Source organism: Arthrobacter sp. SAFR-179 (genome assembly GCF_059414945.1).
Map to the genome: position 1 here is coordinate 1 of NZ_JBPFDM010000003.1, position 56,478 is coordinate 56,478.

The 56,478-nt window shown below is 66.4% G+C and carries 54 protein-coding genes (1 of these 54 only partly in view); 13 read left to right on the forward strand and 41 right to left on the reverse strand.

Features of this window, described 5'->3' with window-relative positions:
* Positions 1-544 precede the first annotated feature (544 nt).
* The 3 genes from tyrS to ACR65K_RS06920 are packed head-to-tail and all read right to left on the reverse strand — an operon-like array spanning position 545 to position 4,862.
* The gene (gene tyrS, locus ACR65K_RS06910) at positions 545-1,858 is read right to left on the reverse strand and encodes a tyrosine--tRNA ligase (protein WP_440151936.1); all 1,314 of its coding nucleotides are present in this window, start codon (positions 1,856-1,858) and stop codon (positions 545-547) included.
* Between the two features lie 34 nt (positions 1,859-1,892).
* Positions 1,893-4,121 (reverse strand): HelD family protein, encoded by a 2,229-nt coding sequence (locus ACR65K_RS06915; protein WP_440151937.1) that lies wholly within the window; start codon positions 4,119-4,121, stop codon positions 1,893-1,895.
* A 51-nt stretch (positions 4,122-4,172) separates the two neighbouring features.
* Positions 4,173-4,862, reverse strand: a complete 690-nt coding sequence (locus ACR65K_RS06920) for a DNA-3-methyladenine glycosylase (protein WP_440151938.1) — start codon at positions 4,860-4,862, stop codon at positions 4,173-4,175.
* A 128-nt stretch (positions 4,863-4,990) separates the two neighbouring features.
* Here ACR65K_RS06920 and ACR65K_RS06925 point away from each other — a divergent pair, with 128 nt between their 5' ends.
* Complete coding sequence (locus ACR65K_RS06925; RefSeq protein ID WP_440151939.1) at positions 4,991-6,484, forward strand: AlkA N-terminal domain-containing protein; 1,494 nt, start codon at positions 4,991-4,993, stop codon at positions 6,482-6,484.
* Positions 6,481-6,975, forward strand: a complete 495-nt coding sequence (locus ACR65K_RS06930; RefSeq protein ID WP_440151940.1) for a methylated-DNA--[protein]-cysteine S-methyltransferase — start codon at positions 6,481-6,483, stop codon at positions 6,973-6,975. The genes ACR65K_RS06925 and ACR65K_RS06930 overlap by 4 nt, the downstream gene beginning before the upstream one ends.
* Positions 6,976-6,994: 19 nt before the next feature.
* Here the strand turns inward: ACR65K_RS06930 and ACR65K_RS06935 are convergent, their stop codons facing one another.
* From ACR65K_RS06935 to argC, 10 genes are all read right to left on the reverse strand, one after another.
* Positions 6,995-7,732 (reverse strand): maleylpyruvate isomerase family mycothiol-dependent enzyme, encoded by a 738-nt coding sequence (locus ACR65K_RS06935; protein ID WP_056338231.1) that lies wholly within the window; start codon positions 7,730-7,732, stop codon positions 6,995-6,997.
* Positions 7,733-7,769: 37 nt separating this feature from the next.
* Positions 7,770-8,318 carry a pyridoxine/pyridoxamine 5'-phosphate oxidase gene (locus ACR65K_RS06940; protein ID WP_440151942.1) on the reverse strand — a complete coding sequence of 183 codons (549 nt, stop codon included), beginning with the start codon at positions 8,316-8,318 and terminating at the stop codon, positions 7,770-7,772.
* Between the two features lie 139 nt (positions 8,319-8,457).
* Complete coding sequence (gene argH, locus ACR65K_RS06945) at positions 8,458-9,885, reverse strand: argininosuccinate lyase (RefSeq protein ID WP_440151944.1); 1,428 nt, start codon at positions 9,883-9,885, stop codon at positions 8,458-8,460.
* A gap of 5 nt (positions 9,886-9,890) precedes the next feature.
* Complete coding sequence (locus ACR65K_RS06950) at positions 9,891-11,096, reverse strand: argininosuccinate synthase (protein ID WP_440151945.1); 1,206 nt, start codon at positions 11,094-11,096, stop codon at positions 9,891-9,893.
* Between the two features lie 45 nt (positions 11,097-11,141).
* Positions 11,142-11,672, reverse strand: a complete 531-nt coding sequence (locus tag ACR65K_RS06955) for an arginine repressor (RefSeq protein WP_056338242.1) — start codon at positions 11,670-11,672, stop codon at positions 11,142-11,144.
* Positions 11,672-12,673, reverse strand: coding sequence for an ornithine carbamoyltransferase (gene argF / locus ACR65K_RS06960; RefSeq protein ID WP_056338245.1), 1,002 nt, complete (start codon positions 12,671-12,673; stop codon positions 11,672-11,674). The genes ACR65K_RS06955 and argF overlap by 1 nt, the downstream gene beginning before the upstream one ends.
* On the reverse strand, positions 12,670-13,923 hold the full coding sequence (locus ACR65K_RS06965; RefSeq protein WP_440151946.1) for an acetylornithine transaminase: 1,254 nt from the start codon (positions 13,921-13,923) through the stop codon (positions 12,670-12,672). Before ACR65K_RS06965 ends, argF begins: the two co-directional genes overlap by 4 nt.
* Entirely contained in the window at positions 13,920-14,879 is a 960-nt protein-coding gene (gene argB, locus ACR65K_RS06970; RefSeq protein WP_142030870.1) for an acetylglutamate kinase, read from the reverse strand. The genes ACR65K_RS06965 and argB overlap by 4 nt, the downstream gene beginning before the upstream one ends.
* 55 nt (positions 14,880-14,934) lie before the next feature.
* Positions 14,935-16,101 carry a bifunctional glutamate N-acetyltransferase/amino-acid acetyltransferase ArgJ gene (argJ, locus tag ACR65K_RS06975; RefSeq protein ID WP_440151947.1) on the reverse strand — a complete coding sequence of 389 codons (1,167 nt, stop codon included), beginning with the start codon at positions 16,099-16,101 and terminating at the stop codon, positions 14,935-14,937.
* A complete protein-coding gene (argC, locus tag ACR65K_RS06980) occupies positions 16,098-17,129 on the reverse strand; it encodes an N-acetyl-gamma-glutamyl-phosphate reductase (RefSeq protein ID WP_440151948.1) in 1,032 nt (343 codons plus the stop codon). Before argC ends, argJ begins: the two co-directional genes overlap by 4 nt.
* 156 nt (positions 17,130-17,285) lie before the next feature.
* Here argC and ACR65K_RS06985 point away from each other — a divergent pair, with 156 nt between their 5' ends.
* Both ACR65K_RS06985 and ACR65K_RS06990 read left to right on the forward strand, forming a co-directional pair.
* Positions 17,286-18,251, forward strand: coding sequence for a quinone oxidoreductase family protein (locus ACR65K_RS06985; protein WP_440151950.1), 966 nt, complete (start codon positions 17,286-17,288; stop codon positions 18,249-18,251).
* 83 nt (positions 18,252-18,334) lie between these two features.
* The gene (locus tag ACR65K_RS06990; RefSeq protein ID WP_440151951.1) at positions 18,335-18,973 is read left to right on the forward strand and encodes an SRPBCC family protein; all 639 of its coding nucleotides are present in this window, start codon (positions 18,335-18,337) and stop codon (positions 18,971-18,973) included.
* Between the two features lie 136 nt (positions 18,974-19,109).
* Here the strand turns inward: ACR65K_RS06990 and pheT are convergent, their stop codons facing one another.
* Both pheT and pheS read right to left on the reverse strand, forming a co-directional pair.
* Positions 19,110-21,653 (reverse strand): phenylalanine--tRNA ligase subunit beta, encoded by a 2,544-nt coding sequence (pheT, locus tag ACR65K_RS06995; RefSeq protein WP_440151953.1) that lies wholly within the window; start codon positions 21,651-21,653, stop codon positions 19,110-19,112.
* Between the two features lie 2 nt (positions 21,654-21,655).
* The gene (gene pheS, locus ACR65K_RS07000) at positions 21,656-22,717 is read right to left on the reverse strand and encodes a phenylalanine--tRNA ligase subunit alpha (RefSeq protein WP_307090909.1); all 1,062 of its coding nucleotides are present in this window, start codon (positions 22,715-22,717) and stop codon (positions 21,656-21,658) included.
* 200 nt (positions 22,718-22,917) lie between these two features.
* On the opposite strand from pheS, the gene ACR65K_RS07005 reads away from it, so the two are divergent.
* From ACR65K_RS07005 to ACR65K_RS07015, 3 genes are all read left to right on the forward strand, one after another.
* Entirely contained in the window at positions 22,918-23,370 is a 453-nt protein-coding gene (locus tag ACR65K_RS07005) for a hypothetical protein (RefSeq protein WP_440151955.1), read from the forward strand.
* Positions 23,370-24,026: an SIMPL domain-containing protein gene (locus tag ACR65K_RS07010; protein ID WP_440151956.1), complete on the forward strand. Its 657-nt coding sequence runs from the start codon at positions 23,370-23,372 to the stop codon at positions 24,024-24,026. Before ACR65K_RS07005 ends, ACR65K_RS07010 begins: the two co-directional genes overlap by 1 nt.
* Before the next feature lie 69 nt (positions 24,027-24,095).
* Entirely contained in the window at positions 24,096-25,217 is a 1,122-nt protein-coding gene (locus tag ACR65K_RS07015) for an Rv2578c family radical SAM protein (protein ID WP_440151957.1), read from the forward strand.
* 29 nt (positions 25,218-25,246) lie between these two features.
* Here ACR65K_RS07015 and ACR65K_RS07020 read toward each other — a convergent pair whose 3' ends face one another.
* A complete protein-coding gene (locus tag ACR65K_RS07020; RefSeq protein WP_440151958.1) occupies positions 25,247-25,735 on the reverse strand; it encodes a (deoxy)nucleoside triphosphate pyrophosphohydrolase in 489 nt (162 codons plus the stop codon).
* 172 nt (positions 25,736-25,907) lie between these two features.
* Here ACR65K_RS07020 and ACR65K_RS07025 point away from each other — a divergent pair, with 172 nt between their 5' ends.
* On the forward strand, positions 25,908-27,116 hold the full coding sequence (locus ACR65K_RS07025; protein WP_440151959.1) for an MFS transporter: 1,209 nt from the start codon (positions 25,908-25,910) through the stop codon (positions 27,114-27,116).
* Between the two features lie 155 nt (positions 27,117-27,271).
* Entirely contained in the window at positions 27,272-27,547 is a 276-nt protein-coding gene (locus tag ACR65K_RS07030; protein WP_056338282.1) for a GlsB/YeaQ/YmgE family stress response membrane protein, read from the forward strand.
* A 170-nt stretch (positions 27,548-27,717) separates the two neighbouring features.
* Here ACR65K_RS07030 and ACR65K_RS07035 read toward each other — a convergent pair whose 3' ends face one another.
* The 4 genes from ACR65K_RS07035 to infC all read right to left on the reverse strand — a co-directional run bounded on the left by ACR65K_RS07035 (position 27,718) and on the right by infC (position 30,538).
* Complete coding sequence (locus ACR65K_RS07035; RefSeq protein ID WP_440151960.1) at positions 27,718-28,644, reverse strand: TrmH family RNA methyltransferase; 927 nt, start codon at positions 28,642-28,644, stop codon at positions 27,718-27,720.
* 72 nt (positions 28,645-28,716) lie between these two features.
* Positions 28,717-29,106 carry a 50S ribosomal protein L20 gene (rplT, locus tag ACR65K_RS07040; protein ID WP_018771574.1) on the reverse strand — a complete coding sequence of 130 codons (390 nt, stop codon included), beginning with the start codon at positions 29,104-29,106 and terminating at the stop codon, positions 28,717-28,719.
* 118 nt (positions 29,107-29,224) lie between these two features.
* Complete coding sequence (gene rpmI, locus ACR65K_RS07045) at positions 29,225-29,419, reverse strand: 50S ribosomal protein L35 (protein ID WP_009358635.1); 195 nt, start codon at positions 29,417-29,419, stop codon at positions 29,225-29,227.
* A gap of 117 nt (positions 29,420-29,536) precedes the next feature.
* Entirely contained in the window at positions 29,537-30,538 is a 1,002-nt protein-coding gene (gene infC, locus ACR65K_RS07050; protein WP_440151962.1) for a translation initiation factor IF-3, read from the reverse strand.
* Positions 30,539-30,941: 403 nt separating this feature from the next.
* Here infC and ACR65K_RS07055 point away from each other — a divergent pair, with 403 nt between their 5' ends.
* A complete protein-coding gene (locus tag ACR65K_RS07055) occupies positions 30,942-31,328 on the forward strand; it encodes a DUF1844 domain-containing protein (RefSeq protein ID WP_056338291.1) in 387 nt (128 codons plus the stop codon).
* 213 nt (positions 31,329-31,541) lie between these two features.
* On the opposite strand, the gene ACR65K_RS07060 is transcribed toward ACR65K_RS07055, so the two are convergent.
* The 8 genes from ACR65K_RS07060 to ACR65K_RS07095 all read right to left on the reverse strand — a co-directional run bounded on the left by ACR65K_RS07060 (position 31,542) and on the right by ACR65K_RS07095 (position 37,811).
* On the reverse strand, positions 31,542-32,837 hold the full coding sequence (locus ACR65K_RS07060; protein ID WP_440151964.1) for an MFS transporter: 1,296 nt from the start codon (positions 32,835-32,837) through the stop codon (positions 31,542-31,544).
* Between the two features lie 57 nt (positions 32,838-32,894).
* Entirely contained in the window at positions 32,895-33,779 is an 885-nt protein-coding gene (locus tag ACR65K_RS07065; protein WP_056338296.1) for an SseB family protein, read from the reverse strand.
* Positions 33,780-33,796: 17 nt separating this feature from the next.
* Positions 33,797-34,543, reverse strand: a complete 747-nt coding sequence (gene priA, locus ACR65K_RS07070; RefSeq protein ID WP_056338299.1) for a bifunctional 1-(5-phosphoribosyl)-5-((5-phosphoribosylamino)methylideneamino)imidazole-4-carboxamide isomerase/phosphoribosylanthranilate isomerase PriA — start codon at positions 34,541-34,543, stop codon at positions 33,797-33,799.
* Between the two features lie 90 nt (positions 34,544-34,633).
* Positions 34,634-34,792, reverse strand: a complete 159-nt coding sequence (locus tag ACR65K_RS07075; RefSeq protein ID WP_200946297.1) for a CG2302 family histidine operon protein — start codon at positions 34,790-34,792, stop codon at positions 34,634-34,636.
* Positions 34,793-35,554, reverse strand: coding sequence for an imidazole glycerol phosphate synthase subunit HisH (hisH, locus tag ACR65K_RS07080; protein ID WP_440151965.1), 762 nt, complete (start codon positions 35,552-35,554; stop codon positions 34,793-34,795).
* On the reverse strand, positions 35,551-36,177 hold the full coding sequence (gene hisB, locus ACR65K_RS07085; RefSeq protein WP_056338305.1) for an imidazoleglycerol-phosphate dehydratase HisB: 627 nt from the start codon (positions 36,175-36,177) through the stop codon (positions 35,551-35,553). Before hisB ends, hisH begins: the two co-directional genes overlap by 4 nt.
* Positions 36,178-36,238: 61 nt before the next feature.
* Positions 36,239-37,357, reverse strand: coding sequence for a histidinol-phosphate transaminase (locus ACR65K_RS07090; RefSeq protein ID WP_440151967.1), 1,119 nt, complete (start codon positions 37,355-37,357; stop codon positions 36,239-36,241).
* Positions 37,358-37,469: 112 nt separating this feature from the next.
* Positions 37,470-37,811 carry a LysM peptidoglycan-binding domain-containing protein gene (locus tag ACR65K_RS07095; RefSeq protein WP_440152306.1) on the reverse strand — a complete coding sequence of 114 codons (342 nt, stop codon included), beginning with the start codon at positions 37,809-37,811 and terminating at the stop codon, positions 37,470-37,472.
* Positions 37,812-38,247: 436 nt separating this feature from the next.
* Here ACR65K_RS07095 and lexA point away from each other — a divergent pair, with 436 nt between their 5' ends.
* Positions 38,248-38,982 (forward strand): transcriptional repressor LexA, encoded by a 735-nt coding sequence (gene lexA / locus ACR65K_RS07100; protein ID WP_440151969.1) that lies wholly within the window; start codon positions 38,248-38,250, stop codon positions 38,980-38,982.
* A gap of 86 nt (positions 38,983-39,068) precedes the next feature.
* Here the strand turns inward: lexA and ACR65K_RS07105 are convergent, their stop codons facing one another.
* Both ACR65K_RS07105 and hflX read right to left on the reverse strand, forming a co-directional pair.
* Complete coding sequence (locus ACR65K_RS07105; RefSeq protein WP_440151970.1) at positions 39,069-41,129, reverse strand: ATP-dependent DNA helicase; 2,061 nt, start codon at positions 41,127-41,129, stop codon at positions 39,069-39,071.
* Positions 41,122-42,702 carry a GTPase HflX gene (gene hflX, locus ACR65K_RS07110; RefSeq protein ID WP_440151971.1) on the reverse strand — a complete coding sequence of 527 codons (1,581 nt, stop codon included), beginning with the start codon at positions 42,700-42,702 and terminating at the stop codon, positions 41,122-41,124. Before hflX ends, ACR65K_RS07105 begins: the two co-directional genes overlap by 8 nt.
* Before the next feature lie 436 nt (positions 42,703-43,138).
* Between hflX and ACR65K_RS07115 the strand changes: the two genes are divergently transcribed.
* Complete coding sequence (locus ACR65K_RS07115; RefSeq protein WP_056338322.1) at positions 43,139-43,762, forward strand: class I SAM-dependent methyltransferase; 624 nt, start codon at positions 43,139-43,141, stop codon at positions 43,760-43,762.
* Here the strand turns inward: ACR65K_RS07115 and dapF are convergent.
* From dapF to ACR65K_RS07145, 6 genes are all read right to left on the reverse strand, one after another.
* Positions 43,734-44,678, reverse strand: a complete 945-nt coding sequence (gene dapF, locus ACR65K_RS07120) for a diaminopimelate epimerase (protein ID WP_440151973.1) — start codon at positions 44,676-44,678, stop codon at positions 43,734-43,736. The two genes, ACR65K_RS07115 and dapF, sit on opposite strands and share 29 nt — an antisense overlap.
* Positions 44,679-44,722: 44 nt before the next feature.
* Positions 44,723-45,619: a tRNA (adenosine(37)-N6)-dimethylallyltransferase MiaA gene (miaA, locus tag ACR65K_RS07125; protein ID WP_440151974.1), complete on the reverse strand. Its 897-nt coding sequence runs from the start codon at positions 45,617-45,619 to the stop codon at positions 44,723-44,725.
* 2 nt (positions 45,620-45,621) lie between these two features.
* Positions 45,622-47,193, reverse strand: a complete 1,572-nt coding sequence (gene miaB / locus ACR65K_RS07130; RefSeq protein ID WP_440151976.1) for a tRNA (N6-isopentenyl adenosine(37)-C2)-methylthiotransferase MiaB — start codon at positions 47,191-47,193, stop codon at positions 45,622-45,624.
* A 3-nt stretch (positions 47,194-47,196) separates the two neighbouring features.
* Complete coding sequence (locus ACR65K_RS07135) at positions 47,197-47,697, reverse strand: regulatory protein RecX (RefSeq protein ID WP_440152307.1); 501 nt, start codon at positions 47,695-47,697, stop codon at positions 47,197-47,199.
* A 120-nt stretch (positions 47,698-47,817) separates the two neighbouring features.
* On the reverse strand, positions 47,818-48,873 hold the full coding sequence (gene recA, locus ACR65K_RS07140) for a recombinase RecA (RefSeq protein WP_056338727.1): 1,056 nt from the start codon (positions 48,871-48,873) through the stop codon (positions 47,818-47,820).
* 189 nt (positions 48,874-49,062) lie between these two features.
* Positions 49,063-49,287, reverse strand: a complete 225-nt coding sequence (locus tag ACR65K_RS07145; protein ID WP_142121100.1) for a DUF3046 domain-containing protein — start codon at positions 49,285-49,287, stop codon at positions 49,063-49,065.
* A gap of 41 nt (positions 49,288-49,328) precedes the next feature.
* On the opposite strand from ACR65K_RS07145, the gene ACR65K_RS07150 reads away from it, so the two are divergent.
* Positions 49,329-49,859, forward strand: coding sequence for a MarR family winged helix-turn-helix transcriptional regulator (locus tag ACR65K_RS07150; protein WP_440151978.1), 531 nt, complete (start codon positions 49,329-49,331; stop codon positions 49,857-49,859).
* Positions 49,860-49,965: 106 nt separating this feature from the next.
* Here ACR65K_RS07150 and ACR65K_RS07155 read toward each other — a convergent pair whose 3' ends face one another.
* The 5 genes from ACR65K_RS07155 to ACR65K_RS07175 form a co-directional block, all read right to left on the reverse strand.
* Entirely contained in the window at positions 49,966-50,418 is a 453-nt protein-coding gene (locus ACR65K_RS07155; RefSeq protein WP_018771597.1) for a helix-turn-helix domain-containing protein, read from the reverse strand.
* 167 nt (positions 50,419-50,585) lie between these two features.
* Complete coding sequence (locus tag ACR65K_RS07160; RefSeq protein ID WP_440151979.1) at positions 50,586-51,065, reverse strand: CinA family protein; 480 nt, start codon at positions 51,063-51,065, stop codon at positions 50,586-50,588.
* Positions 51,062-51,724 (reverse strand): CDP-diacylglycerol--glycerol-3-phosphate 3-phosphatidyltransferase, encoded by a 663-nt coding sequence (gene pgsA / locus ACR65K_RS07165; RefSeq protein WP_440151980.1) that lies wholly within the window; start codon positions 51,722-51,724, stop codon positions 51,062-51,064. Before pgsA ends, ACR65K_RS07160 begins: the two co-directional genes overlap by 4 nt.
* Positions 51,725-51,741: 17 nt before the next feature.
* On the reverse strand, positions 51,742-54,642 hold the full coding sequence (locus tag ACR65K_RS07170) for an FtsK/SpoIIIE family DNA translocase (protein ID WP_440151981.1): 2,901 nt from the start codon (positions 54,640-54,642) through the stop codon (positions 51,742-51,744).
* Positions 54,643-54,801: 159 nt separating this feature from the next.
* Positions 54,802-56,478 carry the 3' portion of a ribonuclease J gene (locus ACR65K_RS07175; RefSeq protein ID WP_056338346.1) on the reverse strand. It continues 15 nt past the right edge of the window, so only the last 1,677 of its 1,692 coding nucleotides appear in the window; the start codon falls outside the window, past its right edge; its stop codon occupies positions 54,802-54,804.

A 56,478-nucleotide genomic window follows, 5' to 3' on the forward strand; every position in this document is an offset into this window, starting at 1 on the left:
AGCACGCCGCCAGCGTTCATCCTGAGCCAGGATCAAACTCTCCGTTGAAGTAAAACAAAAACAGACACAACCACAACAAATGGAAATAACACCCATCACGGCTGCAAAATTTGAAACCAGCTAAAAACACCAGGCCCATCCACGGGGTGGACAAACCCAGCACAATCAACCAATTTATAAAAAATCGGTATCAACAAACTTGGCACACTATTGAGTTCTCAAACAACAGACACATTCGAATATTCCCGGAACCAATTCAATGAATTTGTTTATTCCGTATTTCTTCGCTGCGATGTTTCAATCTTATTTCATTCATATTCACTTTTGCAAATCCGGTTATTTTCCCGGAATTCACTCGGTGGAATGAATCCGCCCAGCAAAATGAGAAGCAATTTCTTCAGTTCCACGGCCTGCGCGGTAAGAGTTGCTTCTCAGAAGTTGGGGTTTGTCGCCACTCAGCGGCGGCGACTCAGAAAACAATACACGCCCTCCAGCAGCCGTGCAAATCGGCTGCGGAAGGGCGTGCTTGCAGGACCCGAAGCTGCTAGGGAACCAGCACTTCAACGGTGGCCAGGTTCTTCTTGCCCCGGCGCAGGAGCAGGTACTGGCCGTGCAAAAGTTCGGACTCGGAGATCACGGCTTCGGGATCGGAGACCTTCTCGTTGTTCACGTAGGCACCCCCCTCGCCCACTGTCCGGCGGGCGGCAGACTTGCTCTCCGAAAGACCGGACGCCACCAGCAGGTCAATAATCCCCATCCCATCCACTTGGACTGTGGTGGAAGGAAGCTCGGAGGTGGCCGCCTGCAGGGTTGCCTTATCCAGTGCGGCCAGGTCGCCGTTCCCGAAAAGAGCGGCGGAAGCTGCAATGACCTTTTCCGTGGCGTCCACTCCGTGCACCAGGGAAGTCACTTCGAAAGCAAGCTTCCGCTGGCCTTCCCTGGCAAAGGGACGCTCGGCCACGGAAACGGCGATCTCTTCAATTTCGGTCCGCGTCAGGAAAGTGAACACCTTGAGCCGGTCCACCACGTCGGCATCCGCCGTGTTGAGCCAGAACTGGTAAAAGGCGTACGGGCTGCACATGCCGGCGTCCAGCCAGATGGCATTGCCCTCGCTCTTGCCGAACTTGGTTCCGTCGGAGTTGGTGATCAAGGGCGTTCCCAGGGCATGGACGCTCTTGCCCTCCACCTTACGGATCAGCTCGGTACCGCTGGTGAGGTTGCCCCACTGGTCCGAGCCGCCGGTCTGCAGCACACAGCCGTAGTCGCGGTAAAGCTGCAGGTAATCCATGCCCTGCAGGATCTGGTAGCTGAACTCCGTGTAGCTGATGCCCTCATCAGAGTTCAGGCGGGAGGCCACGGCGTCCTTGCGCAGCATGGTTCCCACCCTGAAGTGCTTGCCCACCTCGCGCAGGAAGTCGATGGCGCTCAACGGAGCGGTCCAGTCCAGGTTGTTCACGATCCTGGCCGCGTTGTCACCCTCGAAGCTGAGGAAGCGGCTGACCTGGGCCTGAAGGTAGCCAACCCACTCTGCCACCGTGTCCTTGGTGTTCAAGGTACGCTCCGCCGTCGGACGGGGATCACCAATCATGCCCGTGGAGCCACCCACCAGGCCAAGCGGCTTGTGACCGGCCAGCTGAAGACGCCGCATGACCAGGAGCTGGACAAGGTTTCCCAGGTGCAGGCTCGGCGCGGTGGGGTCGAAGCCGCAATAGTAGGTGACCGGCCCATTGGCGAGGAGCTTTTCCAGCTCTGCTTCGTCGGTGGAGACATGGACCAGCCCACGCCACTTCAATTCCTGCCAAATGTTGGCGAAAGTGGGGTCGTTGCGCTGCGGTTCGAGGTTGTTCAGTTCTGGCACGCTTCCTAAGTTAGCAGTAACGCTCCACAGCGGGTCAGCCGGCGATCCCGGCAGGCACGGGCTGCGAGGCAATCAGCCGCAGCCGCTGCGTGGCGCGGGTCATGGCCACGTACAGGTCCCCCACCTTGCCATGCTCGTGGTTGAGCATGACGGACGGTTCCAGGACCACGACGCCGTCGAACTCCAGGCCCTTTGCCTCGCGCGGGCTGATCACCACGATGTCCTGTTCGTAGCTGCCCGCGCCGGTGCCGATCCGGCGCCCGTACACGGTACGCAGCGCTGCGGTGGCCTCGGGCAGGAGGTCACCGTCGGCAATCACGGCGAGCAGGCCGCCGTCGAGCGCCTTGATTTCTTCCGGGAGGACCTCCACCAGCTTGCTGACCACTGCCCCTTGCCCGACTTCGTCGATGACGGGTCCCCAGCGGCCCTCCCGTACTGCCTTGGGCGCGGACACCACCAGACCGGCGGCGTTGGCCATCCTGACGGCTGCTTCAGCAATCTGGGATGGCGTGCGGTAGTTGACGGTGAGCTCCTCCAGCTGCCAGCGGTCGCCGAACATCGGGGCCAGTGCCCCCTGCCACGAATTGGCTCCGGCCACGGAACTGGTCTGCGCGATGTCGCCCACAATGGTGAAGGACTTCAGCGGGCAGCGCCGGACCAGCAGCCGCCACTGCATGGGTGAGAGTTCCTGCGCTTCATCCACCACGATGTGCCCGAAGGCCCAGGTGCGGTCGCTCGTGGCGCGTTCGGCGGCCGTCTGCCGGGCTTCCTGCTCCCGGTTCTGCTCGGCCAGTTCCTCCGCGGACATCAGCGGGTCCACGCCGGCGGCTTCCATGTTGACCAGGGTCTGCTTGGCATTGGCCAGGTCGCGGGCTCGGTCGTGCTCCTGCTGGGCCAGGCCGCGTCCGGCAGCCGGGTCCAGCTCGCCGAGAAGTTCGGCGGCCTCGTCCAGCAGCGGTACGTCGGATTCGGTCCAGGGGGCATCGGCTGGACGCTGCAGCAGTGCCCGCTCGGCCGGGGTCAGGTTGGGGGTGCAGAATTCCAGGATTTGCGGTTTGCTGAAGAGGTCTGAGATCAGCTTCTCGGGCGTCATGGGCATCCAGCACAGGTTCAGCGCGATCCGCACGTCCCGGGCAGTGCGGACATCCTCGGCAAGGTAGGAGCGGTCCGCATTGTTGCCGAGGTTGCCGGCTTCGACGAGTTCCGTCATCTGTTCGGTCAGTTCGCGCAGCAGGATCTTCACGAACGTGACGCGTGCCTCGTTGTACGGCTTTCCGGTGGCGCGGGCGCGTTCCCGCGCACGCCGGACCTGCCGGGGCGTCAGGGTGAGCTTGCGGCCGTCCACCTCGAGGATCCGGTTCTGGGCAGGGACGCGCATGCGGTTGGACACGGCGTTGGCCACGATGGCAGCCATGTCCAGGCGGCCCTTGATGGCGGCCACGTCCGCATCGGCTTCGGGCACGGCATTGATGCCGGGCATCAGGCGGCCCACGCTGGCCATGACAACGCCGGTCTCGCCGAGCGAGGGCAGCACCCGTTCGATGTATTTCATGAACGACGACGACGGCCCCACCAGCAGCACGCCTGCACTCTTGAGACGGTCACGGTGGGTGTACAGCAGGTAGGCGGCACGGTGCAGGGCCACGGCGGTCTTGCCGGTGCCCGGCCCGCCCTGGACCACGACGGCGCCGGAGATGGAGGACCGGATGATCCGGTCCTGTTCCGACTGGATGGTGCTGACGATGTCCGACATGCGGCCGGTCCGCTTGGAGTTCAGCGCAGCGAGCAGGGCGCCTTCGCCCTGCAGCGATTCGTCGTCCGTGAGCATGCCGGCGTCCAGGACGTCGTCCTCGATGGCCTTTACTTCGCGCCCCTGCAGGATCAGGTGCCGGCGGCGGCGTACGCCCTGCCGGTCGAAGGCTGTGGCCTGGTAGAAGTGGCCCGCCTCGGGTGCCCGCCAGTCCACCATCAGCCGCTGCAGGTCCTCCGTGGTGAGCCCAATGCGGCCAATGTACTGCGCCTCACCGGAGTCCAGGTCCAGCCGGCCGAAGACCAGCCGGTCATCCACCGCATCCAGCTGCGCCAGGCGGTCCTCATACAGTGCGGCGAACGCATCACGTTCGGAAACGTTCTGCATGGTGCCCACGGCTCCGGCGCGCCGGACCTGCGCCAGCTGGCGGCGCTTTTCCTCCCGGAGTTCCTCCAGCCGGGCATACAGGCCGGCTACATACTCCCGTTCGTGGGCCAATTCGGCGTCGTGCATTAACGTTCCCCTATCGCGAAAGACAGACCGTCCATTCTACAACCATTTCCGTTAACGCTTGTGAAACGTTGCAGCCGGTGACAGGCCTTCCTGCTGCTTGCGGATCCGGGGCTTGGCGGCCTTGTATTTGGAGACGGTGGGATCGCCGGTGAGCCAGAACCGCCAGGCGTATTCCTCCGATCCCCCGGCCCCGGCCACGCCCACCCTCGGACCGGAACTGACGGGACCGCTGGTGCCGGACGGAAGTTCCACGCCAAAAGGCGGAGCCAGCGCGTCCCGGCCGCTGTCCGCCGTCGTCAATCCCAGGGCTTTGGCAAGGCGGGCCGGACCGCTGGCCAGGTCGGCGGGACTTTTCGACGTCGGACGGCGCCGTTGTGCCAGTTCAAGGCCATCCACCACTTCGCCGGCGCGCAGCAGCAGGGCGGACGCGACGCCGGCCGGGCCGCAGACGATGTTGGTGCAGTGGTGCATCCCGTAGGTGAAGTAGACGTAGAGGTGCCCGGCGGGACCGAACATCGGGGCGTTGCGCGGGGTTGGACCGCGGTAGGTATGTGAGCCGGGGTCCGGGTGCAGGGAATCCTCGGGCCCAAGATACGCCTCCACCTCGGTGAGCCGGATGGACACGGAGCCCTCCCGGGACTGGTGCGTCAGGACGGCCCCCAGCAGTTGCGGAGCAAGCTCCCGGGCATCCCCGGACAGGAAACTCCGAAGCTGCCCGGTGTCCGAAGTACTTTCGTTCATTGCTTGACCTTACCCAGATGGGGGCTGCTTCAGCTCCCCGCAAGGGGGCCGGGCAAAGGATTGCGGCCCTCCACGGCCATGTCCGATTTCCGCTAGTACCGGCCGCGGCAGGCTGGCAGGATGGAGGAATGGACTTCTGGCAGCGCTACCGGGCAATCGATGCCCGCGACCCCCGGTTCGACGGCCAGTTCTTTACGGCCGTCCGCACCACGGGGATCTACTGCCGCCCCTCCTGCCCGGCCCGGACCCCCAAGGCGTCCAACGTGACGTTTTACGAGACGTCCGCCGCGGCACACGAGGCAGGCTACCGCGCCTGCAAACGCTGCCTGCCGGAGGCGGTGCCGGGCACGCCGGCCTGGAACGTGCGCCAGGACGTTGCGGGCCGGGCGATGCGGCTGATCAACGACGGCGTGATCAACCGGGACGGGGTTGCCGGTCTGGCGTCCCGCCTGGGCTATTCGCCCCGCCAGCTCAACCGGATCCTGGGACATGAGCTCGGCGCCGGTCCCCTGTCGCTGGCCCGGGCTGCAAGGGCCCAGACCGCGCGGACGCTGCTGGTGTCCACCTCCATGAAGCTGGCCGACATCGCCTTCGCCGCCGGCTTCAGCAGCGTGAGGCAGTTCAACGACACCATCGCCGAGGTGTTCGGCATGACCCCCACGGCCCTTCGCAATGCGGCTCCGGGCAGGTCGGCCCGGCACCCGGTGGCCGGCGGCGGCACGACAGCCCTGACCCTGGGACTGCCCTACCGCCCGCCGTTCGATCCGGGCATCTTCTCCTTCCTGGCCGTCCGCGCCCTCCCCGGGATAGAAGTGGGCACGCCCACCTCCTACGCCCGGACCCTGCGGCTCCCCCACGGGGACGCGCGCTTCCGGGTGGCGTACGACGGCGGCGCGCGGGAAGGGCAGCTCACCCTCACCGTGGGCGCGGTGGACCTTCGCGACCTGCCGGCGCTGCTGAGCCGCGTGCGGCGGCTGTTCGACCTGGACGCAGACCCGGAAGCGATTGACGCCGCCCTCGCCGCAGATCCGCGGCTTGCTGCCGCCGTTGCCTCCGCTCCCGGAATGCGGCTGCCGGGGGCGCTGGACCCGCAGGAGCTGCTGGTCCGGGCCATGGTGGGCCAGCAGGTCACAGTTGCAGCGGCTCGGACCGCACTGACCCAGCTGTCCGCGGCCGGCAGCCCCAGCAGTACCGCCGGCGACGGCCTGGACAGGCTTTTCCCCACGCCGGCCCAGATAGCCGCAGCAGAACATCTGCTGCGCGGGCCCAGGAGGCGGACCGAATCGCTGCTCCAGGCAGCATCAGCCATGGCCGCCGGAGAACTGGAGTTCGGTTATGGGGACGACCCCGCAAGCCTGGCCGCCAAACTGCTGCCCTTGCCGGGGGTGGGACCATGGACCGCAGGGTACGTCGCCATGCGGGTCCTGGGCGCCCCGGACGTCTTCCTTGCCAATGACGCGGCCGTGCGGAACGGGATCCACGCACTCGATAATGGTGACGGCACCCTGAGCCCTGATTTCCGGGAAACCAGCCCGTGGCGCTCCTACGCCACCATGCACCTGTGGCGCGCCGCGGCACAGCCCGCACTGACAACAACCGTTCCCGCGAAAGGGATGCCATGAAATCGCAACTGATGCAGCTGTCCACCCCGGACGGACCCTTCACCGTCCTTGCCCGCGATGGTGTGGTCCTCGCTTCGGGCTGGACGGCAGGCCTTGCGGAACTGACCGGACAGGTCCATCCCGCACTGCGGCCCGACGCCGTGGAGGAGGTGACGGACCTCGGCGGGATCTCAGCCGCCGTCGAAGCCTTCTACTCAGGCGATCCCATGCCAGCCATGGCGGTCCCGGTCCTGCAGCAGTCCGGCCCGTTCCGCGCCCATGCGTGGGACGTGCTGCGCCAAGTCAAACCCGGCTTACCCGTCACGTACACGGAGTACGCGGCCCTGGCGGGCAACCCGCGTGCAGTGCGGGCCGCGGCCAGCGCGTGTGCATTCAATGCGGCGGCGTTGTTCGTGCCGTGCCACCGCGTGATCCGGACCGATGGCTCCCTGGGCGGCTTCCGCTGGGGCCTGCGCATCAAGGAGAGCCTGCTGGCCCGCGAGGCCGCCTAGTTCTACCGTGCGTGCAGTACTACTTCGGTTCCGGCAGCGCCGAGGGCCATGGCAGCAGGGCGGGAAGGTCGGTGCCGTCCCCCGCGGCAGTGGCCCGGAGGCTGTCCAGTGACGGCTTCCGCCCCGCAAGCCAGGCGGCGATGTCCGTGACCATGCCGCTGACGACGACGGTGCTGCCGCCGGCGCCGAGGGCCAGCGGCGGAAGTGCCACTGGCTGCAGGACCAGCCGGGTTTCGGCCGGAACACGGGCGGCCAGGAAATCGAAGAGGTGCGAGCAGAATTCCCGGTTCCAGGTTTCGGGTCCCGTGCCGCTGTCCAGGTCCGCGGTGTGGATGACCAGCTCGCGCCAGAGCGCCAGGCCGGCATCGAAGATGACGCCGTCGCGGAACGCGATGCGCGTCTGCCACTCGTCCTCACCCAGCGAGTCGAAGGCAGCCAGTGCGCGCTGCAGCGCAGCGTCGACGTCCGCCCGGTGCTGCTCGAGGCTGTGCCCGGCGGCGAGGTCGATGGCGCGGTTGCGGGCTTCCACGCCGCCGTCGTAAAGCTCCACCGTTTCGCCGCGGCGGCCGTACTCCACCTGCCGGGCCAGGGCGTCGCAGATTCCTGCGATGTGCGCCAGAAGGTGGCCGCGGCTCCAGCCGGGAAGGGTGGACGGAGCGGTTTCACCGCCGTCGGGAATGCGGTCCAGCCCGGCGGTCAGGGCGTCGGCTGCCTTGTGCAGTTCAGCCAGGAGCACGGCAGGGGAAGGAGAGGTCATGCGGCCAGCCTAGCGGAGCAGCCGCTGAGCACGGCGCCTATTCCAGCGGCGTTCCGTCCGGCCCCACACGGTGCCGGACGTGGTTGCCGTCGTTGCTGGCCTGCCAGAACTCAATCTCGACGGGCTGAAGGGCGTAGAGCTGCCAGTGTGGATTGTCGCTGCCGTCGGCCCGGGGCCGCTCGTGCCAATCCACGGCCGAGGCTTCCGCGGAGAGCACCGCCACGGTGCCGACAACCCGGACCTGTCGTCCCATGCCCGGCCAGTAGAAGTTCATGGCGGCACGTGGCTCGGCGGCCAGTTCCCGGCCCTTGCGGGAGGTGCGGGACGTGGCAAAGTGCCAGCCGTCGTCGTCAATGTTCTTCAGGATCAGCATCCGCGAGGACGGCTGCTGCCCTCCCCCGGATGCCGCGCCCACCGTGGCCAGGCTGAACGCGTGCGGCTGCTGCTCCCCCGCGTCCAGCGCCTCGTCCAGCCACTGCTTGAAGAGCAGGGCGGGATCCTGCGGCGCGTTGGCGGGGTCAAAGCCGGGCAGGTCGGACGGAAAGTCGGGAAGGGTGCGAAGGAACTTGCGGAAGGTTTCGCTCATGTGCCCAGCCTAACGAGGACCTGTCACGCCAACGCCAACGCCCGCTCAGTTGATGCATGAAAATCGCCAACGCCCGCTCACCTTCTTTAGGAAAGTGAGCGGGCGTTGCCCCAAATAGTGCAGGACGTGAGCGGGCGTCCTAGCCGGCGTACTCCCGGACGCCCGCGAGCTCGCCTTCCAGCGCGGCAAGCTGGCGTTCGACGGCGGCCGGTGCCGTGCCGCCCTGGGAGTTGCGGCTGTTGAGCGACCCCTCCGTGGACAGGACCGTGCGGACCTCGGGGGTGAGGTGCGCGGAGATGGCCGCGTACTCTTCGTCGGTAAGGTCCCACAGCTCCACGCCGCGGGATTCCGCCTGCTTGACGGCGGCACCGGAGAGTTCGTGCGCCTCGCGGAACGGGACGCCCTGGCGGACCAGCCATTCGGCGATGTCGGTTGCCAGCGCGAAGCCCTGGGGGGCCAGTGACTCCATCCGCTCGGTGTTGAACTTCAAAGTGGCGATCATGCCGGACACGGCCGGGAGCAGCAGCTCCAGGGTGTCGGCGGCGTCGAACACCGGCTCCTTGTCCTCCTGCAGGTCGCGGTTGTACGCCAGCGGCAGGCCCTTGAGCGTGGCCAGCAGCCCCGTCAGGTTGCCGATCAGGCGCCCCGCCTTGCCGCGGGCGAGTTCCGCCACGTCCGGGTTCTTCTTCTGGGGCATGATGGATGACCCCGTGGAGTACGAATCATGCAGCGTGACGAAGGAGAACTCCTTGGTGGCCCAGAAGATGACTTCCTCCGAGATCCGCGACAGGTCCACGCCGATCATGGAGCACACCCAGGCGAACTCGGCGAAGACGTCGCGCGACGCGGTGCCGTCGATCGAGTTGTGCACGGCCGAGTAGAAACCCAGGTCCGCAGCCACGGCCTCCGGGTCGAGGCCCAGCGAGGACCCGGCCAGTGCGCCGGAACCGTAGGGCGAAACTCCTGCCCGCTTGTCCCAGTCCTGGAGCCGCTGCACGTCGCGCAGCAGGGCCCAGGCGTGGGCCAGCAGGTGGTGGCTGAGCAGGACCGGCTGGGCGTGCTGCAGGTGCGTGCGGCCGGGCATGGCGACGCCGTGGTGGGCCTTGGCCTGCTCCACCAGCGCGTCCACCGTATCCAGCACGCCGCGGGCGATGATCCGGGCGTGGTCGCGCAGGAACATCCGGCCCAGGGTGGCCACCTGGTCGTTGCGGGACCGGCCGGCGCGGAGCTTGCCGCCCAGCTGGGCACCGGCCCGTTCGATCAGCCCGCGTTCCAGCGACCCATGCACGTCCTCATCGGACTCGGCCGGCAGGTAGGCGCCTGAGGCCACGTCCTCGTCCAGCTGCGTCAACGCTGCGAGCATGCCTTCCAGCTCGGCGTCGTCCAGCAGCCCGGCCTTGTGCAGCACGCGGGCGTGCGCCTTGGACCCGGCAATGTCGTAGCGCGCCAGCCGCCAGTCGAAGTGCGTGGACTTGCTCAGCGCCGCGAGGGCGTCAGCGGGGCCGCCGGCGAATCGGCCGCCCCACAGCGCACCCGCATTTGTGGCTTCGGTCTTTTGCTCAGCCACAGGGGCTACTTCCCTGCGACCCGGATGTCGCGGCCCGAGGCAACCTTGGCGGACATGCCCCACAGCTCAATGAAGCCCTTGGCCTGGGACTGGTCGAAGGTGTCGCCGGTGTCATAGGTGGCCAGCGAGAAGTCGTACAGCGAGGTGTCGGAGCGGCGGCCGTTGACGATGGCCTGGCCGCCGTGCAGGGTCATGCGGATGTCGCCGGAGACGTACTTCTGGGTGTCCTCGATGAAGGCGTCCAGGGAGCGCTTGAGCGGGGAGAACCACTGGCCGTCGTAGACCAGCTCGGCCCAGCGCTGGCCAACGGTGGCCTTGAAGCGCGCCTGCTCACGCTCAACCGTGATGTCTTCGAGGTGCTTGTGCGCGGTGATCAGCGCCATGGCGCCCGGAGCTTCGTAGATCTCACGGGACTTGATGCCCACCAGGCGGTCCTCGACGACGTCGATGCGGCCCACGCCCTGTGCGCCGGCGCGGCGGTTGAGTTCCTTGATGGCCTGCAGCGGGGTGACCTTGACGTCGTCGATCGCTACCGGAACGCCGGCTTCGAAGGAGATGGTGACCTCATCCGGCGCCGGCGGGAACTCCGGGGTGGCGGTGTAGTCGTAGATGTCCTTGGTGGGCGCGTTCCAGATGTCCTCGAGGTAGCCCGTCTCCACGGCGCGTCCCCAGACGTTCTGGTCGATGGAGTACGGGTTCTTCTTGGTGGTCTCGATGGGCAGTCCCTTTTCCTCGGCGAAGGCGATGGCCTTGTCGCGGGTCAGGGCGAGGTCGCGGACCGGTGCGATGCACTTCAGGTCCGGGCCCAGGGTCTGGATGCCGACTTCAAAGCGGACCTGGTCGTTGCCCTTGCCCGTGCAGCCGTGGGCCACGGTGGTGGCGCCGAATTCGCGGGCGGCCTTCACCAGGTGCTTGACGATGACGGGGCGGGAGATGGCGGACACCAGCGGGTAGTGGCCCTGGTAGAGGGCGTTGGCCTTCAGCGTGGGCACGCAGTACTCGTTGGCGAACTCGTCCGACGCGTCGGCTACGTAGGCCTCCACGGCGCCGCAGCCCAGGGCGCGCTGGCGGATGGTTTCCAGCGATTCGCCACCCTGTCCGACGTCGACCGCCACGGCGATGACCTCGGCACCGGTGGCTTCACCGATCCAGCCGATGGCGACGGACGTGTCCAGGCCGCCGGAGTAGGCCAGCACAATGCGTTCAGTCACTTTAGATGCTCCTTGTTGGGATTGGTTGATTCGTTGTCTTCAAGCTTATTGCCCGGCTTCCTCAGCCATTTGCAGGAAGCGGGCTGCCAGGTCCGGGCCGCCCAGCGGGTCGCGGGAGACCAGCAGGACGGTGTCGTCACCGGCGATGGTGCCCAGGATGGACGGCATCACCGAATGGTCGATGGCCAGGGCCAGGAAGTTCGCAGCTCCCGGCGGGGTGCGGAGAACGGCGATGTTGGCGGAGGCTTCGGCGGTGACCAGCAGTTCGCTGCAGAGCCGGGCCAGCCGCGCGTCCAGGATTTCCTGGGTCACGCCGCTCTTGGCGGCCCGTTCGCCGCCTTCGCCGGGGACGGCGTAGACCAGAACGCCTTCCTTTCCGCGGACGCGGACAGCGCCCAGCTCCACCAGGTCGCGGGAGAGCGTGGCCTGGGTGACCTGTACGCCGTCGTCCGCGAGCAACGCCGCAAGCTCAGCCTGGGAACGCACGGACTGCCCGGTGAGGATGGCGGTGATGCGCGCCTGCCGGGCGGTCTTGGTGGCCGGGCTGGTGCCCGGAGTGGACGGCTGGGCGGACACTAGAACGTGCTCTCTCCGGTGCCTTCGACGGGGGAAAGGCCATCGACGAAGGCCAGGCCTGAGCGGTGCATCAGCCATGCCATCAGCGCCTTCTGGGCGTGCAGCCGGTTTTCCGCCTCGTCCCAGACGATGGACTGCGGGCCGTCGATGACGTCGGCGGAAATCTCGTAGCCCCGGTAGGCCGGGAGGCAGTGAAGCACGACGGCGTCATCCGCAGCGAGTGCCATGGCGTCCGAGTCGACGGAGTAGTCCCGGAAGAGCTGCATCCGGGCTTCCTTTTCGGCTTCCTGTCCCATGGATACCCAGGTGTCGGTGGCGACGACGTCGGCCCCCTTCAGCGCTTCCTTGGCATCGGTAGTGATGAGGACTGAACCACCGGTTTCGGCCGCGCGTTCCTCTGCCGCCGCCACGATCTCCGCGGCCGGCAGGTAGCCCTCCGGCCCCGCAATGCGGACATGCATGCCGGCGGTGACCCCGGCCAACAGGTAGGAGTTGGCCATGTTGTTGGCGGCGTCGCCCAGGTAGCTCATGGTGAGCCCCTTGAGGTTGCCCTTGTGTTCCTTCACGGCCAGCAGGTCGGCCAGGAGCTGGCACGGGTGGTAGTCATCGCACAGGGCGTTGATGACCGGAACCTTGGAGTTCTCCGCCATGGCCACCAGGCCGGCGTGCGGGCCGGTGCGCCACACGATGGTGGAGACCATCCGTTCGAGCACCTTGGCGGTGTCCTCCACGGACTCCTTGTGCCCGATCTGCGCCTCGCCGGGGTTGATGATCAGGGCGTTGCCACCCATGTCCGCAATGCCCGTGGCGAACGAGACACGGGTCCGGGTGGAGGTCTTGTCGAAGATCACGGCCACGGTCTTGCGGCCGCTGCCCTGCGCGGCGAATGGCTGGACGCTGTAGGGGGCAGCCTTCATGCGGGCGGCGAGCTCAAGGACTTCGGCCTGTTCGGCGGGGCTGAGGTCGGTGTCCTTGAGGAAGTGCCGGGTTGCGGTGGTCACTGGGCGTCCTTAGCGGTCTGGAGGATTGCCGGGAATGCGGCGAGGAATGTGTCGGCCTGTGCCGTGGTGAGGATCAGCGGCGGTGCCAGCCGGATGGTGCGCGGGCCCGGGCTGTTGACGATGAACCCCGCATCGAGGCCGGCCTGCACCACGGCGGGAGCTACGTCGGCGTCGAGATCGAACCCGATCAGCAGCCCTTCACCCCGGACCTCGGTGACCCCGGGGATGGCGGCCAGCGCAGAGCGCAGATGCTCCCCCACCGCCGTGGCGTTGGCCAGGACGTTCTGGCTTTCGAGGGCGTGGAGGGTGGCGAGGGCGGCTGCTGTGGCCACAGGGTTTCCGCCGAAAGTGGTGCCGTGCTGGCCGGCGGACAACAACGACGACGTCCCCTCACCAAAGGTGATCAGGGCACCGATCGGGAAACCACCGCCCAGTCCCTTGGCCAACGTGATGGCGTCCGGGACAATCCCGGCGTCCTCGCTGGCGAGCCACTTGCCGGTCCGTCCGATTCCGGTCTGGACCTCGTCCAGGATCAGCAGGGCACCGGTCCTTGCGGTCACCTCCCGCGCAGCCTTCAGGTAGCCCGGCGGCAGCGGCCGGACACCGGCTTCACCCTGGATGGGTTCCAGGAACACGGCCGCCACGGTTTCGTCCACTGCTGCCTTGAGTGCTTCCACGTCCCCGAACGGGATGTGGACCACGCCGCCGGGCAGCGGCTCGAAGGGTGCCCGGTATGCTTCCTTGGCCGTGAGCGCCAGAGCTCCCATGGTCCGGCCGTGGAAGGCCCCCTCGAGGGCGATGATTTTAGTCCGCTTCACCGGCCCCTCGCCGGTGTTGCGGCGGGCCAGCTTGAAGGCGGCCTCGTTGGCTTCCGTGCCGGAGTTGCTGAAGAACACCTTGGAGCCGGCGGGAGCGTGGGCCAGTTCCAGGAGTTTTTCGGCCAGTGCCACCTGGGTGGGGCTGGTGAAGAAGTTGGAGACGTGGCCCAGGGTGGCCAATTGGCTGGCAATCACTGATGTCACGAAGGGGTGCGCGTGGCCCAGGGCGTTCACGGCAATGCCGCCCAGCAGGTCCAGGTACTCCTTGCCGTCGGCGTCCCACACCAGGCAGCCTGCGCCGCGGACCAAGACGCGCTGGGGCGTGCCGAAGACGTTCATGAGGGAGCTGGAGTAGCGGGAAAGCCACTCGGAGCCCGCGTGGCCGGCAGTCTCCACCAGCTCGGTCACTGATGATTTTTCCATCGTGTTCATCCGTTGATCTCCTCGTCCGGAACTACCTGGGTGCCGATGCCCGCCGTCGTAAATGTTTCAAGAAGCATGGAGTGGGCCAGACGGCCGTCCACGATGTGTGCCCGTTCAACGCCCTCGTCAACGGCCTTGAGGCAGGCAGCCATCTTGGGGATCATTCCTGATTCGAGCCTGGGCAGCATCTGCCGCAGCTCCGAGGCGGTGAGGGATGAGATCAGCGAGGACTTGTCCGGCCAGTTGGCGTAGAGGCCCTCGACGTCGGTCAGGATCACCAGTTTGGAGGCGCCCAGCGCCGAGGCGACGGCGGCCGCTGCAGTGTCCGCATTGACGTTCAGGACCTGGCCGGTGGGCTGGAAACGGGCAGTACCCGCCACGCCCTCTCCGCCGTCGACAATTTCCGGGGCCACCGTGGAGATCACCGGAATGCGCCCTGCGTCGAGGATGTCAACGATGCCGGCGGGGTCCACGCCCACCACCTCGCCCACCAGGCCGAGGTCAACCTCTTCGCCGTCCACCACGGTGCCGGTGCGCACGGCGCGAAGCAGTCCGCCGTCTTCGCCAGACATGCCGACGGCGTAGGGCCCGTGGGAGTTGATCAGGCCCACCAGTTCGCGTCCCACCTGGCCGGTGAGGACCATGCGGACCACGTCCATGGCTTCGGGGGTGGTGACGCGGAGGCCGCCCTTGAACTCGGATTCAATGCCCAGCCGGCCCAGCATGGAGTTGATCTGTGGGCCGCCGCCGTGGACCACCACGGGGTGGATGCCTACGTGGTGGAGGAAGACGATGTCTTCGGCGAAGGCGCGGCGCAGTTCGTCGTTGACCATGGCATTGCCGCCGTACTTGACCACCATGGTGGTTCCGGCGAACCGCTGGATCCAGGGCAGCGCCTCGATCAGGGTTGCCGCCTTGTCCTGGGCAGCGGACATGCTGGTGGTTTCACGCGTCTGGGTGTTCATGTTGTCACTTTCCACAGCGGTTTATCCCTTGTGCGGGCAATGGCTGGCGGAGCCCCTAGCTGGAGTAGGCGCTGTTCTCGTGCACGTAGTCGTGGGTGAGGTCATTGGTCCAGATGGTGGCTTCGGCGTCGCCTGCCTGCAGGTCGATCTCCACCAGCACCTCGCGCGGCTCCAGGTCCACCAGGCTCCGGTCGTCCCCGATGCTGCCGTTGCGGCAGATCTGGACGCCGTTCATGGCCACGTTGAGCTTGTCCGGTTCGAAGGCGGCGTCCGTGGTGCCGACGGCGGAGAGCACGCGGCCCCAGTTGGGGTCCTTGCCGAAGATGGCGGCCTTGAAGAGGTTGGAGCGGGCCACCGAACGGCTGACTGTTTCGGCGTCGGCTTCGCTGGCGGCGTTGAATGTGCGGATGGCGATGTCGTGGCTGGCACCTTCAGCATCGGCGATCAGCTTCCGGGCCAGCTCGGCGCAGACCTGGGTCAGGCCCACGCCGAACGCTTCGGCGGAGGGAACGGCACCGGCGGCGCCGGAGGCCAGGAGGACCACCGTGTCGTTGGTGGACATGCAGCCGTCGGAGTCGGCGCGGTCGAAGGTGACGCGCGTGGCATCGCGGAGGACGACGTCGAGCAGTTCCGGCTGCACCATGGCATCCGTGGTGAGCACCACCAGCATGGTGGCCAGGCCGGGTGCCAGCATACCGGCGCCCTTGGCGATCCCGCCGATGCTGAACTCCTGGCCGTCGGCGTCGGTGCCGATGAAGAGGGCTGACTTTGGCACGCTGTCGGTGGTCATGATGGCGGTGCCCGCAGCCGGGCCGCCGTCGGTGCTGAGTTCTGCAGCGGCAGCCTCAATGCCCGGCAGGATCTTGTCCATGGGCAGCTGTTCGCCGATCAGCCCGGTGGAGCAGACAAACACGTCGGTGGCCGAGATGCCCAGGACCTCGGCCACTTTCTCGGCCGTGCTGTGGGTGTTCTGGAAGCCGGTGGGGCCGGTGCAGGCGTTGGCTCCGCCGGAGTTGAGGATGACGGCATCCACGCGGCCGTCGGAGACCACCTGGCGGGACCAGTGCACGGGGGCTGCCGCCACGCGGTTGCTGGTGAAGACAGCGGCGGCCGCCTTGAATGGGCCGTCATTGACGACCAGGGCGAGGTCCGGGTTCCCGGAGGCCTTGAGTCCGGCAGTGACGCCGGCTGCCCGGAATCCCTGGGGTGCGGTGATGGTCACGGGGCTACTCCCTGGAGGTTGAGGCCGGCGGTTTCGGGCAGGCCGAGTGCAATGTTCATGGACTGCACAGCGCCGCCGGCCGTGCCCTTGGTGAGGTTGTCAATCACGCAGGTGACGATGACCCGTCCCGTGTGCGCGTCGAAGGCCAGCTGCATGGCGGCATGGTTGGAGCCCTGGACGGACTTGGTCGCTGGCCACTGGCCCTCGGACAGCAGGTGGACGAACGGCTCGTCGTCGTATGCTTCGGTCCATGCCTGGCGAAGCTGGGCTGCGGTGGTGCCGGCCTTGACCTTGGCGGTGGCGGTGGTCAGGATGCCGCGGCTCATGGGAGCAAGGGTGGGAGTGAAGGAAACGCTGACTTTTTCCCCGGCTGCGTTGGAGAGGCCCTGCTCGATCTCGGGGGTGTGCCGGTGTCCGCCACCCACGCCGTAGGGGCTCATCGAACCCATGACTTCGGAGCCGATCAGGTTGACCTTGGCGGCCTTGCCCGCGCCCGAGGTGCCGGAGGCCGAAACGATCACCACGTCATTTGACTCGAGCAGGTTCGCCGCGAAGCCGGGGGTCAGCGCCAGGAGGACCGAGGTTGGGTAGCAGCCGGGAACGGCGATGCGCTTGGCGCCCTTGAGGGCTTCACGCTGCCCGGGCAGCTCCGGAAGTCCGTAGGGCCAGGTGCCGGCATGGGGCGAGCCGTAGAACTTCTCCCACGCGGCGGGGTCCTCGAGGCGGTGGTCCGCGCCGGCGTCAATGACAACTGTCCCTTCGGGAAGCTGGGCGGCGATTTCGGCCGAGGCTCCGTGCGGCAGCGCCAGGAAGACGACGTCATGGCCGGAGAGGTTCTCCACCGTGGTGTCTTCGAGGATGCGGCTGGCCAGCCCATGCAGGTGCGGCTGCAGTTCGCCGAGGCGGGAACCGGCGTTGCTGTGGGCTGTGATGGCACCGATGGTCACACCGGGATGTCCGGCGAGAAGGCGAAGGACCTCTCCCCCGGCGTAGCCGCTGGCTCCCGAAACCGCAACAGAAATAGTCATGCTCCGACTATACAGCAATAGTTATGCACTGGTATCGATATTTATGCATAGCGGGCGACCGCCCGAAAGGTGGGCGGCACTTGTCCTGCCGGCGGGCGGTGTCCCTAGGATGGGTCTCGGCGGCCGGGCAGCAGATGCGCCCGGGAAAGGAGAGCAATGACGCATGCAATCGTCGCACGGCAGGCAGGGGGACCGGAAGTCCTCGAGTACACCGAGATTGAGCGGCCGGTTCCGGGCCCGGGCCAGGTGCTCTTCAAAGTGGGGGCGGCGGGCGTCAATTTCATCGACACCTATAAGCGCAGCGGGACTTACAAAGTCCAGTACCCCTTCACCCCCGGCACGGAAGCCGCGGGCACTGTCGAAGCAGTGGGCGAAGGTGTTACCGGCTTCTCCGTGGGCGACCTGGTTGCGACGGCAGAGGGCTTCAACTGCTACGCCGACTATGCCTTGGTGGATGAGGACGCCGCACTGCCGGTACCCAAGGGCCTGGACGTCTTCACGGCTGCAGCCCTCCCCCTGCAGGGAATCACGGCCCACTACCTGATGAATTCGACCTTCAAGGTGGAGCGCGGCCACAAGGTCCTGCTGCACGCCGGAGCCGGCGGCGTGGGGCTGCTCCTGATCCAGTTGCTTAAAGCCCGGGGCGCGGAGGTTCTCACGACGGTCTCCACGGATGAAAAAGAGCAGTTGGCGTCCGACGCCGGCGCGGACCACGTGCTGCGCTACGACGGCTTTGCGGAGCGGGTCAGGGATATCACCAGCGGGACCGGCGTTGACGTCGTCTACGACGGCGTCGGAAAGGACACCTTCGACGGTTCGCTGGCGGCATTGCGGATCCGGGGCATGCTGGTGCTGTTCGGCGCCGCGTCCGGCCCGGTCCCGCCGGTTGACCCGCAGCGCCTCAACTCCGGGGGATCTCTGTTCCTCACCCGTCCCACCATGGGCCATTATTTGCGGGACGCTGTTGAACGGCGCTGGCGCTCGGACGAGATCTTTGCCGCCGCGGCTGACGGCAGCCTCAAGGTACGGATCGGTGCCCGCTACCCCTTGAGCCAGGCAGCGCAGGCGCACCGTGACCTGGAGGGCCGGAAGACCACGGGCAAGGTTCTCCTGGTCCCCTGATATCTGGTCCCCCTGGCCCTGGCATGGTGGAACAGGGCTTTCGGCCCACCCCAAAGGCAGCCCCTGGGTGGGACACTCGGCCAATGATGCATCAGCGAAGCCTGCGCCGACTTCCTGCAGCCGGAACACTTATCTGTGTTCCGGCCTGCTGGTTTGCGTTCCGGCGCCTCCAACTGCGCTGGGGTGCAACCCCGGAGGAGGCGGGCGGGAACCTGCCCGGTGACGATCTGATCGCTGTCGCCGGTCTGCAGGCAACGCGGTCGGTCACCGTCAATGCCCCGGCTGAACGGGTGTGGCCCTGGCTGGTGCAGATGGGCCAGCGTCGAGGGGGACTCTACAGCTACGATTTCCTGGAAAACCTCGCAGGCCTAAACATCCACAGCGCGGACCGCATCCATCCTGAGTGGCAGGACATCAAAGTGGGGGACCCTGTCCATCTGGCACCCACGGACTCCTCGAATCTGGAGGTGGCGCTCCTTGAACCGGAAAGAGCGCTCGTCCTGCGGATCCCCCCAAGTCCAGCGCCCGGCCCCTTCGACTTCACCTGGGCCTTCATCCTCCAACCCAAGCGAAACGACACCACCCGACTCGTTGTCCGTGAGCGGTACGCCTACCGGCAATGGTGGGCACGGTTTCTGGTCGAGGCCGTGGAAGTCGCCAGCTTCGTCATGTCCCTGCGCATGCTCCACGGAATCAGGAGCCGGGCCGAGGGTCTCATTTGAAGGAAGAGGCTGCAGACCGCAGCCGTCCCGGGGTTTCTGCGCCATCAGCATGTTCGAACAGCTGGCGCCGTAACGAAGAAGTCCCCGCACCCATTCAGTGGGTGCGGGGACTTCTTTCGTTCGGGGGGTGTCCTGCTTACCGCTGGACGGCTCCGAAGCGTTCTGCGGCCAACGCAACCGCCTGCTCACGTGCAGCCGAGGCTTCGTCTGCGGTGAGCGTGCGGTCGGCGGCCCGGAACCGGAGGCCGAAGGCCAGCGACTTCTTGCCTTCCTCGATGCCCTTGCCTGCGTAGACGTCGAACAGCGCCACGTCCTCCAGCAGCTCGCCGGCACCTTCACGCAGCGCGTCAAGGACCTCGTCCGCCGGCACGTCGGCAGGAACAACGAGGGCAACGTCCTGGGTGGCTACCGGGTACGTGGAGATGTGGCGGGCCACGATCACGTCCGGCGCGGCCTCAAACAGGGCGTCGGCGTTGAGCTCGAGTGCCACCGAACGGGCGGGCATGTCCGAGGCTGCCAGCAGCTTGGGGTGCAGCTCGCCCGCGTATCCCACGGTCTCCCCCGTCCGCAGCGCCAGGCGGGCGGTGCGGCCGGGATGGAACGCCTGGTGGCTGCCCTGGCCGACCACCAGGTCGATGCCGAGGACATCACCCGCGAGCCGGGCTACATCCAACGCATCGGCCCAGTCCCACTGCCGGGGGGTGTGCCCCGCGGCGGCCGGGGAATCGTGGCCGGTGAGGACGGCGGCCACGTGGAACGGCTGGTCCGGGACGCCGTCGTAGAGTGCATCGAGTACCTCGGCGTCAGGCTTTGCGCCCAGCGGCGGGATGGATTCGGTACCCATCTTCTCAGCGGGCAGGAACACCAGGCCCGATTCGAAGAGTGCCAGATCGCGGAAGCCCCGAGAGTGGTTCCGCTTGGCCACCTCGATGAGCCCGGGCAGGATGGAGGTCCGGAGGAAGCCCTGCTCCTCGCTGATCGGGTTGGCCAGCTTGACCGCGCTCCGTTCCGCGCCCTGTTCGGCCACGCCAAAGGTGTCGTTGGCTGCCTTGGACACGAACGGGTAGGACAGGACCTCAGTCAGGCCGGCATCAGCCAGGGACTGGATCAGTCGCCGCCGCTGCTGCTGGACCCGGGTGAGGCCGCGGCCCGGAGGAGCCACCGGCAAGGTGGCCGGGATCTTGTCGTAGCCCACCAGCCGGGCAATTTCCTCGGTCAGGTCTTCCTTGGTCTCCAGGTCGTTGCGCCAGCTGGGCGGCGTGACGTTCCAGCCGCCGTCGTTCTTTTCCACGACGGCACCCAGGTCCTCAAGCGAGGTGACGATCTGCTCTTCGGTGAAGTCGATGCCGATGCGCGCCGCGGCGAAGCCGGCGGGCAGTTCGATGGTGATGGTCTCCGGCGCCGTGCCCACGTCGGTCCCGGCGTCGTCGGCGGTGCCGCCGGCGAGTTCCACCAGGAGGTCGACCACGCGCTGGGCGGCGATGCCCGCCACCTGCCAGTCAACCCCGCGTTCGAAACGCTTGGACGCCTCGGACGGCAGCTTGTGCCGGCGCCGCGACCGCCCAATGGACACCTCGTCGAAGTGTGCAGCTTCCACCAGGACGTTCGACGTCGAGTCGCTCACCTCGGTGGCCGCGCCGCCCATGACGCCCGCAATGCCGATGGCACCGGAGTCATCGGTGATGAGCAGGTCCTCGGCGTCAAGAGTGCGTTCCTTGCCGTCCAGGGTGGTGATCTTCTCGCCCGCCGAGGCACGCCGCACCACGATGTCGCCGGACAGCTTGTCCTGGTCGTAGCAGTGCGTGGGCTGGCCCAGCTCCAGCATGACGTAGTTGGAGATGTCGACGGGCAGCGAGATGGAGCGGATGCCTGCCAGCCGGAGCCGGGACACCATCCATGGCGGGGTGGGCCTGGTGGCATCGACGCCGCGCACGGTGCGTGCGACGAAGCGGTCGCAGCCGGGCTTGCCGTAGATGGGGGCGTCGTCGTTGAGCTTGACGCCGTAGCCGCCGGACAGCCCCGCCGGGGCGTTGACCTTCCCGGCGGGGTCGGTGAAGGCGGTGCCGGTGGCGTGCGCGTACTCGCGGGCCACCCCCCGGATGGAGAAGGCGTAGCCGCGGTCCGGGGTGACGTTGATTTCCGCTGCCTCGTCATAGAGGTCCAGGAGCTCCATGGCGTCGGTGCCCACTTCCGGGTCAAGCCCGATGCGGGACAGCACCAGGATGCCGTCGTGGTCCTCGCCGATGCCCAGTTCACGGACCGAGGCGATCATGCCGGCCGACAGGTGGCCGTAGGTCTTGCGGGCCGAGATGTGGAAGTCACCGGGCAGGACGGCGCCCGGAAGCGTGACCACCACCTTGTCGCCCTCCACGAAGTTGTGGGCGCCGCAGATGATGCCCTGGACACCGGAGGGGTCGATCCCGTCTCCGGTGAGGGTCTGCTCCTGTCCCTCGGGGACGACGCGGACCTGGCACCAGTTGATGGTCTTGCCGTTGGTCTGCGGCTCCTTGACCAGGCTCAGGACCTGCCCCACCACGATGGGGCCCTTCAGGGTGTCCGTGGGACGGTGGACTGCTTCTTCCTCGAAGCCGACCTTGACCAGCTCGGCCATGACATCTTCGGCCGATGCATCGGCCGGTACCGCCGCGAATTCACGCAGCCAGGAAAGTGGGATACGCACTGTTAGATCTCCATCCCGAAGTGCTCGCTGAACCGTACATCGCCTTCGATCATGTCGCGCATGTCCCCCACCTCGTTGCGGAACATGAGGGTGCGCTCGATGCCCATGCCGAAGGCAAAACCTGAATAGACATCCGGGTCGATGCCGGCGGCGCGCAGGACGTTGGGGTTGACCATGCCGCAGCCGCCCCACTCGATCCATGCCGGGCCGCCCTTGGCACCGGGGTGGAAGATGTCCAGCTCGGCTGACGGCTCGGTGAACGGGAAGTAGTTGGGGCGCAGCCGGATCTGGGCTTCGTCGCCGAACATCTGGCGGGCGAAGTGTTCCAGGGTGCCGCGCAGGTCCGCCATGGACAGGTTCCTGTCTATGGCCAGGCCTTCGAACTGGTGGAACACCGGGGTGTGGGTGGCGTCCAGTTCATCGGTGCGGAACACCTTGCCGGGGCACAGCACGTAGATGGGCACCTCGCGCTCCAGCATGGACCGGACCTGCACAGGAGAGGTGTGGGTGCGCATCAGCAAGTGGGCCTCGGGCGGTTCCACGAAGAAGGTGTCCTGCATTTCACGGGCCGGGTGGTCCGGCTTGAAGTTCAGGGCGTCGAAGTTGAACCACTCCGATTCCACCTCGGGGCCTTCGGCAATTTCCCAGCCCATGCCCACGAAGATGTCCGCCACGCGGTCCTGCAGGGTGGAGAGCGGGTGGCGGGCACCGGCGCGGCGGCGACGCGGCGCTGCGGTGACGTCCACAGTCTCCTCGACCAGGATCCTGGCGTCGTTTTCAGCCTCCAGAACCGCGGTGCGGTCGGCGAGCGCCTTGTTGACCCGGCCTCGGGAGGCACCCATCAGCTTTCCGGCGAGCGCTTTCTGGTCTTTCGGCAGTTTGCCGATTTCGCGGTTGGCAAGGCTCAGCGGGGACTTCTCGCCGCTGTGGGCAAGGCGCACCGCCTTCAGTTCGTCAAGGGTGGCCGCACCGGCGATGGCGGTGATGGCCTGGTCTACAGCGGCGTTGATGGCGGCCTCATCCGTGGGGTTCGGGATGGCACCGCCCGGCAAAGTTTCAGTCATCTACTGTTCTTAGCTACGAGTCGTGGCTGCCGGCGGCCGGGCAGCCGTTGGCGGTTTCCCGCCCGGCGCGTCCGTCGCCGGCAGGTCATGGATGAATGCGCTGAACGTCAGGTGCATTCAATGACCAGGTCAGGGCTCGCCGGCAGGACCGGCGGCCACTGCCCTCCAGTCTAGTTGAACCCTCCGGTTACCATGGCCTCATGACTTTGCGGCAGCGCGCGGGTGCCTTTCACGGCCCGACGACGGCCCAGCGGCTGAGGCGGGCAGCGAACCTCCTGAACGGGAGCACCCTGGCCGGACTCGCCGTCGCCCTCGCCGCACGGACCCGGATCAGCCGGGGGCCGCGCGGACTGATCATCGCCGCGGGCTACCGCTGGCGGCTGCCGTTCGCGCACGCCTACACGCTTGGCAACGTGGTGCTGTGCCGCAGCACGGCCGCGGAACTGCTGTCCCGGCCGGTACTCCTGGGGCACGAGGAAAGGCACTGCACCCAGTACGCGTGGTGCCTGGGATTGCCTTTCATCCCGCTGTACCTTGCAGCCGCGGGCTGGTCGGTGCTGCGTACCGGAAATCCGGGAACGGGCAACATCTTTGAACGCCGGGCAGGTCTGGCGGCAGGCGGCTACCCGCTCACGGCGGGAAGGCGACGGTGATGGGACAGGAACCCGGCGTGAACGGGGATGCGCGGACAGTCACCGTCACGGGTACGGGATGGGCGGAAGCGGCCCCTGATCTGATGCTGGTTTCGGTGGGAGTGGAGTGCCGCGCCGAATCGGTGGAGGGTGCATATGCGGCGGCTGCGGAGGGACTGGCCGCGGTGGGCTCGGTCCTCCGCAGCCGCGGCGTTGCCCCGGCTGATATCCGCTCGACGGGTTTATCCCTCCGCGCCGACCTCGCCTGGCGGGACGGCGAAGGCCAGAAACTCGTGGGGTACGTAGCGGCATGCACCCTTTCGGTTCGGCTGCGGGACCTCGCCGGAGCATCCGCCGTCATTTCCGAAGCCGTTCGCGCCGGCGGGGATGCTGTGCGGCTGAACAACCTGCAGTTGGTCCTCTCTGACGACGCCGCGGTCCGCGCAGAGGCCAGGGAAGCGGCCTGGCATGAGGCACTCCGCACCGCCACGCAGTACGCCTCGCTGGCCTCCGCCACCCTGGGCCGGGTGCTGTCCGTGACCGACCGGCCGCCCGCAGCAGGACCGGTTCCACTTGCCGGCATGCAGCGGACGTCCGCGTCGGAGGGCGTGGCAGTCGAGCCGGGCACCAACCGGGTGGAGGCTGCTGTCACTGCCACGTGGGCACTGGAACAATAGCCTTTTCAGCGGGCACGGCCTGCTGCGCGGCGCCTTGACTTCCGTTCGAACATGTTTTCGAATAGAGCCATGAGATGGGAAGCGCAGGCACTGGTGCCCAATCCACCGGACACCGCGGCCGGGGCAGCTCCGGCGCTGCTTCCGCTGGCGGGACTGGTCCGCTCCGTCACCACCCCTGAGTTCGCCGGCATCACGTTCCATGAAGTCACCGCAAAGTCGGCGCTCAACAGGGTTCCGGCAGGGTCAAAGATGCCGTTCGAATGGACCGTGAATCCCTACCGCGGCTGCAGCCATGCCTGCGTTTACTGCTTCGCCCGGAAGACGCACACGTACCTGGATTTCGACGCCGGCATGGACTTTGACAGCCAGGTGGTGGTCAAGGTGAACGTCGCCGAGGTCCTCCGCAAGGAACTGAACAAGCCTTCCTGGGGACGCCATCAGGTGGCACTGGGCACCAACACCGATCCCTACCAGCGGGCCGAGGGCCGGTACCGGCTCATGCCCGGCATCATTGCCGCACTGGCGGAGTCCGGCACTCCTCTGTCCATCCTCACCAAGGGAACCCTGCTGGCCCGGGACATTCCGCTGCTCAAGAGGGCAGCCACGCAGGTGCCCGTGGGGCTGGGCATCTCCCTGGCCATGACGGACGAAACCTTGTCGGAGGCCATCGAGCCCGGCACGCCTGGACCCCGGGCCCGGCTCAAACTTGTTTCCCGCCTGCGTGAGGCTGGACTTCCCTGCGGTGTCATGGCCATGCCCATCCTGCCGTGGTTGTCCGACAGTGACGAAGCCCTGGATGCGCTGTTCGGTTCGCTGGCGGCAGCCGGGGCAACCGGAGTGAGTGCGGGCGCCCTGTATCTGAAGCCGGGCACCAGGGAATGGTTCATGAAATGGATCGCCACCCACCACCCCGAACTCGCAGGCCGATACCGGCGGCTGTACGGGACAGGTTCCTACGCCTCCAAGGAGTACCGCACCTGGCTGGCCGGGAAGGTCAGGTATTTCAAGGCCCGGCACGGCTTCTCACATTCGGCCGGTTTCAGCCACCGGAACTTGGAGGACCCCAGGGTGGAGGAAGCGGAATATCCCGCCGGGATCATTCCCACGGCGGTACCCGGCGCCTCAGCTGGCCATCCTTCGGCGCCAGTCTTGGCGGCATCCCGGGATGGTGTGCAGGAATCGTTGTTCTAACCGGCCGTCATCCGGGCCGTCCTGATGTCTCAGGCCTTAGTCCTGCCCGGGGCATCCGCCAGGAGCGCATCCGAATCCATGTCATCAGAACCCTTGGCAACAGAATCCAGCAGCGCGCTGACAATCGGATAATCGGCCGGGATCCACGGCAGGGCAAGAACTGCCTCCCGGTCCCCCAGGTCAACCCAGCGCAGTTCATCATGGTCCTCCAGCGGCATGGGTTCGCCGCGGGCCACTTCGGCGAACCAGACCCTCATGCTGGCCCGTTCATTGAGGGGCCAGCCGCCGGGTGTTTCCGCGGGCAGCTCTGAACCAAGGTGCACGCCAATGCCGAGTTCCTCAGCCAGTTCCCGTACCAGCGCCGTTTCGGGTTCCTCACCGGGTTCCACCTTGCCGCCCGGGAACTCCCATAGCCCCGCCAGGTGCTCCGGCGCGCTTCGCCGGGCCACCAGCAGCGCCGCCGGATTGGCCAGCCGGTCCACCACAGCTCCGCCCACAACCTGAATCAGTCCAGTCACCGGCTCATTCTATGGGCCACAATGGAGTGTCCGGGAACAGCAGTCCCGCCGGGGAATCATCTCCCGCGGGAATAGGTCCTGCCCAGTATGGGTTTGCCACACCGTCCGGACCGTCCTGCCCCACCGCCGTGGCATCCGCCCTTTAACGATCCACGTTTCGAGAAGCAGGCATATGAGCAGCGTTCTTTCCCCGTCCACGGCTACCCGCACCAAGACACCCAACACCGGCATGGCCATCTTTGCCCTGGCCATGGGCGGGGTGGGCATCGGTGTCACCGAATTCACCATGATGGGCCTGCTGAAGGAAGTTGAGGAGGGCCTGGGGATCAGCACCCCTGAAGCCGGGCACCTCATCTCCGCCTATGCGCTGGGGGTGGTGGTGGGAGCTCCCCTCCTGGCCGCCGTCGGCGCCAAACTCCCCCGCAAGAAACTCGCGCTGGGGCTGCTGCTGTTCTTTACCGTGGCAAACCTTTCCTCATTCATTGCGCCCGACTACGGTTCAATGCTGGTGTCCCGCTTTGCCGCCGGCCTGCCGCACGGCGCGTTTTTCGGAGTGGCAGCCGTCATCGCCGCCTCCCTTGTTCCGCCGACAAGGCGGGGATGGGCCATCTCGATGGTCATGGCCGGACTCAGCGTCTCCAACGTCGTGGGGGTACCGGCCGCCACGTGGCTGGGCCAGACTTATGGCTGGCGCCTGCTGTTCGTCCTGGTCGGTGCCATCGGCCTGCTGGCGCTGGCCATGGTGTGGAAATTCGTCCCCTTCCAGCACGCGCACCCGGACGCGAGCATCAGACGCGAACTCGGGGCCCTCAAACGGCTCCAGGTATGGCTGGCCCTCCTGGTGGGCATTGTGGGTTTCGGCGGCTTTTTCGCCACCTACACCTATATCGCCCACACCATGACGGCCGTGGCCGGCATCCCGTCCGCCCTGATCCCCCTGGTGGTGGCGCTCTACGGGCTTGGCATGGTGGCCGGGAACATCGTCGGCGGCAGGCTCGCCGACAAGTCCGTCATGGGCACCCTGTACCGGGTCCTCCCGGCCATCGCCGTGGCCCTGGTGGTTTACGCAGTCGCCGCGCACTGGCCCTGGAGCGCCATGGTCATGGTCTTTGTGGTGGGAGCTTCCGGCTCGATGCTCATCCCTGCCCTGCAAACCCGGCTGCTTGACGCCTCACCGGATGCCCCATCGCTGGCCTCCTCCCTCAACCACGCCGCGTTGAACGTGGCCAACGCACTGGGCGCCTTCCTCGGCGGCCTTGTCATCGCCCTCGGCTGGGGCTTCGTTGCCCCGGCCCTGGTCGGGGCTGTCCTCGCCATCTTTGGTTTCGGCGTGGCCCTCCTCAGCGGCCTGCTCGAGCGCAAAAGGCCGCTGGCCGCCTGACCGCTTCCCGGTGCGTCCAAATGCGGGGAACCAGGCGGTCCGCCGGGTCCTAACGATGCCGCAACGCCGCCCCTGGGGCTACTGACTTTGCGGGGGGCTTATGTTAGCTTGAGCCTCATCGGGACTATTAATCCCGGTCACAATAAGGAGGAGACATGGGTTTTCTTGCTTGGATTATTTTGGGCCTCATAGTCGGGGCCATCGTTAAGGCCGTTATGCCCGGACGGGTCGGCGGCGGCTGGGTCACCAGCCTCATCCTCGGTGTCGTTGGCGCCATTGTTGGCGGCTGGATTGGCAGCCTGCTGTTCAACAAGGGCGATCTTGCTTTCTTCGACCTCGGCACCTGGATTCTCGCTATCGTCGGTGGCCTGGTTGTCGCCGGCATCTACGGAGCAGTCGTTGGACGCGGACGGACCAGCCGCGCACCATAACCGCTCTGTCTGCAACTACCCGATGGGCCCCGGACTTCCGGGGCCTTTTCTTTGGGCCCGGTCGTCGTGCCCCGGGCCCCTGCCCCAGACGCCCTGCCCCGGACGCCGTGCCCGGACGCCTCCGTGAGGGGCGGGCCCTTGACCAAGGCTCCTGCCGCCGTCGTGCGTCCTTATGTTGCTGCTTCCGGTTCCATCGGAGCCTGGACCCGGCGCTGGGAGCGGGCGCTGGCGTAGAGGCACACCGTGGCCGCGGTCCCCAGGTTGAGGCTTTCGGCGGCACCGTAGACGGGGACAGCCACCCGGTGGTCGGCCAGTTCCAGTTCCGCTGCGGACAGTCCCTGCGCCTCGTTGCCGAAAAACCACGCGGTAGGCGCGGCGAGATCGTAGACGGAGTCCGGCCCGGTACCGGTGAGCCTGCGCCGGGCGTTCTCGTCCTGCAGGACATCAAGGTCCAGCTGTCCGTAGCCGTCAGCGGCGAGGATGCCGATGCCCCGCGCCCTGCAGGCCTGGGCCAGTTCCGTGGGATCGGCACCAAGTACGACGGGAAGGTGGAACAGCGACCCTGCGGTGGAGCGGACAGCCTTTGGGTTGTAGATATCCACGCTGGAGGCCGTGAAAACCACGGCGTCGGCACCGGCGGAATCAGCCGCGCGCAGGACAGTTCCCGCGTTCCCCGGGTCCCGCACCTGGCACAGCACGGCAATCAGGCGGGGCCCGGCGTCGAGCACCTCTTCAAGGGGCACGTCCACAAACCTGCAGACGGCGACGATCCCCTGGGGGTTGACGGTGTCCGCCATGGCTGCCAGGACCTCTTCGGAGGCGAGCCGGGCGTTGGTGCCGCCGGCTAGCTCCTCGAATTCAGGAAAACGGTCAAGGCAGCTTTCGCTGGCGAAGACCTCGGTGACTATTCCGGGCACTCCCGCCGCGATCCGCTGCTGGTGGAGTTTGAGTGCCTCGCGCACGGCCTGCGGCCCCTCAGCCAGGAACTGGCCACGCTTTAAACGGGCCGGGCGCCCTGCAAGCTTTGCCACGTCCTTCACCCGATCGGCTCGGGGGTTGGACAGTGGAAAATCTTGCGGGCGCCCGGTTTCGTTCATATAAGAACTGTAGTAGCTGCTGCCACCTGTTCCTGAACAGGCCCCTCAGTCGAGGGGCGGCAAGCGGCTTGCCTAGGCTGCTGCTGCCTTCTTGGCGGAGGTGTCTGCCGGCAGGGAATCCTTGGCCACCTGGACCAGCGCGGCGAAGGCGTTGGCGTCAGAGACGGCAAGCTCGGCCAGCATACGGCGGTCGACCTCGACCTCGGCGGCCTTCAGGCCCTGGATGAGGCGGTTGTAGGTGAGGCCGTTGGCGCGGGAAGCAGCGTTGATGCGCTGGATCCACAGGCGGCGGAAGTCACCCTTCTTCTTCTTGCGGTCGCCGTAGCTGTACACAAACGAGTGCAGCAGCTGCTCTTTGGCCTTGCGGTACAGGCGTGAACGCTGTCCGCGGTAACCCTTTGCGCGTTCAAGAACAACCCGGCGCTTCTTGTGGGCGTTGACCGCCCTCTTCACACGTGCCACGTGCGTACTCCTTCGAAAATCTGATCCCAAGCATCTACTGCCGGAGTTCCGGCGGCCTGAGAATGCTGTTTGGCAGGTGACGGACCACCAGGTGGCAGCCCCTCATAGAACTTGGAAATTAGATGCCGAGCATCTTCCGGATGACCTTGGCATCGCCCTTGAAGACGATCTTGTCGCCGGCAAGGCGGCGGGTCAGGCGGGAGGACTTGTGCTCCAGGTAGTGGCGGCGGTTGGCCTGCTGGCGGCGCAGCTTGCCGCTGCCGGTCAGCTTGAAGCGCTTCTTAGCACCACTGTGGGTCTTCATCTTCGGCATGGGAACCGATCTCCTTACGTTTCTGCGGGCCCGGGGGCCGCAGTTCTATCGCGCAGCCGCCCCTGCGGGCGGCATGCTGGTTGCTGACTGCCGGGTGCATACCCCGGCAGCTGTGAACTAGTTGGTCTTCTTGCCCGCCGGCTTCGGCGCTGCCTTGGGGGCAGGGCGTGCAGCAGGCTTGGGCGCAGCAGGCCTGGCCACCGGCTTGGGCGGTGCAGGCACAGCGGCCGGCTTGGGCGCCGCAGGCGCGGCGGCTTCCGGCTTGGCGGCAGCTGCGGGCCGGGGCGCCGGAGCGGCCTTCGGTGCAGCAGCCTTGGGGGCTTCCTGCTTCGGAGCTTCCTGCTTCGGTGCAGCAGCCTTGGGGGCTTCCTGCTTCGGAGCTTCCTGCTTCGGCGCAGCAGCCTTGGGGGCCTCCTGCTTCGGAGCTTCCTGCTCCGGAGCCGCGGGCGCCTCGGCGGGGGCACTGTCCTCAACGATGGCATCCGGCTCGGTGGAGACGGTGAAACCCTCCGGCAGCAGGTCCGCCAGTGACTGCGTCATGGGGGCCTGGTCCTGGCCTGAGGTATCAACGCGGCCGGAAGCCTTGGCTTCGTTCTGCGCCTTCGCCTCCGCGCGCTGGGTGGCGCGCCGGGCTTCGGCCTTGGCCTCAGCCTTGTTCTTCAGGGGACCAACCACCATGACCATGTTGCGGCCGTCAATGCGGGGGCTGGACTCCACTACGCCAACTTCGGCGACGTCGTCGGCAAAGCGCTGGAGCAGGCGGATGCCCATCTCCGGACGCTGCTGCTCACGGCCGCGGAACTGGATCATGGCCTTGACCTTGTCCCCGGCACCGAGGAAGCGCAGGGCATGGCCGCGCTTGGTCTCGTAGTCGTGGGTGTCGATCTTCAAGCGGAAGCGGATTTCCTTCAGAACAGTGTTCGTCTGGTTCTTCCGGGCTTCACGTGCCTTGACTGCGGCCTCGTACTTGTACTTGCCGAAGTCCATCAGCTTGCACACCGGAGGCTTTGCCTGAGGTGCAACTTCAACGAGATCAAGGTCGGACTCGGCAGCCAGTCGCAGGGCATCCTCAATACGGACGATTCCTACCTGTTCACCTGCAGGGCCGACCAGCCGCACCTCGGGGACGCGGATACGCTCATTGATTCTTGGCTCGCTAATGTTAAAGCTCCTGTGTTTGTTGTTGATTCCCGGCAAATAGAGAAGGCCCCCAATTGCCGGAGCAATCGAAGGCCTCAGATAGGTTGGCTCAGCAACCCCGAAAGGGCTGCACGTGCACAGTCCCGGCGAGTGCCGGTCCGTGCCCAACCAGGTACCCGGCAACCTTGCGTCCCCTGCAGATTCCGAAAGGAACGCCTGGGACAGCGGCTGACGCGGGTGGGAGAGAACTCCGCTTGCAAACTGGAAGCCATTCTACAGAAAAAATTCCCGTCAACGCCGCAAAAGCGCTGTTGGGAACCTGATCGTTGGGACAATCTCTGAAAATAACGCCATCCAGTCGGTCTGTGTCAAGCTTACCAGTATGAGCACCCCAGACAGTAATTCGTACGTCTTCGAGCCCGGCGACGCAGGCGCAGACGTTTCACAACAGATCCGCGACATCTCGGAAGTACCCGCCATCGAGGTCATCACCACGGCCGCCGTGCACCTCATGAGCGCCGCCGCGGTCAAGCTTGGCCTGGCCGCGGAGGACAACGCGGCCGAACTCAAGGACCTGGACGAGGCCCGGAAACTGATCACCGCACTGGCCGGCCTGGTCACCGCCGCCGCCCCCGAAATCGGTTCACAGCACGCCGGTCCCTTGCGCGACGGTCTGCGGTCCCTGCAGCTGGCCTTCCGCGAGGAGTCGCTGATTCCGGACGCACCGGGCAAGGGCCCAGGCGAAAAGTACACCGGGGCAGTGAACTAAGGAAAAAACCCACCCCAGCAGCGTCCGACGGCGGGACGGCCTTTCAAGGTCGTCCCGCCGTCGCGCTTTAACTCCATCGATTGCTCCGTACCTGCCGTTTTCCCAGCCCAAAACGACGTTTACGCAGCAATCGATGGGCAGGCCGGCAGGGTTCCCTGGCCGAGCTTGCGAGGTTAGGGTGCCGGTGGGGAGCAATCGATGAGGAGACGGGTATCAGGCGACGGCTTTCCGGCGGCGCTGCTGGAGGACGAGGCCCACCAGGCACAGGACGACGCCGGCGGCGCCGACCGAAACGAAGCCCCCGGACGGCCCCATGATGTCGATGAAGATGCCGGCCCGCGGCGAACCGAGGGCAACACCTGCGGTGAGGGCCGAGCCGTACCAGCCCATGGCCTCCCCCCGCCGCTCCTCGGACACCAGGTCCGCGACTTTTTCGGAGGCCGCGGAGAGTACGGGAGCGCAGAGCAGGCCCGGCAGGACGGAGACGAAAGCCAGGGTCCAGGTGTCGTGGGCAAAAGCCATGGGCAGGGTCAGTGCCGCCATTCCCAGCAGCAGGATGACAGGCGGGATGGGCCGGTGCATGGCGCCGTAGATGAGCCCGCCCACCACAGACGCGGCGCACCAGAAGACGAAGACGATGCCGATTTCACTCTGGTGTCCGCCGGTTTGCAGCGCCGCAACAATGCCGACGTCGGTGCCGCTCAACACCATGCCGGCGCCGGCGGCAACGGCGAAGAGTGCCGCGACCGTTGCGGTGAACCACGCAAAGCCGCCTGCCAGCCTTCCGCGCAGTCCCTGTGCAGCACTGCTGGCCGCCCCGGCCGGCGCCAGCTCCGCGGCCGCTTCCTGGACGTGGGCCGGCGCGGTGGAGACGACGGCGACTTCCGCTGCGTGCTGCTCATCCTCGACGCATTCGAGGGTTTGCCCCGAACTGCGGGTGGGCGGGTTGAACCACATAAGGAACAACCCTGCGAGGGACGTGGCCACGCCCACCACGGTCAACCCGGCAATGGTGAATCCACTGGTGGCCACCACAGCGCCGGCGGCAGGGCCGATCATGAAGACCATTTCCGTTGTGATGGCGTCCAGGGCGAAGGCGGTGCGCCGCTGGTCGCCCTCCGCCAGGACGCCAAGGGACTGCCGGACCACGCTGAAGATGGGGAGGGTGAGCAGGCCGCCCACGAAGACCAGCGGGAGGAGCCACTGGTAGGAAACGTGCGGCACGACAGACCAAATCACCGTCTCCGAGATCACGGACGGGATAAGTGCGGTCCGCAGTCCCACGGCGTCAACGCGTCTGCCCCGCCATGGAGCGCCCAGGGCAATGCCGATCGTCATGACGGCTGCGGCGGCACCGGCAGCGGCATAGCCCTGACCCAGGGTAAGGACGATATGCAGGGTCAGGAGCACCCCGGCGGCCGAGTGCGGGATGCGGGCAATCATGCCCACCAGCAGCAGCCGGCGGATCGGCCGGATGGCGAGCAACTCCCGGTAGAGAGCGAAATTCACGAAGCGGTCCTTCAGGGTATGCCGCAGCGCTGGCGGGGATCACCCATCCGGCTGCCGCTAGTCGGGAGCGCGCCTCAGTTTGATTTCCAGGGAGTCGACGCGCTCCCCAAACAATACATTCCGTGACCACTCCGACTGCAGGCCGGCCACCAACTCCTGGACCCCGGCGGCATCCAGGCCGTCCTCGAGGTACAGCACCACCTGGAGCTCCGGCCCGGCTCCGCCGCCCGGGAGCACGGAGCCGTCGGCTGTGCTGGCCACTACTCCCCTGCCCGGCAAAAGCCGGATGCTGCGGATGGCGGCGAAACCGGAGGCCGCGCGGGACATCTCATCGGCCAGTTCGGGGTCGTTGTACGAAGGGGTCCAGCCGTGCTGCTGTGCCAGTGCCCAGACGCCGGGGCGGCGCACCACGAACGTCACGTCTGCTCCCGGGTCCAGGACCAGGAGCTCGGCGCCTTCCGCGACAGCCGACAGGGCCGCCCGTGCAGCGTACACGGCGACGGGCCGGGCCTCCGGATGCCAGGCGGCCAGGGCGGCCGCCGAGGTGAATGCGGGGAGGGCGGTCCTGCCATCGGCCGCCTTCAGCGTCACCAGGGCCATATCTGCCTGCTTGTCGGCGTGCAGCCCGTGGGCTGATTCAGCCTCTTCGGCCAGCTGCGCAACAATCGGAATGAAGACCCGTGCCGTTGCAAGGGCGGCGACGACGCCGGCTTCGTCTCCCGTCCCCTGCCGGAGCGCGGCGACAGCGGTGAGGTAGCCGGCGTCGGCCGTGCCGTCGTCGTCCTCGAAGTTGTGGATCTTCCCAGCGTCACCGGCAAGGCTGCGTCCTGCCCATGGCTGGCCCGCGGAATCCGTGGCGCCGCCGGCACCGGCCAAGGCTGCCGCGATGTGACCGGGCAGTTGGCGGGCTGCCGGGGGCCCCGGCTCTTCGAGATTAGGCATGGGTGAATAGGCCGGTTCTAGCGACGGCCGGCGACGTCGAGGGCCTCAGGCAAGGTGAAGGCGCCTGCGTACAGGGCCTTGCCCACGATGGCGCCTTCGACGCCCAGGGGGACCAGCGACCGGAGGACCTTCAGGTCATCCAGGCTGGAGATGCCGCCGGAAGCAACCACAGGCTTGCCGGTCTTTTCCACCATCTGGCGGAGGAGTTCGACGTTGGGTCCCTGCAGCGTGCCGTCCTTGGTCACGTCGGTCACGACGTAACGGGAGCAGCCGGCCTCCTCGAGGCGGCCCAGCACGTCCCAGAGGTCTCCGCCTTCCTTGGTCCAGCCCCGGCCGGCCAGGGTTGTCCCGCGGACGTCAAGGCCGACGGCGATTTTGTCGCCAAAGCGCTCGATGGCCCGCTGAGTCCACTCCGGGTTCTCCAGCGCAGCCGTCCCCAGGTTGACCCGCGCCACACCCAGGTCAAGGGCGGCCTCCAGGGTCTGGTCATCACGGAGTCCGCCGGAGAGCTCCACCTTGATGTCCAGCCGGCCCACAACTTCACGGAGCAGGTCAGCATTGGAGCCGCGGCCGAAAGCGGCGTCCAGGTCCACCAGGTGCACCCACTCGGCGCCCTGCTGCTGCCAGTTCAGTGCAGCTTCAAGGGGCGTTCCGTAGCTGGTTTCGCTGCCGGCCTCGCCCTGGACCAGCCGGACGGCCTGGCCGTTGACGACGTCGACGGCAGGCAGCAGTTCAAGTACCGGCAGGTCATGTGCGGTGGTCATACTCATCCTCGATGTTGGTTCTTCGGTTCGGGCAAAGGCTGGGTGGGGCAGGGCGTGCAGGCCGGCATGGCACTGACGCCACGGCGGCGGTCAGCCCGCCGGCAGCGTCAGCAGGTAGGCGGCGAGCAGTGACATGGCGGCCAGCACGTAGAACCCGATCTGGGTCCAGAGCGGCTTGTGCTGCTGCCGGAAGGAGATGCCGCCGCCGATGAGAATGCCGGCGAGACCCGTCAGGAGTACGGACCACATCTAGACGTCGCTGCCGGCATCGGCCGGCGCTGCAGCAGGTTGGCCGCCAACCGGCTTGCGCAGGCCTTCCACCCAGTTGCGCAGGAGCCGCGCGCCGGCGTCGCCGGACTTCTCGGGGTGGAACTGGGTGGCGCAGAGGGGGCCGTTCTCGACCGCCGCGATAAACGGGCCGCCGTGTTCAGACCAGGTCACCAGGGGCGGCGCCATCCGGGGCTGGATGACGTCGAAGTTCCATTCCTGCACGCCATATGAGTGCACGAAATAGAACCGTTCGTTTTCGAGGCCGGCGAAGAGTTTGGAGCCTTCCGGGACCTTGACGGTGTTCCAGCCCATGTGCGGAACCACTTCGGCGCGGAGTGCCTCGACCTTGCCCGGCCACTCACCGATGCCCTCGGCTTCGGTGCCGTGCTCCACTCCGGCTTCGAAGAGGACCTGGAGGCCCACGCAAATGCCAAGCACGGGGCGGCCGCCTGCCACCCGCCTGCCAATGAGCCGGATTCCGTCAACGGCCTTAAGTTCGCGCATGACGGTTTCGAAGGCACCCACACCCGGGACCACCAGACCGTCCGCGTTCAGTACATCTTCAGGCTTGGCGCTGAGGATCACTTCCGCTCCGGCACGTTCCAGGGCACGTACAGCGGATCGCACGTTCCCGGAGCCGTAGTCGAGCACGGTGACTGTGGGCTTGCCCTCGGGTGAAGGCAGCTTGCGTGAAGCGGACGGGTCGATGATGGCGCCGTCCTTCAGGACCTGCCCGCTCACAGCGCCCCCTTGGTGGAGGGGATGCCCTCGACCCGGGGATCGGGTTCGACGGCGGCGCGGAGGGCGCGTGCGAAGGCCTTGAACTGTGCCTCGACGATGTGGTGCGGGTCCCGGCCGGCGAGCACGTTCATGTGCAGGCAGATGCCCGCGTGCAGCGTGATCGCCTCGAAAACGTGGCGGGTCAGGGAACCGGTGAAGTGGCCGCCGATCAGGTGGTACTCCTGACCGGCGGGCTCGCCGCCGTGCACCAGGTAAGGACGCCCGGAGACGTCCACCACAGCGTTGGCAAGCGCTTCGTCCAGCGGCACGGTGGCTTCGCCGAACCGGCGGATCCCGGCCTTGTTGCCCAGGGCGGTCCGGAGGACCTCGCCGAAGGTGATGGCCACGTCCTCCACTGTGTGGTGGACGTCGATGTGGGTGTCACCCGTGGCCTTGACCGTCATGTCGATCAGGGAGTGCTTGCACAGCGCCGTGAGCATGTGATCGTAGAACGGCACAGAGGTATCGATGTCCGATACGCCGGTTCCGTCGAGGTTGATCTCCACGAGTACGGAGGACTCGCTCGTGGCACGCTCCATACGGGCGGTCCGGGCCGCGGCCGTATTCAATCCGGTGGGACTCATGCTGAAGGATCCTTAGTGGGAGAGGAAGTGGTTCAAGGCGTCCAGCGCCGCTGTATCAAGTCTAGGCGGGAAGCGCGGCCTGGCCCGCAAGGATGCGCTCCAGGGATGTAAGGAAGGCTGTGGTTTCCGCCTCAGTGCCTGCAGTGACCCGAAGGTGGCCGGGAATTCCCACGTCGCGGATGAGCACCCCCGCATCCAACAGCTCCTGCCAGACCTGGTGCGGGTTTTCCAAGCCGCCAAAGAACACGTAGTTGGAGTCCGACGCGGCCGGGGCGAGGCCCATCCGGGTCAGTTCCGTCACGATCCGGTCGCGCTGCTTCTTGATGTCCTGGACATCAGCCATCAGCGCTTCACGGTGTTGGAGGGCGGCCAGGGCCGTCGCCTGGGTGATCGCGGACAGGTGGTACGGCAGGCGTACCAGCCGCAGCGCGTCGGTGACCTCCGGGGCGGCCGCCATGTAGCCAAGCCGGGCGCCGGCCAGGGCGAAGGCCTTGCTCATGGTCCGGGAAACGATCAGCCGCTCCCGTCCGGGCAGCAGGGTCAGGGCACTGGGAGTCCCGTCGTGCGCGAACTCGTGGTAGGCCTCGTCGACGATCACAATGGCCTGGCTTGCCTCGCCGGCCTCATACACAGCCTCAACGACATCCAGTCCCAGGCCGGTCCCGGTGGGATTGTTGGGCGAGCAAAGAAACACGATGTTCGGCTGCAGTTCCTTGACCTGCCGGGCGGCGGACTCTGCGCTCAGGTCATAGCCTTCCGCGCGTTGACCGGTGATGTATGCGGTGTCCGTTCCGCTGGCCAGCAGGGGGTACATGGAATACGTGGGCGGGAAGCCGAGCGCGGTGCGCCCCGGGCCGCCAAAGGCCTGGAGGATCTGCTGCAGGACTTCATTGGAGCCGTTGGCTGCCCAAAGGTTGGTTTCATCGAGCCCGTGGCCCAGGTATTCCGCCAATGCTTTCCGCAGTTCGGTGAACTCCCGGTCCGGATAGCGGTTGAGCCCCGCGGCAGCCTCCGTAACTGCGGCGCTTATGGCGGCACGCACGTCTGCAGGAACACCATGGGTGTTCTCATTGACGTTCAGCAGGATGGGGACGTCCAGCTGGGGTGCTCCGTACGGGGTCAGCCCACGAAGATTGCTGCGGAGGGGAAGCCGGTTCAGACGTTCTAGCTGGTCGTTCACCTGAACAGTTTAGTTGCCGGGGCAACCACCGGAAAATGTGACGGGTGCTGTTCGCCAAGGGCGTGGCGGGCAATTGGCCGGGTTTCTTCCGGGGCCGACACCCGCATCCCGCTTAGCGTGTGGGGACGAAGAGTTGCTGGCCAGGCAGGACGGCGCCGGCGGAAAGGTTGTTGAGCTGGACGATGTCTGCCACCACGTCCCGTGCATCCCGGTCCGGAGCAACGGCCCCGGCGATTGACCACAGCGACTGCCCGGCCTGCACCGTTACCGTGACCGTGGGCGTTACGGCCAGGTCAGCAGCGGAATCTGAGGCTTTGGCCGGCGAGTTGAAGAGTCCGGACAGGGACACCAGCAGGACGGCGAGAAGTACTAGAGGCACTCCGATTAGGACGATCTGCCCCCGCCGCGTGAGCCGCAAAGGCGCTGCTGATGGGCCGCCGCTCTTTGCAGAAATCGAGCGCTTTGAAGTCTTCCGCCCCCGCAGGGAAACCGGCTGCGGGAGTGAAACCTGATGAAGAGATATAGCTGACATGAACTGAGCCCTCCTGGACCTGCCGTGCTGCCCGGGTGTCCACCCAGCCAGCTGCCCCTCGATGTGTTCCGTGGCCGCCAACCACTTCCGGCCACGTCTTCGAATAGGGCAAGCACTGGTTAGAACACATGTTCGAACTTTGCTTGTTAAGTTTTAGCACCTATCAACGAATAATGTCGAGACTCGCTAGAACAAATGTTTGAAAAACCCATGTGGCTGGCCTAGTTTTGAAACCAAAGAACAACCACCACTGAAGTTGATCAGCAGGGTCTGACAATGACAGTGGCAGTCCTTCCGGTGGCGCTGCGGAACAGCGCCAGGCGAAAGGTCCGGCGGCAAGCGAAAGGCATTGGCGAATATGGCAGCAGCAGCCGCCGGGGGCAGGACCGCCCCGCAATCGAAGAAGACAGCCAAGGGTTTGACGCCGCGGCAGAAGAAGATCCTCGAAACGATCCAGCGCTCAGTCAATGAAAATGGCTACCCGCCCTCCATGCGCGAGATCGGCGACACCGTGGGCCTGGCGAGCCTGTCCAGCGTGACCCACCAGCTCTCGCAACTGGAAAAGCTGGGTTACCTGCGGCGCGATCCCAAGCGGCCGCGCGCCATGGAAGTCCTGATGCCGCTCACGTTGGACGGCGGCGGCAAGGCAGCAGGCACATCTCCTGCTCCCCAGGCCCAGGGCAGCGGAGCCACGGTGACCGAACTCCCCACTGCCCTTGATACGGCCATGGTTCCGTTGGTTGGCCGGATTGCTGCCGGCGGCCCCATCCTCGCCGAGCAGCTCGTCGAAGACGTCATGCCGCTCCCCCGCCAGCTCGTTGGCCAGGGCGAACTTTTCATGCTACGGGTGGCAGGCGATTCCATGGTGGACGCGGCCATCTGTGACGGTGACTGGGTGGTGGTGAGGCGCCAGGCGGACGCCGCCAACGGGGACATTGTTGCGGCTTTGCTTGATGACGAGGCAACCGTCAAGACGTTCCGCCAGCGCGACGGCCACACCTGGCTGCTCCCCCAGAACACCCAGTACGAACCCATCTTGGGAGATCACGCCACCATCATGGGCAAAGTGGTCTCGGTCCTGCGTTCCCTTTAGCCGTTCCTTTTGGCTAAGGATCCACTGGCCACGTTCACTTTAGCCGACGGTCCGTCGGTTTACCGGGTGTTATCCCTGGACACCAGCTATCTGGCCGCGTCCGCCCCAAGCCGGGTCAACGCGGCCAGTGCCTTACTGCGGTCCGTGGTGGCCCAGAACGGCGGGAGCGCTCCCCGCAGGAAGCCTGCATAGCGCTCTGTCGCCAGTCGGGAATCCAGAACGGCCACCACACCTTTGTCTCCAGTGGACCGGATCAGCCGGCCGGCGCCCTGGGCCAGCCGGATGGCAGCGTGCGTGGCCGACACCGACATGAAGCCGTTCCCGCCCGCCTGCGCCACGGCACGGGAACGCGCCGTCATCAGCGGATCGTCCGGCCTGGGGAACGGTATGCGGTCGATCACCACCAGGCGGCAGGAGCCTCCCGGAACGTCAACTCCCTGCCACAGGGACATCGTCCCGAAAAGGCAGGTGTCCGGTTCGTCCGCGAACTGCTTGACCAGAGCTGTCATGGTCGATTCACCCTGGCAGAGTACAGTCACATCGAGCTTGGGCCGGAGGGCGTCGGCGGCCTCTTCAGCCGCCCGGCGCGACGAAAACAGGCACAGTGCACCCCCGCCCGACGCTTTGATGAGCGCTTCCAGTTCCTCCAGCGCCTCAGGGGAAACACCACGGCCGGGTTTTGGCAGGTGGCCGGCCACATAGAGGATGCCCTGTTTGGGGTAATCGAAGGGCGAGCCGACATCCACCCCCGTCCAGCTGGGGGCGCCCTCACCGATGAGGCCCAATCCCCCGGCTGCGGGTTCGAAAGCCGAGCCAATCGCCAGCGTTGCGGAGGTCAACACGACGGTGTGCCCGGCGAAAAGGCCTTCCCGCAACCTTCCGGCAACGGACAGCGGTGCGATGTTGATCAGCACCGGCGCGCTGTCATCGGGCTGCGTGTATCCCTGGCCTGGATCGAAGGTGCCGGCGCGGGAAAACCAGACGACTTCCCGGTTTTCCCGGGCAGCGATCAGCCGCTCACACAGTTCCAGGATGAGCATGAGGCGGGACCGCGCCAGCTGCCGGCCGCCGTCGGCAGTGGTGTTGCTGTCCCCCTTGGAATCTGACAACGCGGCGCGGCAGGCCTCCCGCAGCTGGTCGATGCAGTCCAGCTGTTCGTCGTTCAGGCCGTTGGGGAGCAGGCCGTTCGGCGCGCCGGCAAGGGCCAGCTCGAGGTTGTCGGCTGCGGCGTTCAGGGCGTCAACGGTGATGGCGGTATGTTTGCGGGCGCCGGACGCGGCAGCGTGGACCATGGCTACGGACAGCTGCCCGGACACGGCGCCGGTAACCCGGTCCTGGAGTTCGTGGGCTTCGTCCACCACCACGACGTCATACTCGGGCAGGACTGCAAGCCCTTCGAATGCGCTGACAGCCAGCATGGCATGGTTGGTTACCACCACATCGGCCTCGGCGGCGTCCTGCCGCGCCAGCTCGCTAAAGCACTCGGCGGCCATGGGGCATTTCTGGGCGCCCAGGCACTCCATGGAGGTAACGGACACCTGTCGCCAGGCACGGTCTGTCACGCCGGGGAGGAGCTCGTCCCGGTCGCCGGTGGCCGTTTTCTCCGCCCACTCGCGGAGCCGCACCACTTCCTTGCCAAGTTGCGAGGAGGGGCCGCCCACGGACGCGGCGAAGTGCGGGACACTGGTGTCTTCGCCCAGGGAAAAAAGCTGCCCTTCGGAGGGCTCCTCGGAAGGGAAACCGCCTTCGAGTTTGTGGCGGCAGACGTAGTTGGACCGTCCCTTCACCAGGGCAACCTTGACGGGCCGTTCCAGGGCAGGGGTGATGTTCTTCAGCAGCCGTGGCAGGTCCCTGCCAACAATCTGCGTCTGCAGTGCCAGCGTTGCCGTGGACACCAACGCCGGCTTGTTGCTCTCAAGGGCGTGGGCGATCAGCGGCACCAGGTAGGCCAGAGATTTTCCCGTCCCGGTGCCGGCCTGGACCAGCAGGTGGTTGCCCGTTTCGATGGCCCGGGCCACCTGCCGGGCCATTTCGTGCTGTCCGGTGCGGCTTTGTCCGCCCATGCCCGCGACGGCACGGTCGAGCAGTTCAATGACGAACTGCTCGCCGTCCGTCTGCGGGGCTTCGCCGGCCGCGGGATCACTCATCGACGACGAATGGTTCCAGTTCGGACGCCAGGCCCTCGCGGACCTTCACCTCAGCCCTGGTCCCTGCCTCAACGTGGTCCACGTTGAGGATTTCGGCGTCGGACTCGTGGAGCTTGCTGATCAGGTCTCCGCGGTCGTAAGGGATGAGCACGTCCATCTTGACCGAAGGCCGGGGAATCGATTCGCTGATGGCCTTCAGCAGTTCAGGAATGCCCTCACCGGTGCGGGCGGAGACCACCACGTGGCGTGGCTCGCGCTGCTTCAGACGCTCCACCACGAAGGGGTCGGCCGCATCGGCCTTGTTCAACACGATGATTTCCGGCACCTTGCGGGCATCAACTTCGCTGAAGACCTTCCGGACGGCAGCGATCTGTCCTTCGGGATCGGGATGCGAAACGTCCACCACGTGCAGGATCAGGTCCGAGTCCGCCACCTCCTCGAGGGTGGAGCGGAAGGCCTCCACCAGCTGGGTGGGCAGCGAGCGGACGAATCCGACAGTGTCCGCCAGGGTGTAGCCGAGGCCGTCCGCGGTTTCCGCCTTGCGGACGGTGGGATCCAGGGTGGCGAACAGCGCGTTCTCCACCAGGACTCCGGCGTCCGTAAGCCGGTTGAGGAGGGAGGATTTTCCGGCGTTGGTGTACCCTGCAATGGCCACGGAGGGCACTTCATTACGACGGCGGTTGGCCCGTTTGGTCTCGCGTGCCGGCTTCATCGCGGCGATTTCACGCCGCAGCTTGGCCATGCGGGTACGGATCCGGCGCCGGTCCAGTTCGATCTTGGTCTCACCGGGGCCACGGGAGCCCATGCCGGCGGCAGCGCCGCCCACCTGGCCACCGGCCTGGCGGGACATCGACTCGCCCCAGCCGCGCAGGCGGGGAAGCAGGTATTCCAGCTGCGCAAGCTCCACCTGGGCCTTGCCTTCGCGGCTCTTGGCGTGCTGGGCGAAGATGTCAAGGATCAGGGCCGTACGGTCGATGACCTTGACCTTGACGATGTCCTCAAGGCCACGGCGCTGGGAAGGCGCCAGTTCAGCGTCCACCACCACGGTGTCTGCACCGGTGGACATGACAATGTCCTTGAGTTCGAGTGCCTTGCCTGAACCCAGGAAGGTTCCCGGGTCCGGCTTGTCGCGGCGCTGCACCAGCCCGTCCAGGACTTCGGAGCCGGCAGTCTCGGCGAGGGCTGCCAGCTCACGCAGTGAGTTTTCGGCGTCCGCAAGGGTGCCCTCGGACCACAGCCCGGCCAGGACCACCCGCTCCAGGCGGAGCTGGCGGTACTCGACTTCGGTGACGTCTTCGAGTTCGGTGGACAGGCCTGCCCTTCGGCGCAGCGCGCGCCGTTCCTCGAGGTCCTGCTGGTCGCCGTCGTAGGTTGAGTGTTCTTCGTCGAGGCGGGAAATTGCCTGTGCCTTGCCGAGCACCGCTTTTCCATTGCCGCTGCCCTCACCGGCGGGCGTGCTGACATTCTTGGCCGGGACGTCCTTGGCGAGGATCCGGTCGATGACAGCCTGGATCTCCTGCGGACTCATGTCCTGGGCGGCTGGATCGGAACCGGTGTTGGGCTGGCTGGTCATGGTCTCCTTTGAAGATTCGGCAATTCCAGAATAGTGCTGATTGGTTGGAAGTTGGAACGTATTCGCGCTGGGCTGACGGCCTGCGGTCATGCAATACTCCTGTTTTTGTGGCGGCCGGCTGCAATGCCGGGGCCGGGGATGCCGCGTCAGGACGGCGGCGGGGCAAAATGGGGCCGGAAAACAGCGGGAAGTGCAGCAGGAGGCTGACTTTCGAGTATCGTCCGGCTGCCGGGACAGACAGTTGGGTCTGGCCGGTGCACAAGCGGAAGGCTTAAAACCTGCATCGCTGCGGAACGGGCTGTCACTGGAGGACAGGCTGCGGGACGGGCGTGGCCCGTGCCGGCTACTCGAAGATCAGGAACATGCGATCCAGCGTAGCAGAGCGGGTTTTGCACGGTTTCCCATTACGCTGCAAGGGGAACTACTCTGGCCAGTTATGGAGTCCGCACACTATTTCAGCACGTCCCCCGCCGGCCCCTTCACCCGGAAGCCCCTGACCGTGGAGTTGGCCGGTGAAACGCGCAGGCTCCAGACTTCCACGGGCATCTTCAGCCCGGACGGGATCGACAAGGGTACAGCGGTGCTCCTGGCCGAAGTTCCGGCGCCGCACCCCACGGGAAACCTGCTGGATATCGGATGCGGCTGGGGTCCCATCGCGCTCACCATGGCACTGCTGGCGCCCGGGTCAAAGGTCTATGCAGTGGATGTCAACGAACGCTGCGTCACCCTCACCAACGAAAACGCGGCTTCACTGGGACTGTCCAACGTCGTGGCCAGCACTCCCCAGGAGGTAGACCCCGACCTGCGGTTCGACACCATCTGGTCCAACCCGCCCATCAGGATCGGCAAGGACGAACTGCACGCGCTGCTCAAGCTGTGGCTTCCGCGCCTGGCAGAGGGCGGGACTGCATGGCTAGTGGTGCAGAAGAACCTGGGCTCGGACTCCCTGCAGCGCTGGCTGGCCGCTGAACTGGACAGTTCCTTCAGCGTGACGCGCGAGTCCACGTCAAAGTCCTTCCGGATCCTGAAGGTTACGAAAGCGTCCCGCTCGCAACAATAACGGCGGGGCCGCTGAGTTCCACGTGCTCATGGCCGCCGGGGCCGGCAAAGAACTTCACGCCCACCACACCGCCAGGAACGTGGACCCGCCAGGCATCGGGGGCTTCCGCTCCGGCCCAGTGCCGGATGGCCACGGCCGCGGCGCAGGCCCCGGTTCCGCAGGACTGGGTCTCCCCCACACCGCGTTCGTGCACCCGCATGGTCACAGAGCCCACACCTTCATGGACCAGCGGCTCCGCGGGGACCACGAACTCCACGTTGGTCCCGTTGGGGGGTACCGGATCGACCTTGGGTGCGGTGAAGAGCCGGGTACCTTTGAGTTCGTCCAGTTCCGCGAGGGCCACTACCGTGTGCGGGTTCCCCATGCTCACGGACAAGGCAGGACGGGCAACTTCCAGTCCGTCGGCGGTGACCAGGGAATCCATGGCCTTGGCGCTTGCCTCCCCGGGGAAGATGAACTCCCAGGGGCCCATGTCCACGGCATACCCGTTTCCTGTCCGGACCACGGTCTTTACCCCGCCGCGGGTGCCGATGGTGAGCGATCCGCCGTCGGGCAGATCGATCAGGCCCTCGGACCGCAGGAAGTGGACGAACACCCTGACCCCGTTGCCGCACATTTCAGACAGTGAGCCGTCGGCGTTGCGGTAGTCCATGAACCATTCCGCGTCCGGGGCTTCGGTGAGCAGTTCCCGGCCCTCGGGCAGGAAACGGGAAGGGACGGCCCGGATCAGGCCGTCGGCGCCGATCCCCCGGTGCCGGTCGCAGAGCGCGGCGGCCTGGTCCGCGCCGATGACGTGGGCGCCTTCAGGGTCGGCCACCAGGACGAAATCGTTGCCGGTCCCGTGCCCCTTGGAGAAGCGGAGCCCGCTCAGCGTGTGCGGGACGGTTCCGGTGGTTTCGGCGGGGGTTGCATTCATGGTCCCAAGCGTAGCGGCGCATCCTGCCGGCGCTGAAACCGCAGCTACCGGCACAACTCCGCTGCCTTGCCAACGAGTCCCGGATCCTGCCAGTCCAGCCAGCTGATGCGGGGGTCGGCGCGGAACCAGGTCAGCTGGCGGCGGGCGAACTGCCGGGTGGCCACGATGGTCTCCTCCGCGGCGTCTGCAACGGTCGCCGTGCCGTCGACCACCCGCAGGAACTGCGCATAGCCAAGTGCGCGTGAGGCGGTTTTACCCCGCCGCAGGCCCCGGGCATCGAGCAGCCGGACTTCCTCCAGCAGGCCGGACTCCACCATCCGGTGCACCCGTGCCGCCAGCCGCTCCCGCAGGACCTCCCGGTCCACGCCCAGACCCACCTGGACCGCCGGCTGGTAATACTCCCGGCGGGGCATGAAGGAACTGAAGGGCCTTCCGGTCAGTTCATGGACCTCCAGGGCGCGGATGATCCGCCGCGCGTCCGAGACCCTGTCAGCGGATGCCGGATCTACTGCCCTCAACCGGTCCAGGAGCACCTGGGTGCCCAGCTGCGCGTGCTCCGCCTCCAGCCGGGCACGCAGTGTTGGTTCCGTGCCCGGGAATTCCAGGACATCCAGGGCGGCCCGCACGTACAGCCCGGAGCCGCCGGCAAGGATTGCGCGTTTGCCGCGGGAATGGATGTCCTCGATGACGTCCCGGGCCTGCTGCTGGAAGTCCGAGACGCTGGCTTCCTGCGTTACGTCCAGGATGTCCAGGAGGTGGTGCGGCACTCCCCTGCGCTCGGCCATCGTGATCTTGGCGGTGCCGATGTCCATGCCGCGGTAGAACTGCATGGCATCGGCGTTAATGACCTCGCCGTTCAGTTCCAATGCGAGGTTGACGGCGAGGTCGGATTTACCGGAGCCGGTGGGGCCGACGACGGCGATGACGGGCGGGGCAGCCACCTTCAGCGGGTGCGCAGCGGCAGCGAGGGCATGCCCAGGGAGACAGCCTTGGGTCCGTCGCCGGTACCCGGGGCCGGCGCACCGCAGGAGTCAGCCTGGGACCTGTCCCAGGCATCCCCTGCGCGTGAGCGGCGCAGGCTGTAATCCTGGGCAGTGGGATCGGCCACCAGGTGGAAGGCCGCGGCCTCGGTGATGGTGACGGTGACGAGGTCCCCGGGCCTGGGGGCAGGAGCACCGTCAGGGACCGAGAAGTGCACCAGCCGCTGGTCCTGGGAGCGGCCGGACAGCCGGTGGGTTTCCCCGGCCTTCCGTCCGGACTGGGCCGTGACCATGACCTCGAGCCTGCGGCCGAGCTGCTTCCGGTTTTCCTCAGCAGCGATCCGATCCTGGAGGGCGGTGAGGCGTTCGAAGCGCTCCTGCACCACCGCCTTTGGCAGTTGGTCAGGCAGGTCGGCTGCGGGCGTGCCGGGGCGCTTTGAGTACTGGAAGGTGAAGGCGGTGGCAAAGCGGGACTTTTCCACCACGTCCAGCGTCGCCTGGAAGTCCTCCTCGGTTTCGCCGGGGAACCCGACGATGATGTCGGTGGAGATGGCGGCCTGCGGAATCCTGTCCCGGACCTTGTCCAGGATGCCCAGGAACTTGGTGGACCGGTAGGAGCGCTTCATGGCCTTGAGGATGCGGTCCGAACCGGATTGCAGCGGCATGTGAAGCTGTGGCATCACGTTGGGCGTCTCTGCCATGGCGTCGATGACATCATCGGTAAAGGCGGCAGGATGCGGGCTGGTGAAGCGGACGCGTTCAAGGCCCTGGATATCGCCGCAGGCGCGAAGGAGCTTGGAGAAGGCCTGCCGGTCCCCGAATTCGACGCCGTAGGAGTTGACGTTCTGGCCAAGGAGGGTCACTTCGATGGCGCCGTCATCCACAAGCGCCTGGATCTCGGCCAGGATGTCACCTGGCCGGCGGTCCTTCTCCTTGCCGCGGAGCGCTGGCACGATGCAGAACGTGCACGTGTTGTTGCACCCGACCGAGATGGACACCCAGCCGGAGTAGACGGAGTCGCGCTTTGTGGGCAGCGTGGACGGAAAGACGTCCAAGGACTCCAGGATTTCCAGTTGGGCCTCGTTGTTGTGCCGTGCACGCTCCAGGAGCGCGGGCAGGGCACCGACGTTGTGGGTGCCAAAGACTGCGTCCACCCACGGGGCCTTCTTGAGGATGGTTTCGCGGTCCTTTTGGGCCAGGCACCCACCCACGGCGATCTGCATACCGGGGTTGGCTGCCTTGACGGGGGCCAGGATGCCGAGGTTGCCGTAGAGCTTGTTGTCGGCGTTTTCCCGGACAGCGCACGTATTGAACACCACAACGTCAGCATGTTCGCCCTCCGCGGGAACATAGCCCGCATCCTCAAGCATGCCCGCCATCCGCTCCGAATCGTGCACGTTCATCTGGCAACCGAACGTGCGGACCTGGTAAGTACGCGGCTGCGCTTCGCCGGCTGGAACAGAACCGGACAGCGGGACAGCACCGGGCTCGATGGACGGGGCGCCGGAACGGGGGGAAGGAATGGTCAAACTCACCAGTTAAGGGTACCGGCTTTGGAGCATGCCGCCGTCGGGATCGTGCCGGGAATCCAGGACGTCATTGACGATCCTGAACGCCTGGGAGGGCTGGTAGCCCTTCCTTGCCAGCATGGAGGCCAACCGCCGGACAGTTTTGTCCCTTTCCGCGCGGTCGGTTAAGTCCGTTCCGGACCGGAGTTTACGCTCCACCAGCATGCGGGCAGCGGATTCCTCGTCGGCGTCGGTCAACTGCTCCAAGGCAGAAGCAGCTGTCTCCTGGTCAATGCCTTTCTCGGCGAGTTCACGCCGGAGAGCACCCTTGGCAAGCTTGCGGGACTGGGACCGGCTCCTGACCCACATGTCCGCGAACTCGGCGTCATTGATCAGGCGGACCTCCTGGAACTTGTCCAGCACCGCCTCGGCGACGTCTTCCGGGATGTTCCGCTCGGCCAGTTTCCGGGCAAGCTGAAGCCTGCTTTTAGGGGCTGCGGTGAGTTGCCGGTACACGATGGCCTGCGCCACCGTGAAGGGATCCGGTTCGGCGTCAACGGCCTGCGGATCATCTGGAAGGTTAAAGCCGTCCGGCGGCCCTGAAGAAGGGCCGCCGGTACGCTCCCGCTGTGAACGTGGTCCTGTCAAGGGTTAGAACCCGTCGACGGCTTTCAGCTTTGGCGCGTCCTTGGATTCATCCTCGGCAGGCTTTACGCCGACACCGAGCTTCTCCTTGATCAGTCGCTCAAGTTCCGCCGCGAGCTCGGGGTTGTCGCGCAGGAAACGGCGCGAGTTCTCCATGCCCTGGCCCAACTGGTCACCGTCGTAGGTGAACCAGGAGCCGGACTTCTTGATGATGCCGTGCTCCACGCCCATGTCGATGATGCCGCCTTCGCGGGAAATGCCCTGGCCATAGATGATGTCGAATTCGGCGACCTTGAAGGGCGGGGCCATCTTGTTCTTGACGATCTTCGCCTTGGTCCGGTTGCCGACAGAGTCCGCACCCTCCTTGAGGGTCTGGATCCGCCGGACGTCGATGCGGACCGACGCGTAGAACTTCAGGGCCTTACCACCGGTGGTGGTTTCGGGGGAACCGAAGAAGACACCGATCTTTTCGCGGAGCTGGTTGATGAAGATGGCGGTGGTCTTGGTCTGGCTCAGGCGGCCGGTGATTTTACGGAGGGCCTGGCTCATGAGCCGCGCCTGGAGGCCCACGTGGCTGTCGCCCATGTCGCCTTCGATTTCAGCGCGCGGCACCAGGGCGGCGACGGAGTCGATGACAATGACGTCCAGCGAGCCGGAGCCGACGAGCATGTCCATGATCTCGAGCGCCTGCTCACCGGTGTCCGGCTGCGAGACCAGGAGGGCGTCGGTGTCCACGCCCAGCTTTGCGGCGTAATCGGGGTCCAGGGCGTGTTCGGCGTCAATGAACGCTGCGATTCCGCCGGCACGCTGGGCATTTGCCACGGCGTGCAGGGCAACGGTGGTCTTACCGGAGGACTCAGGACCATAGATTTCGATGACGCGGCCGCGCGGGAGCCCGCCAATGCCAAGGGCTACGTCCAAAGCGATGGAGCCGGTGGGAATGACTTCGATCGGGGCACGGACTTCGTCGCCCAGGCGCATGACCGAGCCCTTGCCGAACTGCTTGTCAATCTGGGCAAGCGCTGCTTCCAGCGCTTTTGCACGATCCGGGGCTGCCGCCATGGTTGACACCTCTAATGCTTTCTCGATGGTGGCCTTCGCGGCCGTTTTATTGGTCATCTCTGACGCTAATCGGACCCACTGACATTCCGGCCTGAGGACAACGGCTATGTGGATAAGCCCAACAGAAAAAGCATAGCGTTATCCGAACAGGTATTCGAAGAGTGCGGACCGTGCGGCGTGTCAGACGCCCTAATCGCGGCGCGGGGCGATGTCCCGTCCCAGCCGCCGTTCAGCCGGCACGTCCTGGACATCGCAGACTGCCAGCCACACCTTGCGGGGGTCGACGCCTGAAGCCAGGGCCTGGTCGGCGGTGCGGCTGCCCACACTGGCAAGGACCAGGGTACTGCTCAGCACGCGGGAGTATCCCGCGCCGAACTCGTCATCCATCAGACGCCAGTACTCGCTGATTCGCATCGGTAAATCCTCTCATGATTGCGGACCCTAGAATTGTTGCCATGAGCAACTCCCCTGATCTCCCGCCGCAGCAGGCCGCCGGCGATGATGCCGCCGATACCGCACTGCAGAATGTCGAGCACCAGATCAGCCTCTTTTGGCGGCGGGCAAGGGCCATCTCCAACCAGCTTTCGCGCGAAGTCCACCCCGACATGGAGCCTGCCGCCTACGGACTGTTGACGGTGATCCGGAGGGAAGGCCCCATCCGCCTGACCGAGCTCGCCATGAACATCGGGGTGGGCAAACCGTCGGTCAGCCGGCAGATTGCCTTCCTGGAGAGCCTGGGCCTGGTGTCCAAGGAGGCGGATCCCCAGGACCGCCGCGCGCAGTCCATCCGGTTGACGCCAAAGGGCGAAGAGAAGATGCACCAGGTCCAGGACGCGAGGCGCCAGGTCTTCCAGGAGCGGCTGCGTGAGTGGCCGGTGGAGGACCTGCAGGAACTGGCCCGCTACATGGCCAAGTTGAACTCCACCTATGAGCGTGACGGGTTCCCCCGGGAAGGTGCGGGCGGATCCACGGCAGAGGAGGAATAGCCCGCAGGGCACAACGGGTAGATCAACCGCGGGTGACATGCAGGAAGCCCCCGGCATGGCCGGGGGCTTCTGCGTTCCAAGGCCCACCTCGCGGCGGGGGCCGCCTTTAACGGGCGCCGGAGAGAAGGCCTGTGGAGAGTTCGTCGTTCAGTTCAGTGTTGAGGTCGCGTTCCAGGTCGCGGCCGTAACGCTGGGAGAATTCCTGCGGAACGGTGTCCGGAACCGCGACGCCTTCAGCTACTGCCACACGGTCGCTGACCTCACGGAGCATGCTTGACAACGGAACATCCAGTGCCGAGCAGATCGAGGACAGGAGCTCTGACGAGGCTTCCTTCTGGCCGCGCTCCACTTCGCTGAGGTATCCCAGGGAGACGCGGGCGCTGTGCGAAACTTCACGGAGCGTGCGTCCCTGACGCTGGCGGACATCGCGCAGCACATCACCGATTTCGTGACGAAGTACTACCATCTTGCGCTCCTTCTGTTCGCTCTTAGCCTGTTCGGCGAGGCCCACATCCTTCCAGCGGACAACGCCGTTTACGGATACGGGCTGCTTTACCATCTGTATCGCCTTGCTCCCTCATTGGTCAGGTCCGCCGTAGGCGAACCGTCGTGGTCATTTCATCCTAGGCGCCTCCGCTATCCGGAAGCGACACAATGTAATAACTAATCGGTACCGGCTTTTGTTCCCGTCAACTTTACGCCCGGTAACTTGGGGGCCGCCACGTGTCAGGCGGACAGTGCCTCAAGGAGCCGTTCCAGGGCCGCGGCGCAGGCCGCGCCCCGAATGTCAGGCCTGCTGCCGGTAAAGGAGTATTCGAAAGCTGCGGTTCCGGCCGCCGTGGCAATCCCAATGTAGACGCGCCCCACGGGCTTGCCGTCGTGGGCGTCCGGACCTGCCACCCCGGTTGTGGAAATTCCGACGTCGGCGCCCAGGACCGTGCGCGCGCCGGCCGCCATGGCACAGGCAACGTCCGGGTCCACGGATCCGGCACTGGCAAGGAGGTCGGCAGGGACGTGCAACACCGACTCCTTCACGGAGTTCTGATAGGCGATGACCCCGCCCTGCAGCATGCCCGAGGCACCGGGGGTATCGGCAAGGACAGCAGACACCATGCCGGCCGTCAGCGACTCTGCAGTGGCAACGGTCTGCCCGGAGTCGATTGCCTGCCGTACAGCCTGCCCGGCCAAAAGGTGCAGGTTGCTCATGCCTGGTCCTGCCCCGTCGCTGTTTCCTGCCCCGGGACGGCCCCTGCCTGCCGCTTGCCCTTCCTCCGAAGGCGCAGTGCTTCGACCACATATTCGACGCCGGTCCACAGGGTGATGGCCACGGCGGCCATCATGACGGCGAACGCAACCCAGGACATCCACGGCGCGAAGGCCCCGAACGGCAGGAGGTAGAGGAAGATCGCCGCCGTCTGCACAACGGTCTTGAGCTTGCCGCCGCGGGAGGCGGGAATGACCCCATAGCGGATCACGAAGAAGCGCAGTGCGGTGATGCCCCATTCCCGGACCAGGATCACCAGGGTTGCCCACCAGGGCAGCTCGCCCAGCAGGGAGAGCATCACCAAGGCGGAACCGGTCAGCAGCTTGTCTGCAATGGGGTCGGCGATCTTTCCGAAGTCCGTGACGAGGTTCCGGCTCCTGGCGATGTCGCCGTCGAGCTTGTCCGTGTAGATGGCCACGGCGAATGCCGCCACGGCTGCCCAGCGCCACGGTCCGGAGGTACTGTGCAGCCCGGGCGCGTCCGCCACGAGGAACCAGACGAAAAACGGAACCAGCGCGATGCGGATCATGGTCAGGACGTTGGGAAGGTTCCAGACCCCGGCACGGCCCTGGCCGGCGGCGGTTGCATCGGTGCTAGTCACGTTCCTAGGCTACCGGCCTAGCGCCCGGTGAGGGACCAGGCGTCCTCGGATCCGTCGTCATCATCGCCATACCCGCCCGGAGCGGAATCTGCGCCGTCGTAATATTCGACGTTCTGGTTCCTCTTGTCCAGGTCGGCGGCCACGAGGTCCTCGGCGTAGCCGCCCTGGGCGATGTTGGCGTTGGCATTGTCGCTGAGGGCGGCGGTTTGGGAGTCTGCGGCGGCCGGCGCCTCCTGGCCCTTCATGGCGGCCAGCACGGCGGCGAGGTCGTCCGGCTTGACCAGCACATCGCGCGCCTTGGAGCCCTCGGAGGGGCCCACCACGCCGCGGGACTCGAGCAGGTCCATGAGCCGGCCTGCCTTGGCGAACCCGACGCGGAGCTTGCGCTGCAGCATCGAGGTGGAGCCGAACTGCGTGGTGACCACCAGTTCGGTGGCCTGCAGCAGCACCTCGAGGTCGTCCCCGATGTCGTCGTCGATCTGCTTCTTCTCCGCTTCAGGGGCAACGTCGTCACGGTAAACAGCCTGCAGCTGACCCTTGACGTGCTCCACCACCTTGTGGATTTCCGATTCGGTAACCCAGGCCCCCTGGACGCGCATGGCCTTGGAGGCGCCCATGGGCAGGAAGAGCGCATCACCCTGGCCAATGAGCTTTTCCGCGCCCGGCTGGTCCAGGACCACGCGGGAGTCGGTGACGGATGACGTGGCGAACGCCATGCGCGAGGGCACGTTGGCCTTGATGAGGCCGGTGACGACGTCCACGGACGGACGCTGTGTAGCCAGCACAAGGTGGATGCCGGCGGCACGCGCGAGCTGGGTAATGCGGACGATGGAGTCTTCGACGTCGCGGGGCGCCACCATCATCAGGTCGGCAAGCTCGTCGACGATCACCAGCAGGTAGGGGTAGGGCCTGATGACGCGCTTGGAACCCTCAGGCGGGATCACTTTGCCGGCCCGCACCGCCTTGTTGAAGTCATCAATGTGCTTGAAGCCGTAGTTGGCGAGGTCGTCATAGCGCGCATCCATTTCACGCACCACCCACTGCAGTGCTTCCGCGGCCTTCTTGGGGTTGGTGATGATGGGTGTGATCAGGTGCGGGACGCCTTCGTAGGCGGTCAGTTCCACCCGCTTGGGGTCCACCATCACCATGCGCACCTCATCGGGGGTGGCGCGCATCAGGATGGAGGTGATCATCGAGTTCACGAAGGACGACTTACCGGCACCGGTGGCACCGGCCACCAGCAGGTGGGGCATCTTGGCGAGATTGGCCACCACGTAGCCACCCTCAACGTCCTTGCCCACCCCCATGACCATCGGGTGGTCCGTGCGCCGGGCGTTCTGGCTCCGCAGGACATCGCCCAGGGACACCGTCTCGCGGTCCGTGTTGGGGATTTCGATGCCGATGGCGGACTTGCCCGGGATGGGACTGAGGATACGAACATCGCTCGACGCGACGGCGTAGGAGATGTTCTTGGAAAGCGCGGTAACCCGCTCCACCTTGGTGCCCGGGGCAAGTTCGATCTCGTAGCGGGTCACAGTGGGACCGCGGCTGAAGCCCGTGACGGTGGCATCGACGTTGAACTGCTGCAGGGTGTCCGTCAGGGCAGCGACGACGGCGTCATTGGCTTCCGTGCGTTCCTTCGGGATGGAGCCCGGGGTGAGGTAGTCCGAGGCAGGGAGTGTGTAGGTGACGTCTCCGGCCAGGGACAGTTGTTCGGTGCGCTGCGGAATGGGAACGGGCGGCGGCGCGGGGGCTACAGGATTCGACGGCACGGTGGGAGCAGCGGGTGCGGCGCCCGCCTTGGCGGGAGCGGCGGCACCGGGGATGACAAGCGGGATGGCCTCGGTGGCGTTTTCCGCCGGGGGCGCCTGGGCGCCGGCACCCAGGCCCTGTGCGGCCTTGATCTTTTCGACGGCGATCTCCGCCTGGGTGGGCCGCCGCACTCCGGGCGCGGGCCGCGCAGGTTCGCGCTCGTCGTCGTCAATGACGGCGTGCTCGAAGGCCTCGTCACCCACATAGCCCTCAAGGCCGGCGTCGGACTCCTGGTCCTTGCCGAACAGCTTGCGCTTCTTCTTTTTGGGTGCCGCGGGTGCAGACCGCTCCAGGTAGCTGCGGTCGTGGGCGTCCCCGGGATGTTCCTGGTCCATCAGGTCGATGCCCATGAGGTGTTCGTAGGCTCCGCGGATCCGGCGCGGGATGGCCGTGAACGGCGTGGCGGTGATGATCAGCAATGAGACAAAGGCCAGCAGGCCGTAGAGGACCACGGGCACGGCGGCATGGATGGCGGCCAGGGGCGTGGCCGCCAGGAAGCCGAGCATGCCGCCTGCTTTGCGGAGGCCGTCGAAGCCGTCGGCAACCGTGGGCTGGCCGCCGAGGATGTGCGCCAGCCCGCAGCCGGCGAACGTCATGATCAGGAAGCCGATGCCCACCCTGTTGTTGCCCCGGCCGTCTGAGGGCTGGCGGAACAGCCGGAAGGCGCACACGAAAAGCATGAGCGGGAGCAGCAGGGAGATCCAGCCGAAGGTGCCGTTCACCACGGCGTAGACGGCGTCCGGGAACCAGCCCGTCAGGCCCCACCAGGCGAACGTGGCGATGAAGATACCCAGTGCCAGGTTGAACAGGGCGGCGCCGTCGCGGCGTTCCTCCGCGGGGATGTCGCTGACGTCGTGGCCGATGCGGCGCACTCCCCCGCCCACCAGGTGGCCCACTCCCAGCCATGCTCCGCCGACGACGCGCAGCAGCCAGGGCTGGTGGTGTTCGACGGCGGGAAGCTGGCGGGTGCGTGCGGTGCTGGATGAGCCGCCGCGCCCCGTCCTGCTGGCGGTGGAGCCGGTTCCGCGGCCTGTGGAGCTGCCGGCTTTGCTGCCGGAGCTCCCCCTGCCGGTACCTTTGGGCGCGGAAGTAGTACGTGTGGCCATACTGCCACGGTACCGGAAGCATGCTGTGATTCCGGGGATATCGGGGCCGCCGGCCTACCCTCCGGGCGGCAGCGTGGAACCGCCCGGGATACGCGGAAGGGCCCGGTCCATGGAGAACCGGGCCCTTCCGGGGATCCGCCGACGCGGTGCCGCCTGGTATCAGGCCTCAAGCACCACGGGAATGATCATGGGCTTGCGGCGCAGCTTGCGGTTGACCCAGGTGCCCACGACGCGGCGCACCACCTGCTGGAGCTGGTGGCTGGTGTGGTCGGCGTGGTTCTGGACCGCTTCCTCCAGTGCAGCGTTGATCTTGGGGATGATGTCGTCGAACACCGAATCATCCTCGGCAACGCCGCGGGCATGGATCTCCGGGCCGGACACCACCTTGCCGGTAGCGCGGTGGATGACCGTGATGATGGAGATGAAGCCCTCATCGCCCAGGATGCGGCGGTCCTTGAGGTCGGCGTCGGTGATCTCGCCCACGCTGGAGCCGTCCACGTAGACGAAGCCCACCTCCACCTGGCCAACGATATCTGCCTGGTGGTCACGGAGGTCGATGACGGTGCCGTTGTCCGCAAGGATGACGCTGGCATCCGGGACGCCGGACTCAATGGCGATCTTGCCGTTGGCAATCAGGTGCCGGGTTTCACCGTGCACCGGCATGGCATTGAGCGGCTCAAGGATGTTGTAGCAGTACAGCAGCTCACCGGCGGCGGCGTGGCCGGATACGTGAACCTTGGCGTTGCCCTTGTGGATCACGTCGGCGCCAAGCTTCAGGAGGCCGTTGATGATCCGGAACACCGCGTTCTCGTTGCCCGGGATGAGGCTGGAAGCCAGGATGACGGTGTCGCCGTCGCCCACCACCACCCGGTGGTCGCCGTTGGCCATCCGGGACAGGGCGGCCATGGGCTCGCCCTGCGATCCGGTGGACATGAGTACCACGCGGTTGTCCGGGAGGTTGTCGATGTTCTTGATGTCCACGATCAGGCCCGCGGGGACGTCCAGGTAGCCCAGCTTCTCGGCAATGGCCATGTTGCGGACCATGGAGCGGCCCACGAAGGCCACCTTGCGGTTGTGCTTGGCCGCGGCGTCCAGGACCTGCTGCACGCGGTGGACGTGGGAGGAGAAGGAGGCCACGATGATGCGCTTGGTGGCCTGGCCGAACAGCCGCTCCAGGGTGGGGCCGATTTCCTTCTCCGCGGTGGTGAATCCGGGGACGTCGGCGTTGGTGGAGTCTGACATGAAGAGGTCCACGCCCTCTTCGCCGAGCTTGGCGAAGTGCCGGAGGTCGGTGATGCGTCCGTCCAGCGGCAGCTGGTCCATCTTGAAGTCGCCGGTGTGCAGGACCGTGCCGCCCGCGGTGCGGATGAACACGGCCAGGGCGTCCGGGATGGAGTGGTTCACGGCCACGAACTCGCATTCGAAGGGTCCGAACTTCTCCACCTGGCCCTCTTCCACGGTCAGCGTGTAGGGCCGGATACGGTGCTCCTGCAGCTTCGCCTCGATCAGGGCGAGGGTCAGCTGGGACCCCACCAGGGGGATGTCGTTGCGCAGGCGCAGCAGATACGGCACGGCGCCGATGTGGTCCTCGTGGCCGTGCGTCAGGATGACGGCCACGACGTCGTCCAGCCGGTCCTCGATATACGAGAAGTCGGGCAGGATCAGGTCAACACCGGGCTGGGTTTCCTCCGGAAAGAGGACGCCGCAGTCCACGATCAGCAGCTTGCCGTCGATTTCGAACACGGCCATGTTCCGGCCGATCTCCCCCAGGCCGCCAAGCGGAACAATCCGGAGCGTGCCCTGGGGCAGGCGCGGAGGGGTAACAAGGCCGGTAAG

Bases quoted from the DNA above. Each gene is read 5' to 3' on its own strand.
- ACR65K_RS06915 (WP_440151937.1), bottom strand. From the start codon at position 4,121: ATGCACGACGCCGAATTGGCCCACGAACGGGAGTATGTAGCCGGCCTG.
- ACR65K_RS06920 (WP_440151938.1), bottom strand. From the start codon at position 4,862: ATGAACGAAAGTACTTCGGACACCGGGCAGCTTCGGAGTTTCCTGTCC.
- ACR65K_RS06925 (WP_440151939.1), top strand. From the start codon at position 4,991: ATGGACTTCTGGCAGCGCTACCGGGCAATCGATGCCCGCGACCCCCGG.
- ACR65K_RS06930 (WP_440151940.1), top strand. From the start codon at position 6,481: ATGAAATCGCAACTGATGCAGCTGTCCACCCCGGACGGACCCTTCACC.
- ACR65K_RS06935 (WP_056338231.1), bottom strand. From the start codon at position 7,732: ATGACCTCTCCTTCCCCTGCCGTGCTCCTGGCTGAACTGCACAAGGCA.
- ACR65K_RS06940 (WP_440151942.1), bottom strand. From the start codon at position 8,318: ATGAGCGAAACCTTCCGCAAGTTCCTTCGCACCCTTCCCGACTTTCCG.
- ACR65K_RS06965 (WP_440151946.1), bottom strand. From the start codon at position 13,923: ATGAACACGATGGAAAAATCATCAGTGACCGAGCTGGTGGAGACTGCC.
- argB (WP_142030870.1), bottom strand. From the start codon at position 14,879: ATGAACACCCAGACGCGTGAAACCACCAGCATGTCCGCTGCCCAGGAC.
- argC (WP_440151948.1), bottom strand. From the start codon at position 17,129: ATGACTATTTCTGTTGCGGTTTCGGGAGCCAGCGGCTACGCCGGGGGA.
- ACR65K_RS06985 (WP_440151950.1), top strand. From the start codon at position 17,286: ATGACGCATGCAATCGTCGCACGGCAGGCAGGGGGACCGGAAGTCCTC.
- ACR65K_RS06990 (WP_440151951.1), top strand. From the start codon at position 18,335: ATGATGCATCAGCGAAGCCTGCGCCGACTTCCTGCAGCCGGAACACTT.
- pheS (WP_307090909.1), bottom strand. From the start codon at position 22,717: ATGACTGAAACTTTGCCGGGCGGTGCCATCCCGAACCCCACGGATGAG.
- ACR65K_RS07005 (WP_440151955.1), top strand. From the start codon at position 22,918: ATGACTTTGCGGCAGCGCGCGGGTGCCTTTCACGGCCCGACGACGGCC.
- ACR65K_RS07010 (WP_440151956.1), top strand. From the start codon at position 23,370: ATGGGACAGGAACCCGGCGTGAACGGGGATGCGCGGACAGTCACCGTC.
- ACR65K_RS07015 (WP_440151957.1), top strand. From the start codon at position 24,096: ATGAGATGGGAAGCGCAGGCACTGGTGCCCAATCCACCGGACACCGCG.
- ACR65K_RS07025 (WP_440151959.1), top strand. From the start codon at position 25,908: ATGAGCAGCGTTCTTTCCCCGTCCACGGCTACCCGCACCAAGACACCC.
- ACR65K_RS07030 (WP_056338282.1), top strand. From the start codon at position 27,272: ATGGGTTTTCTTGCTTGGATTATTTTGGGCCTCATAGTCGGGGCCATC.
- ACR65K_RS07035 (WP_440151960.1), bottom strand. From the start codon at position 28,644: ATGAACGAAACCGGGCGCCCGCAAGATTTTCCACTGTCCAACCCCCGA.
- rpmI (WP_009358635.1), bottom strand. From the start codon at position 29,419: ATGCCGAAGATGAAGACCCACAGTGGTGCTAAGAAGCGCTTCAAGCTG.
- ACR65K_RS07055 (WP_056338291.1), top strand. From the start codon at position 30,942: ATGAGCACCCCAGACAGTAATTCGTACGTCTTCGAGCCCGGCGACGCA.
- ACR65K_RS07065 (WP_056338296.1), bottom strand. From the start codon at position 33,779: ATGCCTAATCTCGAAGAGCCGGGGCCCCCGGCAGCCCGCCAACTGCCC.
- priA (WP_056338299.1), bottom strand. From the start codon at position 34,543: ATGACCACCGCACATGACCTGCCGGTACTTGAACTGCTGCCTGCCGTC.
- ACR65K_RS07075 (WP_200946297.1), bottom strand. From the start codon at position 34,792: ATGTGGTCCGTACTCCTGACGGGTCTCGCCGGCATTCTCATCGGCGGC.
- hisB (WP_056338305.1), bottom strand. From the start codon at position 36,177: ATGAGTCCCACCGGATTGAATACGGCCGCGGCCCGGACCGCCCGTATG.
- lexA (WP_440151969.1), top strand. From the start codon at position 38,248: ATGGCAGCAGCAGCCGCCGGGGGCAGGACCGCCCCGCAATCGAAGAAG.
- ACR65K_RS07105 (WP_440151970.1), bottom strand. From the start codon at position 41,129: ATGAGTGATCCCGCGGCCGGCGAAGCCCCGCAGACGGACGGCGAGCAG.
- hflX (WP_440151971.1), bottom strand. From the start codon at position 42,702: ATGACCAGCCAGCCCAACACCGGTTCCGATCCAGCCGCCCAGGACATG.
- ACR65K_RS07115 (WP_056338322.1), top strand. From the start codon at position 43,139: ATGGAGTCCGCACACTATTTCAGCACGTCCCCCGCCGGCCCCTTCACC.
- dapF (WP_440151973.1), bottom strand. From the start codon at position 44,678: ATGAATGCAACCCCCGCCGAAACCACCGGAACCGTCCCGCACACGCTG.
- recA (WP_056338727.1), bottom strand. From the start codon at position 48,873: ATGGCGGCAGCCCCGGATCGTGCAAAAGCGCTGGAAGCAGCGCTTGCC.
- ACR65K_RS07145 (WP_142121100.1), bottom strand. From the start codon at position 49,287: ATGCGAATCAGCGAGTACTGGCGTCTGATGGATGACGAGTTCGGCGCG.
- ACR65K_RS07150 (WP_440151978.1), top strand. From the start codon at position 49,329: ATGAGCAACTCCCCTGATCTCCCGCCGCAGCAGGCCGCCGGCGATGAT.
- ACR65K_RS07155 (WP_018771597.1), bottom strand. From the start codon at position 50,418: ATGGTAAAGCAGCCCGTATCCGTAAACGGCGTTGTCCGCTGGAAGGAT.
- ACR65K_RS07160 (WP_440151979.1), bottom strand. From the start codon at position 51,065: ATGAGCAACCTGCACCTTTTGGCCGGGCAGGCTGTACGGCAGGCAATC.
- ACR65K_RS07170 (WP_440151981.1), bottom strand. From the start codon at position 54,642: ATGGCCACACGTACTACTTCCGCGCCCAAAGGTACCGGCAGGGGGAGC.